Source organism: Delftia sp. Cs1-4, assembly GCF_000214395.1.
Lineage (GTDB): Bacteria > Pseudomonadota > Gammaproteobacteria > Burkholderiales > Burkholderiaceae_C > Comamonas > Comamonas acidovorans.
Map to the genome: position 1 here is coordinate 3,553,701 of NC_015563.1, position 57,671 is coordinate 3,611,371.

Here is a 57,671-nt window from a genome sequence, read left to right on the forward strand (position 1 = left end):
CGAGAGGATTTCGGAGCCCGGGTTCACATAGTCCTTGCCCGCGTACTTGGGGGCCGTGCCGTGCGTGGCCTCGAAGCAGGCCACGGAGTCGGACATGTTGGCGCCGGGCGCAATGCCGATGCCGCCGACCTGGGCGGCCAGCGCGTCCGAGATGTAGTCGCCGTTGAGGTTGAGCGTGGCCACCACCGAGTACTCGGCCGGGCGCAGCAGGATCTGCTGCAGGAAGGCGTCGGCAATGGAGTCCTTGATGACGATGTCGCGGCCCGTGCGCGGGTTCTTGAACTTGAGCCAGGGTCCGCCGTCGATGGGCTGGGCGCCGAACTCGCGCGCGGCCAGCGCGTAGCCCCAGTCGCGGAAGCCCCCTTCGGTGAACTTCATGATGTTGCCCTTGTGGACCAGGGTCACGCTGGGCTTGTCATTGTCGATGGCGTACTGGATGGCCTTGCGCACCAGGCGCTCCGTGCCCTCGATGGACACTGGCTTGACGCCGATGCCCGAGGTCTCGGGGAAGCGGATCTTCTTGACGCCCATCTCCTTGACCAGGAAGTCGATGAGCTTCTTGGCGTTGTCGCTGCGGGCCTCGTACTCGATGCCCGCGTAGATGTCCTCGGAGTTCTCGCGGAAGATGACCATGTTGGTCTTCTCGGGCTCCTTCAGCGGCGAGGGCACGCCCTTGAAGTACTGCACGGGGCGCAGGCAGACGTAGAGGTCCAGCTCCTGGCGCAGCGCCACGTTCAGCGAGCGGATGCCGCCGCCCACGGGCGTGGTCAGCGGGCCCTTGATGGAGACCACGTACTCGCGCAGGGCCTGCATGGTTTCCTCGGGAAGCCAGACATCGGGGCCGTAGATGCGCGTGGATTTCTCGCCCGCGAAGACCTCCATCCACTGGATCTTGCGCTTGCCGCCATAGGCCTTGGCCACGGCGGCATCCACCACCTTGATCATCACGGGCGTGATGTCCACGCCGGTGCCGTCGCCTTCAATGAAAGGAATGATGGGCTGGTCTGGCACGTTCAACGACATGTCGGCGTTGACAGTGATCTTCTGGCCCTCGGCCGGCACCTGGATGTGCTGGAAGCGGTTCATGGGGACGGGTCTCCGTTGGCTGGTGCACGAGGCAAGAGTGAATGCCCGGATCGGGGCACGAATTTGGTGCAGAAAATTCTAACGACAATCGGGCCGCCCTCCTGTCAACGGCGATACAGTAAACGCGTTGAGCATGTGCGGTGCATCAAGAATTTCGCACCGTTGTCTGATTCAACTTGGCTTCTACCGCTTTTCTAGGAAATGGCATATATGAAAAAACTCCTCGCTGTCCTGATCGCCGGTTCGTTTGCCGCAGGCGCCTTCGCACAGGCCGCCGCAGCACCCGAAGCGCCGATGTCGGCTCCCACGGCCGCTTCCGCAGCTGCTCCCGCTCACACAGCCAAGAAGGCCAAGGTCGCCAAGAGCGGCAAGCACTCCGGCAAGAAGCACGCCAAGCGCTCCACGAAGAAGGCACACAAGGCCGTGGCCTGATCCATGCCGCGGGATGCCAGCCGGCATCCCCTCAAAAAAGCCCGCAAGTCAGCAATGCACTGCGGGCTTTTTGCCGCCCGCCCGGCCATGATGGCCCGGCCAGGCCGATTTTTGCGTCCGGCCACGCGCCCCCTGCGACAGAATGTGCAAGATGACGAAGCCTTCGACACCCCTCCACACATCCCTTTCCCGCCGCGCGCTGCAGCGGTTGCTCATGGCCGCCTGCCTGGCTGGCGCCGCCGTATCGGCAGGCGCACAGCCCCAGGGCAACCCCCAGATGAATCTGCGCCGCGTGGAGTTGACGGCCGGAATCCACCGCATCGATGCCCAGGTGGCCGCCTCGGACCGCGAGCGCGCCATCGGCCTGATGTTCCGCCAGGAAATGCCCCAGCAGGAGGGCATGATCTTCGTCTTCGAGGTGCCCGCCGTGCAGTGCTTCTGGATGCGCAACACCCTGCTGCCGCTGACCGCCGCCTTCGTGGCCGATGACGGCACCATCGTGAACCTGGCCGACATGAAGCCCATGACCGAGGACTCGCACTGCTCGGCCAAGCCCGTGCGCTATGTGCTGGAGATGAACCAGGGCTGGTTCGCCAAGCGCGGCCTGAAGGCTGGCGTCAAGCTGGGCGGCAGTCTGTTCACACCGACACCAGCCCCCAAGCCATAATCACGCCCCATGCAAGCGCTTCGCTCCTCGTTCTGGCTCACCCGGCTGATATTGGCCTGGTTTGCCGTGACGCTGGGCGTTGCCGTGGCCTCACCCCTGGTCCATCCCCAGGGATTCGAGCTGGTCTGCACGGCCAGCGGCGACGTCAAGCTGGTGGCGCTGGGCGACAGCGCAGCCCCGGGCATGGGCCACCACCAGCTTGACTGCCCCATGTGCCTGCCCGCCGGCGCACCGCCGCCGGCCCTGCCGCAGATGGCCGTGCCCCACCAGCAACCGCTGGCCCACGCACTGCTGCCACTGGTGGCGGCGCACATTGCCTCCGTCACACGCGCGCCGCTGCCGGCGCGCGGCCCTCCCCCGCTGACTGCCGTGTTCTCTTGAATCGCCGCCGGGCCTGCTGATGCGCGCCCGGCCCGCCTGTGCCGCGCCTGTGGCCCAGGACTGCGCCGCATGCGCGGTGCAAGACCCGGAGTCAGTTCGTGAATTCTTCCCCTTTCCCCGCGATGGCGGCGCCGGTGCGCGCATCCACGCACGCCTTTCGTCTCCATCCCCTTGCCACGGCGCTGTGCTGCGCGCTGGGCGCCGCATGGGCACCTGCCGCGCACGCGCAGGCCCTGGCCGAGGCGGCACTGCCCGCCGTCGAAGTCTCCGACCAGGCCACGGCCGACGCCAACGGCCTGCTGCCGCTGAACAAGACCGTGGGCACGGCCAGCCGCCTGGGCCTGACGGCGCGCGAGACACCGGCCTCGGTGCACATCGTGGACCGCGCCGCCATCGAGGCGCGCGGCGCCCAGGACACGCAGGAGATCCTGCGCTCCATTCCGGGCGTCACGGCCTACAGCCCGCCCGGCAACATCGGCATCAGCTACCGGGGCTTCGGCACGGGGTCGGTCAGCCAGCTGTTCAACGGCATCAATCTGCAATACTCCATTGCGGCCCGGCCCGTGGACAGCTGGATCTACGACCGGGTGGAGGCCATTGGCGGCGCTTCCGGCTTTCTCTACGGCGCAGGCGGCGTGGGCGGCACGCTGAACTACATCACCAAGCTGGCCCAGCGCGACAGCTTCACCGAAGGCCAGCTGCGCCTGGGCAGCTATGGGCTCAAGGAAGCCTCCGTCGGGCTGAACCGCCGCCTGGGCGATGCCACCGACATCCAGGGCACGCCCCATTACCTGCGCCTGGACCTCAACCACCGCGATGCCGGCAGCTGGGTGGGCGGCACGCAGTCGCGCTCCACGCAGCTGGCGGCCTCGCTGCTGTCCGACCTGGGTGGCGGCCTCACGCACACCCTGGCCTACGAAGCCCAGCATGAGCGCGTGGACCGCCCCTACTGGGGAACGCCGCTGCTCAACCCGCTGCGCGGCCAGGCGCGCATTGACGAGGCCACCCTCGGCAAGAACTACAACAGCGCCGACGGCCTGTATGCCCAGCGCGTGCAGTGGCTGCGCTCCATCACCGAATGGCGGGCCAGCGACCGGCTCAAGCTGAGCAACACCTTCTACGCCTATGACGCGCTGCGCGACTACCGCAACGTGGAGACCTACCGCTTCACGCCCGACAACAGCGCGGTGGTGCGCTCGGCCGCGCTGCTGCAGCGCCATGACCAGCGCATGGTGGGCGACCGCATCGAAGGCAGCTACCTGGGCGAGCTGGCCGGCCGGCGCAGCGAATGGGCCTTTGGGCTGGATGTGAGCGTGAACCGGCAGACGCGCTTTCCGAACAGCCTGTCGGGCACGGTGAGCACGGTCAATCCCTACGATTTCACGACAGAGAACTTCTACGACATTCCCGGTATGGCGCCCGGCTTCAGGCCCGACCGCGACAACAAGGTCACCACCACCGCCCTGTACCTGGAAAACCGCACGGCCCTCACCCCGGCCCTGCACCTGCTGACCGCCCTGCGCCATGAACGCATCGAGGTGGACCTGACCAACCGGCGCGATGTAACGCCCGCGCTGCCCGCCAGCTACAGCCGCAGCTATAGCCCGACGACCGGGCGCGTGGGCCTAGTCTGGGATGCCACGCCCGAGGCCAATCTCTACGCCCAGTTCTCCACGGCGGCCGATCCGCCGTCAGGCATGCTGATGGGCGCCTCGTTTGCCGACGCCATCAACAACACCGGGCTGACCACGGGCCGCCAGGTGGAAGCCGGCAGCAAGCTGTCGTTCTGGCAGGGCAAGGGAACGGCGGCGCTGGCGATCTATCACATCACGCGCCGCAACATCTCCACCCAGGACCCGCAGGACAGTACGCGCACGGTGCTGGTGGGCCAGCAGTCCTCGCGCGGGGTGGAGCTGTCCATGGGCCTGGCGCCCACGCCGCGCTGGTCGGTCCAGGGCAACTGGAGCCATGTGGACGCGCGCTATGACAACTACCAGCAAGGGGGCGTGTCCCTGGCCGGCAAGCGGCCCACGAACACGCCCGCCAGCGTGCTCAACCTCTGGACCAGCTACCGCATCACGCCGGCGCTGGAGGTCAACGCCGGGCTGCGCCGCGTGGGCGGTATCTATGCCGATGCGGCCAACACCCTGTCCTGGCCTGCCTACACCCTGCTGGACCTGGGCATGAGCTACCGCATCGACCCGCGCATGACCGTGATCGCACGGCTGCGCAATGCCACCGATCGTGTCTACGCCGCCAGCCTGACCAGCACCATGGCCTACCTGGGGGCGCCGCGCACGGCCGATATCACGCTGCGCGTGGCGTTCTGAGCGAGGGCCGCGCCATGCGCCTTCACCTCAAACGCTGGCTGTTCCTGCTGCACCGCTGGCTGGGCATTGCCGTGTGCCTGTTCTTTGCGCTGTGGTTTGTCTCGGGCATGGTGATGATGTACGTGGGCTACCCCAAACTCACCGAGGCCGAACGGCTGCGCCACCTGCCTCCGCTCGATGGCAACGCCGCCCTGCTCGCGCCCGCCGAGGCGCTGCGCGCGGCCGGCATCGACGGCCCGCTCAAGGACCTGCGCCTGCATGCCGGCAGCGGCGGCCGTGCCAGCTACCTGGCCACGCCCGAGGGGCGGCGCCAGCCCGTGGCCATTGATGCGGCCAGCGGCCATGTGCTGCCCGCCACCAGCGAGGCACAGGCCCTGGCCAGTGCCCGTGCCTTCGCGGGGGACGGCACGGGCCTGCACTACCTGGGCACGGTGGATGAGGATGCCTTCAGCCACTCGCGCGCGCTGGACATCCACCGCCCCCTGCACCGCGTGCAGATGGACGATGCCCAGGGCACGCTGCTCTACATCTCCGGCCGCACGGCCGAGGTGGTGCGCGATGCCACGCGCACCGAGCGCGGCTGGAACTACCTGGGCGCCTGGCTGCACTGGCTGTACATGTTCCGGGGCAATGCCTTTGATGGCGCCTGGGCCGACATCGTCAACGTGCTGTCGCTGGTCGGCATTGCCGTGGCCATCACCGGCACCGTGGTCGGGGTGACGCGCTGGCGGTTCAGGCAGCCCTACCGCAGCGGCCGGCGCACGCCCTACCCGGGCCGCGCCATGCGCTGGCACCATGTGGCGGGCCTGCTGTTTGCGCTGACCACGCTGGCCTGGATCTTCAGCGGCCTGATGTCCATGAACCCCTGGCGCCTGTTCGACACGGGCACACCGCCACTGCACATGGCCCGGTGGCAGCAGGGCCCGCTGCGCCTGACGGGGGACGACGCCACGCCGCAGTCGCTGATTGCCGCAGCGGGCGGCCCCGTGCGTGAACTGCGCTGGCTGCGCACCGCAGGCCGCACCGAGGTGCTGGCCCAGCCCGCAGCCGGTACGCCCCTGGTGCTGCACAGCGCCAGCGCCGCGCCCGTGGCCCATTCGCGCGAGGCCCTGCTGGACCGCGCGGCCGTGCTGATCGACGCACCCGTGCTGCGCAGCGAATGGCTGACCGCGCACGACCTGTACTGGTACGAGCGCGCCGAGCACACCATGATGGGCGGCCATGACAAGCCCCTGCCCGTGCTGCGCGTGGTCTTTGGCGATGCTGCGGCCAGCTGGGTGCACATCGACCCGCACACGGGCCAGGTGCTGGGCCGGCTGGACAGCACCCAGCGCCTCAAGCGCTGGCTGTTCGCCATGCTGCACAGCTGGGACTGGCTGCCGCTGCTGCAGCGCCGGCCGCTGTGGGATGCGCTGCTGCTGGCCTTCAGCCTGGGCGGCCTGCTGATGAGCGCCACGGGCGTGCTCATAGGCGTGCGCAGGCTGCGCCGCAAGCGCAGCCATCGCGCACAGGCATCGGCTTGCCTGGAGGCGCAGCCACATGGTTAGCCACCATACTGTATGCTTGCCGCATGCAACTCGAACAGAAATACCAGGCCCTGCTGGCCGAGGCCGAGCGCCGCAAGCTGGACGACGTGGACAGCATGCGGCTGTGCTTCCAGACCCTGTCGCTGGCTGCACGCATCGACCGTGACTGCGCCGCGCTGCTGGCGCCCCATGGCCTGTCCGAAGGGCGCTTCGTGCTGCTGTTCCTGCTGGAATCCGCCAGCGAAGGGCTGGCGCCCAACCACCTGGCCGAGCAGGCCGGCATCACCCGCGCCACCGTGACCGGCCTGCTGGACGGCCTGGAACGCGAGGCCCTGGCCGAGCGCCTGCCCGACCCGGCCGACCGCCGCGCGCTGCGCGTGCAGCTCACCGCCAAGGGCCGCCAGCTGGCGCGCAAGCTGTTTGCCCGGCACAGCCAATGGATCGCCGGCCTGTTTTCCAACCTGTCGCCCGCCGAACGCGGCCAGTTGGGAAAGCTGCTGGCCAAGGCCGCCGCAGGCGTGGAGGCCAGCGCATGACGGCGCCCACGCCCCGGCGCAAGGGCGCCAACCGCACGGTCGATATCACTCCCGAACTGCTGCAGGCCCTGTCCCTGGGCGAGATCGAGACCGCCACGCTGACCGAAAGCCTGGCCGTGGACCAGGCCCGGCTGCTGCAGGCCGTCTTTCCCGACGCGTGGCCGCAGCTGGAGGACACGGCGCAGGCGCTGGGCCAGCTTGGCATTCTCAAACGCATGGAGTGCATTGGCGGCCTGCTGTGGCAGGCGCTGGGCCAGGCGGGCTGGCAGCGCTGCCTCACGCACCGCTCTGACACGGTGCGCGGCTGGGCCTGCTTCATGGCCGGTGCGCAGCCGGGCCTGACCCTGAGCCAGCGCCTGGAACTGCTGCAGCCGCTGGCCGATGACTCGCATTTCGGAGTGCGCGAATGGTCGTGGATGGGCGTGCGCCCGCATCTGGCCAGCGATCTGCCGCAGGCCGTGGCCGAGTTGTCCCGGTGGACAAGGCGGCCCTCCGACCGCCTGCGCCGTTTCGCCAGCGAGGCCCTGCGGCCGCGCGGCGTCTGGTGCAGCCATATCGCGGCGCTCAAGCAGCAGCCGGAGATCGCCCTGCCCCTTTTGCAGCGGCTGCGCGCCGATGCCTCGCCCTATGTGCAGGACTCGGTGGCCAACTGGCTCAACGACGCGGCCAAGAGCCGGCCCGACTGGGTGCGCGCCCTGTGCGCGCAATGGCTCGAGGAATCGCCCGTGCCCGCCACGCGCCGCATCTGCGAGCGTGCGCAGCGCAGCCTCAAGGAGAGCTAGCCTCCTGCCGGCCCGCCAGCCGTTCGCAGTCGGGCTTGATGCAGCGCCCGTAGAGGATGTGGGAGTGCTCCACGATGGCAAAGCCATGCGAGCGCGCCAGCAGCTTCTGACGCTGCTCGATCACCGCATCGTGGAACTCCTGCACCAGGCCGCAGCGCGTGCAGATCAGGTGGTCATGGTGCTCGCCGTCGTCGAGTTCATAGACCGCCTTGCCCGCCGCAAAGCGCTGCTGGCGCAGCATGCCGGCCTGCTCCAGCTGCGCCAGCACGCGGTAGACCGTGGCCAGGCTGGTGCCCCGGCCCTGGTCATGCAGCTGGCGGTAGACCTCCTCCGCCGCCAGATGCCGCTGGTCCCCGTGGCGAAAGATGTCCAGTACCCACAGTCGCGCCAGCGTGGCCTTCAGCCCCAGGTTCTTGAGGTCAGCGGAATCGGACATGCAGCCCTCCCGGCCGGTCAGAACTCATTGTGGATGGCCTTGTAGCCGCGCACCAATTCGTTGTTGGTGCGGACCACGTCCTCGGAGAAATCGCTGGCGTCGGCGGGCACCTGGGCCAGCGTGGACAGGTCGGTCTCCGGGCCTATGCGCGCAGTGGATGGCACGTAGAAGCCCGGCGGCAGGTGGCATCCATCGACCACGGCGTTGTAGCGCACCACGCAGCCGTCATCGACCACGCAGTTGAACAACACGCTGTTGAAGCCGATGAACACGCCATTGCCCACGGTGCAGGGCCCGTGGACGATGGCGCGATGGGCGATCGAGGTGTGCTGCCCCACGCTGACGCGCGCGCCGGACTTGGAGTGGATCACCACCCCGTCCTGGATGTTGGAGTGCGCACCGATCACGATGGGGTCGATGTGGCCGTCAGCATCCATCTCGTCGGCACGGATCACCGCATAGGGGCCGATGAAGACGTTCTCTTCCACGACCACCAGTCCGCACAGGATGGCCGTGGGGTCCACGAAGGCGCTGGCATGGATGCGCGGCAGGTCGCCGCGCGGGTTCTTGCGGATCATCCCTTGCGCCTGTTCTTTGCGCCGCCCTGGCGGGCCTTGAAGCGCGGGTTGCTCTTGCAGATGACGTAGATGCGGCCGCGGCGGCGCACCACCTGGCAGTCTCGATGGCGCAGCTTGGCTTCCTTGAGTGACGAGAGAACTTGCATGGAAAACTCCTTGGGTTGTAGAGAAACGGGTGCCGGCTCGCCGGTCATGCCCAGGCCACGGCATCGTGCGGATGCAGGCTCTCCATGTGGCGCACATGCACGCGCGGCCGGGCGTAGATGCCTTCCAGCGCGGCCTGTATGCGGCGCGCCGCATCCTCGACAAACATCAGGTTGCGGCCGTTGAGCGCGGCAAAGGCCTGCTCATCGGCGCGCTTGACCGCGGTCTGCACGGGCGTGCCCAGCGCCTGCTCCACGCGGGCGATCAGGGGCAGGATGCCGAGGTCCGGCCCATCACAGGCCAGGTCCACGCTGACCTGGGCCTCGCTGCGCTGGCTGTGTGCCGTGGCCAGCGTGCCATGCCGGCGCAGCCAGGAGGCCACCTGGTCCGGCTCCACCAGCGGCTCGCCCGCAAAGGCCTGCAAAAAGCCATGCTCCAGCAACTGGCGCGACAGTGCCGCCGAGCAGGGGCAGGTCGAGGAATAGCCCACGCTCACCTGCAGCCGCAGCTGGAACACGCCCTGCGCCAGCGTGGCGTCCAGGCGTACGGGATAGGACTTCCAGCCCGACAGATCGTGGGTGACCAGGGCGGGCCGCTGGGCCAGCAGGTCCAGCGACAGGCGCATCCGGGCGCTGCGGCTTTGGCAGTCGAGGTGGCTGTCGATCATGGCCTGCAGCGCATGGCGCAGCGCCAGGGCAGACAGCGCGGATTCCTCGGCCAGGCTGTCCAGTTGCCGGTACAGCCGGGACATGTGTATGCCCTTGACATGGGCCGCAGGAAGATCGACCTGCACATCGGCACGCGCATGCAGCTCGCGCCAGTAGCCGGGCTCGGCCACGGTCACGGGCAGGTCTATGCCCTGCATGCCCACCCATTGCAGCGGGCTGAGGCTGGGCGCGGGATCGGTCAGGGAAACATCGGGAAGAGGTGCAGGCATTCGGGGCTCCAGTGGCCACGCCGACCCAGGCCGGCGCGGTATTCGCTCAATTCCAGTCGGGAAACGGGTTGTCCCATTGCGCCCAGGCCTGCGGGCCCAGGGCCATTTCTGCATCGGTCAGCAGGCACTCGTCCAGGCGGGCGCGCAGCGCGTCCTCGTCCATGCCCATGCCGATCAGCACCAGTTCCTGGCGCGCGTCGCCCACGCCATCGACCCATTTGTCCAGGATGCGCTCCACGCTTTCGGGGTCGCGCGGCCAGCGCTCGGCCTCCACGGCGGCCCACCAGTGGCCGGCCGGGCCATGGCGCGCCACGGCGCCGGCCTGCGACCAGGAGCCGGCCAGCGCCGGATGGCTGGCCAGCCAGAAAAATCCCTTGGAGCGCACCACTCCCGGCCATTCGCTTTGCACCAGGCCGAAGAAGCGCCGGGGATGAAAGGGGCGCCGGGCTCGGTAGACAAAGCTGGCAACGCCATAGGCCTCGGTCTCGGGCTGGTGCGTGCCACGCAATTGCTGCAGCCAGCCCGGCGCCCTGGAGGCCTCCTCGAAATCGAACAGCCCGGTATCGAGCACGCGATCCAGCGGCAGCTGGCCGAAGGAGGCGATCTCCAGCCTGGCACGCGGGTTGAGCCCGCGCAGGATGGCCATCAGCCGCGTGCAGTCCTCCTCGGTGACCAGGTCGATCTTGTTGAGCACGATCACATCGCAGAACTCCACCTGCTCGATCAGCAGATCGACCACGGTGCGGCGGTCCTCCTCGCCCAGCGATTCACCGCGCGAGCGCAGGCTGTCACGCGAGCCATAGTCGTGCAGGAAGTTGAAGGCATCGACCACGGTCACCATGGTGTCCAGCCGCGCCACATCGCCCAGGCTGCGTCCGTCCTCGCCCGCGAAGGTGAAGGTCTCGGCCACCGGCAGCGGCTCGGAGATGCCCGTGGACTCGATGACCAGCTGGTCGAAGCGGCCCTCGCCCGCCAGCCGCGCCACCTCCAGCAGCAGGTCCTCGCGCAGCGTGCAGCAGATGCAGCCGTTGCTCATCTCCACCAGCTTTTCGTCGGTGCGCGACAGGCCGGCGCCGCCATCGCGCACCAGGGCCGCGTCGATGTTGACCTCGGACATGTCATTGACGATGACGGCCACGCGCCGCCCTTCGCGGTTGTGCAGGATGTGGTTGAGCAAGGTGGTCTTGCCCGCGCCCAGAAAACCCGACAGCACGGTCACAGGCAATCGGGCATGCGGCGGCTGAACCGGCGCTACGGTATGCATCATGGAATCTCTCGAACAGGGACAGGGAGCACGCGGCGGGCACTGCGGCCGCATGCGCAGGGAGGGGTCTCAGGCGGGGAGCGCGGTGCAGGCGGAGCACTTGCCATGCAGCTCGATGTTTGAATGGGCCAGCGCAAACGCATGGCCATGCGCCCAGCTGCCCAGGCAGCGGTTGAGCGCGTCGTCCACGAACTCATCGACCTGGCCGCAGCTGTCGCAGATCGCAAAGGCCGAGAAATCATGGCTGCCCTCGTCCGGATGCGAGCAGCAGACATAGGCATTCAGCGACTCCAGGCGATGGACCACGCCCTGCTCGGCCAGCTTGTCCAGCGCGCGGTAGACCTGGGTAGGGGCCGTCAAACCGTGGTCCCGCAACTGGTCGAGCAGCGCGTAGGCCGTCAGCGGCGCGCCGGCCTGGCGCAGCGTGTCGAGCACGCGTTGTTGCTTGGTGGTCAGGGAGTGGGACATGGTGGTTTCCTGGTCAAAAAGGGCGGGCAGCGACCTTGCCCTGCATCAAAACAGTTACGTTATAACATAACAAAATTGGCAGCCACGCACTGTTTTACAATTAAAAAGAATATTAAGTTGCGCTTAAATACACAACAGGATATAGTCAGCTCCGTTGTTGAGGCCAAGCGCTTAAGCCGCCCACTTCCCTTCCCTGCACAACGGCTGTCCGCCGCTCCCCGCAGGATGTCTCTTGCGACCTTTGTCGCACAGTTGGTCTGTAGAGCTGCAGCCAACCGAGTTCCCAGATGCTCACGCAGGCCTGTTCAAGGCTGCGAACCTGACTGAACCACATTTCAAACACTGGCATTCCCATGGGCAAGTACGTCGTCTCGCCCTCGACACACCCGACCGACTGCGGCCGCTTCCGCGCCTCCTTCGCGGTCCATCGCTCCCAAGGCAACGGCAGCTACTGCCGCGTATTCCGCTTCGACAAGGCGTTCGCCTCCCGCGAAGCAGCACGGCTGTTTGCCGTCACCCAGGGCTGGCTCCAGACCTGCATGCAGCACCCGCCTGCCTGCTGACGGCCTGCCTGCCCGGCTGCCGTCACCCTCCCACCCATTCACCGCCGCGGATTGCACAGTCCGCCGCATGCATGCCAACGGTGCGCCCTTTTGCGCACATCCAATCGAAGAGGTTTTCCTATGACCACCAAAATCTACGTGGGCAATCTGCCCTACTCCGTGACCGACTCCAGCCTGGAAAGCAACTTTGCCGAGTTCGGCAACGTGGCCTCCGCCAAGGTCATGATGGACCGCGAAACCGGCCGCTCCAAGGGCTTCGGCTTTGTGGAAATGGCTTCTGCCGAAGTGGCCCAGGCCGCCATCACCGGCCTGCACGGCATGTCCGTGGACGGACGCTCGATCGTCGTGAACCTGGCCCGTCCCCGTGAAGAAGGCCGCAGCTCCGGTGGCTACAGCCCGCAGGGTTACGCCGGCAAGCGTTCGGACGTCGGCTATGGCAATGGCGGCCACGGCGGCGGTCGCTACTGATCACGGCGCAGCTTCCAAAAACCGGCTCTCTGGGCCGGTTTTTTTTCGCCTGCGGTTTTCTTTCCTGCCGTTGCAGGCATGAAAAAACCGGCCGCCCTTGCGGGTCGGCCGGTCATGGCTGAAGCCTGCCGGGGCCTGACCCCGGCACAGTGGCTTACAGCAGCGCGTCGATGGCTGCGTTGAACGTGGCGCTGGGGCGCATCACGGCATCCATCTTGGCCACGTCGGGCATGTAGTAGCCACCGATGTCCACGGCCTTGCCCTGCACGGCGCGCAGCTCTTCGATGATCTTGGACTCGTTGTCAGCCAGTTGCTTGGCCAGCGAAGCGAACTTGGAGGCCAGTTCGGCATCTTCCGTCTGCGCCGCCAGGGCCTGTGCCCAGTACAGGGCGATGTAGAACTGGCTGCCACGGTTGTCCAGCTCGCCGGTGCGGCGCGAAGGCGACTTGTCTTCGTCCAGCAGCTTGCCCGTGGCTTCATCCAGGGTCTTGGCCAGCAGCTTGGCGCGGGCGTTGTCGTTCTTGATGCCCAGGTCTTCCAGCGACACGGCCAGTGCCAGGAACTCGCCCAGCGAATCCCAGCGCAGGTGGTTTTCCTCCACCAGCTGCTGCACGTGCTTGGGAGCCGAGCCGCCAGCACCCGTTTCGTACATGCCGCCGCCGGCCATCAGGGGCACGATGGACAGCATCTTGGCCGAGGTGCCCAGTTCCATGATGGGGAACAAGTCGGTCAGGTAGTCGCGCAGGATGTTGCCGGTCACCGAGATGGTGTCCAGGCCGCGGGCCACGCGCTCCAGCGTGTAGCGCATGGCGCGGACCTGGGACAGGATGTGGATTTCCAGACCCGTGGTGTCGTAGTCCTTGAGGTAGGTGTTGACCTTCTTGATCAGCTCGGCCTCGTGCGGACGATAGGGGTCCAGCCAGAACACGGCAGGCATGCCGGAGTTGCGGGCACGCGTGACGGCCAGCTTGACCCAGTCGCGGATGGGAGCGTCCTTGACCTGGCACATGCGCCAGATGTCGCCCTGCTCCACGTTCTGGCTCATCAGCACTTCGCCGGTGGCCAGATCGACGATGTTGGCAACGCCGTCTTCCTCGATCTCGAAGGTCTTGTCGTGCGAGCCGTACTCTTCGGCCTTTTGCGCCATCAGGCCCACGTTGGGCACGGTGCCCATGGTCTTGGGGTCGAAGTTGCCGTGCCACTTGCAGAAGTTGATCATCTCCTGGTAGATGCGAGCAAATGTGGACTCAGGCATCACGGCCTTGCAGTCGTAGGGCTTGCCGTCGGCGCCCCACATCTTGCCGCCCTGGCGGATCATGGCGGGCATGGACGCGTCAACGATCACGTCGTTGGGCGAGTGGAAGTTGGTGATGCCCTTGGCCGAGTCCACCATGGCCAGCGCGGGACGGTGTTCCTGGCAGGCGTGCAGGTCACGGATGATCTCTTCGCGCAGCGAGGCGGGCAGCGTCTCGATCTTCTCGTACAGCGTGGACATGCCGTTGTTGACGTTCACGCCCAGCTCGTCGAACAGCTTGCCGTGCTTCTCGAAGGCTTCCTTGTAGTAGATCCTCACGCAGTGGCCGAACACGATGGGGTGCGAGACCTTCATCATCGTGGCCTTGACGTGCAGCGAGAACAGGATGCCGGCGTCGCGGCAGTCGTCCAGTTCCTTTTCATAGAAGTCGCACAGCGCCTTCTTGCTCATGAACATGGAGTCGATGATCTCGCCGGCCTTCAGGGCCACCTTGGACTTGAGCACCACGGTCTTGCCGCTCTTGGTGGTCAGCTCCATCTTGACGTCGCGTGCGGCGTCCAGCGTGATCGACTTTTCGCCGTGGTAGAAGTCGCCGTGCTCCATGTGCGAGACATGGGTTTGCGACCACTGCTTCCACTCGCCCATGGAGTGGGGGTGCTTCTTGGCGTAGTTCTTGACGGCGGCAGGAGCGCGGCGGTCGGAGTTGCCCTCGCGCAGCACGGGGTTCACGGCCGAGCCCAGGCACTTGCCGTAGCGTGCCTTGATGTCCTTTTCCTGATCGTTGGTCGGATTCTCGGGATAGTCGGGCAGTGCGTAGCCCTTGCCCTGCAGCTCCTTGATGGCAGCCGTCAGCTGGGCCACGGAGGCGCTGATGTTGGGCAGCTTGATGATGTTGACATCGGGCTCCAGCGTCTTCTTGCCGAGCTCGGACAAGGTGTGGGCCACGCGCTGGTCTTCGGCCAGGAATTCGGAGAACTCACCCAGGATGCGGTGGGCCACGGAGATGTCGGCGGTCTCGACATTCACGCCGACGGGTGCGGCAAAGGCGCGCACCACAGGCAGGAAGGCACTGGTGGCAAGGCGCGGAGCCTCATCGGTCAGGGTGTAGATGATGGTGGGTTGCTGCGTGCTCATCTCTTGTCTCAGGTAGTGAAAAGGTAGGGGTCGCGCCGCAGGCCGTCGAACCGGGCATCCGCTAGGGGAAACGGGGCCGGTGCAGCCTGAGGCAGTAGGACCGTCACGCAATGCCCCGTCGCGCCAGCATGCTGCCCCGGCGTTTTCTGCAATGCGATCCCACAATACAAAATTCTAAGCGGAACCCGCCACATTTTTTAAGTCTTGTAGAAGACTTAGGGTTTTACAGCGGCATTCGGGACCTGTTTTCACAGGGAAACGGCTTGCAGCCCCCGCGTTTTCTACCATGCAAAAAATGCTGTAGCGTGACGGACACGCAAGCGGAGCAGACCCCCGTGTCAAACCCAGAGCCGATACATCCAGAACGATTCATCGTGCTCGAAGCGCCGCGCAAACTCCCCCGGCGAAAACCCCGTGATCTGGCGCACGGCGCGGCACATATGGGCCTGGTCGGAGAAGCCCTCGTCCAGCGCCAGCGCGGCCCAGTCCAGCGCCTGTCCCTGTTCATGGTGGCGCCGCGCCGCATGGAACAGGCTTTCCGTGCGCACCATGCCCTGCCATTGCCGCAGGGAGCGGCCGCTGAACTGCTTGATGCGCCGCTCCACCTGGCGCGCGCCCAGCGTTCTTTGCCATTGCAGCGCCTGCATCCCCAGCCAGGCCACCCAGTGGCGCCCATGCTCGCGCAATGAGGGCAGCACCTGCAGGGCGCTCCCCCGGACCTCGCGCCAGCGCGGCGCCAGGTGGCGCTGCAACGCGTCCAGGGTGCCGGCATCGTCCTGCGCATGCAGCAGGGCCTGGCACAGCGCGGACCAGGACGGCCCCAGCACCCCGGATGCCGCGACAAAGCCATCCTGCGCATGCAGCACGCCGGGGCCGAACAGCTGCAGCGCGGCATCCAGGTGCAGGCAGACCATGCCGCCACGGCCCGGCCCGCTGGCCCAACTGGCCGTCGGCGCGGTCTGGCTGCCCGAGAGCATGACGGATGCCTCAAAGGGCTCGCAGCCCTGCACGCCCACCAGGCCTGCGGCCATGTCCTGGTACCAGGACAGGCAGACCATGGGGGTGGCGGGAAAATGCGACAGCCGCTGCGCATCGTCCAGGACAACGCCCCGCGTATCGCGGCAGACGACGGCCACCACCGCACCATGCAGCCCTGCCGGCGCGGGATACAGCATGGAGTGCGGCTGCCGCCCCTGGCCTGCCCAGCGCGCGGCCCTGGCATGCAGAGGGGGACAGGCAGCAAAGGCACTGGGCGTACGGGCTTCGATTGCGGCTTCGGCTTCGGGCATCACGACGGCATCCATGGAGGCGCAGTGTAGGCCTTGCCGCCCGCCGATCCGGTGACGCTTTCGTTCAAGACCACGGGCGGCGCGACCAGCGAGCATGGGGACATGAACCGCCCGAATCCCACGCAAGATACCTACACACCGGCGCCGTCGAACGCGGCCTCCTGCCCCTTCGCCACGCAAGCGGCGCAACCGGCGCTACCCGAGCAATCCGAGCAGACGGCCTCCACGGCCTGGCCACCCGGCCCGGCACCGGGGCTCATGGGCTGGGGCCTGCTGCGCCGCATGTCGCGCGACCTGCTGGGTACGCTGGCGCAATGGCGCGGCGAGCACGGCGATGCCATCCATCTGCGCATCTGGCCAGAGCACCAGGTCGTCGTCACGGATCCCGAACTGGTGCGCGAGCTGCTGGTCGGCCAGCACGACGCGCTGGTGCGCTGGGAGCACGGCATCTCGGTCTTTGCCCAACTGCACGGTCACAGCGTGCTGGTCAGCGAAGGCCAGCCCTGGCGCAGCAAGCGGCAGGCCCTGTTGCCGGCTTTCTCCCCCAAGGCCGTGCAGGCCCAGATACCGGCCCTGGCCGCAGCCGCGCAGGCCGCGCTGCAGGCCTGGCCGCAGCAGTCCGAGGACTTTCCGATGGAACAGGCGCTGACCGCCCTGGCCATGGATGTGATCATGCGGCTGATGTTCTCCGGCGCCATCGGCGAGGATGCGCGCTCCGCGGAGCAGGCCATCCGCGAAGTCAGCCATGCCGCCAACAGCGAGTTCTACTGGCCCCTGCGCTGGCCCGATGCCATGCCATGGAAGCGCCGCAAGCGCCGGGCGCTGGCCTGGCTGCGCAGCTTCATCGACCGGCAGGTCCGGCTCCGGCTGGCGCAGGCCGATGCAGACTGGCCCGAGGATCTGCTCAGCCGCCTGCTGCGCCTGCACCGGGGCGACACCCAGGCCTGGACACTGCAGGCCGTGCGCGATGAGTGCATGACGGCCTTTCTGGCAGGTCACGAAACCGTGGCCAGCAGCCTGACCTGGTGGTCCTGGTGCATGGCCACCCATCCCGAGGCGCAGCAGCAGGTGGCCGACGAGATCCATGCACAGCTGCAGGGCCGCACGCCCACGGCGCAGGACCTGCCGGCGCTGCGCCAGTTGGGCTGGAGCCTGCAGGAAGCCATGCGCCTGTACCCGGCCGCGCCCGTGCTCATCAGCCGGCGTTGCACGCGGCCTGTGCAGCTGGGTCCGTGGCGCCTGCCCGCGCGAACCCTGTTCATGATTGCGCCCGGCCTCATGCAACGCGATGCGCGCTGGTTCCCGCAACCCGATGCCTTTCAGCCGCAGCGTTTCGCCGTTGCCGACAAGGACGGAGCCCCTGCCGCGCCGCGCGGCAGCTGGATGCCCTTTGGCACCGGCCCGCGCGTATGCCTGGGCCAGCACCTGGCCAGCACGGAGATGACGGTGGTGGCGGCCATGGTGCTGCAGCGCCTGCGGCTGAGCGTGCCCGAAGGTGCCGGCGCCCCTCGCCCTGTGCTGCAGGTCACGCTGCGGCCATCCACGCCCTTGAGACTGCGGCTGCAGTCGCGCAGCGGCGCACAGGCCGGGTAAACGTGGCGATATATTGCGCCAAATCATCTACAAAGCACGCCAATTACGCCAAATTGTCACCCATCCGCATTTATTCTGTCTTTTTGACTAGAACCACTGGACTGGAGACGATTTGAGTACCCTGGCAATCGTGATTTCATTGGCGGGACTGATGTTCCTGGCCTATCGAGGCATCTCCGTGCTGCTGCTGGCACCCCTGATGGCCGCCGTGGCCGTGCTGCTGTCCGGCGACCTGGGCCACATGCTGCCGCTGTACACCAGCACCTTCATGGGCGCCCTGGGCAACTACATGCTGCAGTTCTTCCCGGTGTTCCTGCTGGGCGCGCTGTTCGGCCAGTTGATGGCGGACTCGGGCGCAGCCACCGCGATATCGCACTGGATCATGCGCGTGCTGGGCGAGAAGCACGCCATCCTCACGGTGGTGCTGGCCTGCGCCGTGCTCACCTATGGCGGCGTGTCGCTGTTCGTGGTGGCCTTTGCCATCTATCCGATTGCCAAGTCGCTGTTCCGCGCGGCCCATGTGCCCAAGCGGCTGATACCGCCCACCATCGCGCTGGGCTCGTTCACCTTCACCATGACGGCGCTGCCGGGCACGCCGTCCATCCAGAACGCCATTCCCATTCCCTACTACGGCACGAACGTGTTCGCGGCGCCGGGCCTGGGCATCATCGGCGGCATGACCATGTTGGCCCTGGGCCTGTGGTGGCTGCAGTCGCGCGCGGCCAAGGCGCGCGTGGCCGGCGAAGGCTACGGCGACCATGACGACGCCGTCGAGCAGGGCCTGCATGACGAAAGCGACCCCGCCCTGCACAGCCGCCGGGACCTGCCGCTGCTGCTGGCCCTGCTGCCGCTGGTGCTGGTGATCGCGGTCAATGCCCTGCTGACCTACGGCGTGTTCCCGCAGATGGATTTCGGCTTTCTGAAGGAACGCTTTCCTGCCGTGGACCCGGCCAAGCAGACGGGCCTGTGGGCGCTGATCATGGCCCTGGCCGTGGCCTGCGCCGCACTGGTGCTGCTGGGCCTGGGCCGCTGGCGCAATCTCAAGGAGTCGGTGAACAAGGGCGTGCTGGGCTCCATGCTGCCCATCTTCAACACCGCCTCGGAAGTGGGCTACGGCGCGGTCATCGCAGGGCTGGCGGGCTTTGCCATCATCCGCGAGGCCGTGCTCAACGTCGCACCCCACAACCCGCTGATCTCCGAGGCCGTGGCCATGAACGTGCTGGCCGGCATCACAGGGTCGTCGTCGGGCGGCCTGTCGATTGCCCTGTCCACACTGGGCAAGGACTACCTGGCCATGGCCGCCCAGCTAGGCATCAGCCCGGAGCTGCTGCACCGCGTGGCGGTGATGGCGGCCGGCTGCTTCGACACCCTGCCGCACAGCGGCGCCATCATCACGCTGCTGTCCATCTGCGGCCTCACGCACCGCCAGTCGTACGGCAACATCGCCATCATGACCATTGGCGCGCCACTGCTGGCCCTGGTGCTGGTGATCACGCTCGGCACCATGTTCGGGTCCTTCTGAGGGACCAGGGCGCAGAGCGCGCGCGGGAAATACCACGGCATCGCGCCCGCCACAACCGGCATATGACGTATATGCGCGGGGCGGGTGCATGGCAACAATGCATGCACGGCGATAAGGCATCGCCCCGATTCATTCCCGCATCACCGACAAGACGACATCCGCTGCCAAAGCTGCCAGCGCAGATGTCGGGCAACAAGGCCCGAACCGCTCCCTGACCCGGAGCGGTTCGGGCCTTTTTTTGTTGGCCGGGAATCGAAGGGGCGGCGATGCGGAAAGCCGCCTCTCAACCCTTTCAGGAGCAGCAGCATGAGACACGGAGATATTTCCAGCAGCAACGATTGCGTCGGCGTGGCAGTGGTCAACTACAAGATGCCGCGCCTGCACAACAAGGCCGAGGTGCTGGACAACTGCCGCAAGATCGCGGACATGCTGGTAGGCATGAAGCGCGGCCTGCCGGGCATGGACCTGGTGGTCTTTCCCGAGTACTCCACGCACGGCATCATGTACGACGCCAAGGAGATGTACGACACGGCCAGCTCCATCCCGGGCGAAGAGACCGAAATCTTCGCCGACGCCTGCCGCAGGGCCAACGTCTGGGGCGTGTTCTCGCTGACGGGCGAGCGCCATGAGGAGCACCCCAACAAGGCGCCGTACAACACCCTCATCCTCATGAACAACCAGGGCGAGATCGTGCAGAAGTACCGCAAGATCATGCCCTGGGTGCCCATCGAGGGCTGGTACCCGGGCGACTGCACCTATGTGAGCGAAGGCCCCAAGGGCCTGAAGATCAGCCTCATCATCTGCGACGACGGCAACTACCCCGAGATCTGGCGCGACTGCGCCATGCGCGGCGCCGAGCTCGTCGTGCGCTGCCAGGGCTACATGTACCCGGCCAAGGAGCAGCAGATCATGGTCTCCAAGGCCATGGCCTTCATGAACAACTGCTATGTGGCCGTGGCCAATGCGGCGGGCTTCGACGGCGTGTACTCGTACTTCGGGCACTCGGCCATCATCGGCTTCGACGGCCGCACCCTGGGCGAGACCGGCGAGGAGGAAATGGGCATCCAGTACGCCGAGTTGTCCAAGCACCTGATCCGCGATGCGCGCAAGAACGGCCAGTCGCAGAACCATCTGTTCAAGCTGGTGCACCGCGGCTACACCGGCACCATCAACTCCGGCGACGGGGACAAGGGCGTGGCCGCCTGCCCCTACAACTTCTACAGCCAGTGGGTCAACGATCCCGAGGGCACGCGCGAGATGGTGGAGTCCTTCACACGCACCACCGTGGGCACGCCCGAATGCCCCATCGAAGGCATTCCGCACGAGGCGCCCAAGCACCGCTGACAGCGTCCTGCCTCCGAGTCTGCAGGCCTGGGGGCAGGCCCGCCCATGAACACGGAAAGGTGAAGAGTGAAGATGAGCACGACAACAACCACAGGCCCGGTGCCCGCTCCCGCCAGCCAGGCCGCCGACCCGCTGGCGGCCTACCGCATCGAGGAAGAGCCCTTCTACCGCCCCTCGGGCCGCGAGGTCCAGCTCTACCGCCAGGCCTACCAGCACCGCATGCCGCTCATCCTCAAGGGCCCCACGGGCTGCGGCAAGACGCGCTTTGTGGAGTACATGGCGTGGGCGCTCAAGCGCCCCCTGGTCACGCTGGCCTGCAACGAGGACATGACGGCCTCCGACCTGGTGGGCCGCTACCTGCTGGATGCCGCCGGCACGGCCTGGCACGACGGCCCGCTGACCCTGGCCGTGCGCCACGGCGGCATCTGCTACCTGGACGAAGTGGTGGAGGCCCGCCAGGACACCACGGTCGTCATCCACCCGCTGACCGACGCGCGCCGCACCCTGCCGCTGGACAAGAAGGGCGAGGTGGTCCACGCGCACCCCGACTTCCAGCTGGTGGTTTCCTACAACCCCGGCTACCAGAGCAGCGCCAAGGACATGAAGCCATCGACCCGCCAGCGCTTCGCGGCGCTGGACTTCGACTATCCGGCGCCCGAGATCGAGGCGGACATCGTGGCCCACGAGACCGGCATTGCCCCGGCCACCGCTCGCAGCCTGGTCAGTCTGGCGCGCAGCACGCGCGAACTGCGCCACCGGGGCCTGGACGAAGGCGCCTCCACCCGCATGCTGATCTACGCGGGCCTGCTGATGCGCGACGGCATGCCGGTGCATGACAGCTGCGACATGACCATCACCAGCGCCCTGACCGACGACCCCGACACCGCCGCTGCGCTGCGCCAGCTGGTCGAAGCAGAGTTCGGCGCCTGAGGGCCGCGCGCCATGGCCATCATCTCCGTTGCCTTGCCCGAAGAGTCCCGCCTGCTGCACACGCTGGGCCTGCTGGCCAGCGGCCTGGCGCGCCGGCCTGTCGCCGTGCAGGCGCTGGCCAGGGCGCCGGCCAGTGCCCCGGCGCCGGGCCAGGCCCACGCCCTGCCTCCGCGCGCCGTGCTGATCAGCCAGCCTGCCCGGCTGCTGATTCCCGCCAACTTGCCCATTCAGGCACACCTGCACGCAGCAACGATGGCCCATGCCGCAGCCCATCTGCGCTTTTCACCGGCAGGCCAGGACAGCAGCGCCCTCAAGCCCATGGGCCAGGCCGTGGTGGCCGCACTGGAAGATGCGCGCGTGGAACGGCTGCTGTGCCTGCAGCACCCCGGCGTGCGCCGCTGGTTCGAGGCCTGCATCGCGCCCGAGCCCGACCCATCCGACCTGGGCTTTGCCGCCTTCATGGCCCGGCTGGACCGCATGCTGCTGTGGCCAGAGCGCATGGACGGCAACCACTGGATCCACAAGGCCCGCGACCTCTTCGAGAACACCGCCACGCGCCACGGGCTGGAGGACTACGCCGCATTCCGGGCCATTGCGTCCATCCTGGCCAACGACCTGGGACAGATGCGCGTGCGCATGGACCCGCAGCACCATGCCGTGCCCAGCATCTACCGTGATGACAATAGCTATCTCTGGCAGCATCCGGACTCGCCCCAGGGCGAGGAAGACACACTCGCGCTGCAGCAGTCCGCTGCGCGCGCGGCCCCTCCTCCATCGGCCGGCGCCGGACAGCAGTCCGATGCACAGGAAGGCCAGTCGCTGGACCTAGGCCTGGAACTGTCGCGCCACAGCTATCCCGAATGGGACCGCAGGTCGGAGCGCCTGAAGACGGACTGGTGCACCGTCATCGACACCCTGCCCGCATGGCAGGCCGAGGCTTTGGCCGGGAAAGGCTCCCAGGCCGGCAGACAGACACTGCCGCCCCTGCCGCTGCCACCCGCACGCCAGCTGGACCGGCGCCAGCGCCTGCGCCGCCAGTGGGAAGGCGACGACCTGGACTTCAATGCCGCCATCGAGGTCCAGGTGGACCGCCGCCTGAACCTGCGACCGGAACCTCGCCTTTTCATGCGGGCCGGCAAAGGCCCGCGCCCCACCAGCCTGCTGGTGCTGATGGACGCTTCCGAATCGGTCAACACGCCCGGCCCCCAAGGCGCCAGCCTGCTGGAGCTGGAGAAACAGGCGGCCCTCATGCTGGCCGAATCGCGCGCAGGCCACAGGACCGGCGTGGACCGCCTGGCCATCCACGCCTTCTCGTCCAACACGCGCGCCGAAGTCCGCTACCTGCGCCTGCTGGACTTCGGCCAACCCTTTGCCGCAGCAGCGGCCACCCGGTTGCAGGCACTGCAGGGCCGCCATTCCACCCGCCTGGGCGCAGCCCTGCGCCACGCCAGCAGCCTGCTGGCAGCGGAGCCTGCTGGCCAGCGCCATCTGCTGGTGATCACCGACGGCGCACCCGCCGACATCGACGTGCATGACGATCGCTACCTGATCGAAGACGCGCGCCATGCCGTGCAGCAGGCCCGCGCCGCAGGCATACGCATCAGTTGCCTGGCCGTGGACAGCCAGGCAGACGGCTATGTGCGCCATATCTTTGGCGGGCGCAACTACGGCATTGCCGACGACGCACGGCATCTGCCAAGGCGGCTGTCCCAGATGGGCGCAAGGCTCGCAGCCGGCCGCTGACCACGGCAAGCGCCACGGAAATCTCGATTAACCTGAAGCCTGCAAAGAACGCACGCCAGCACTTGGCACAGAAGGAACCCATGAACGACCCCGTCAGAGTCGGCATTCTTTACTCGGCCACCGGCACCACATCGACCATCGGCCAGTCCCAGCTGCAGGGCGCGCAGCTGGCCATCGACGAAATCAACGAGGCGGGCGGCCTGCTGGGGCGTGAACTGGTCGCAGTGCGCTACGACCCGGCCTCCACGCCGGCCCGCTATGCGGCCCTGGCCGAGCAGCTCATCGTGCGCGACGGCATCAACGTCATCTTCGGCTGCTACATGTCCAGCAGCCGCAAGGCCGTCATCCCCATCGTCGAGAAATGGAACAAGCTGCTGTTCTATCCCACGCTCTACGAAGGCTTCGAGTTCTCGGGCAATGTCATCTACACGGGCGCCGCGCCCAACCAGAACAGCGTGCAACTGGCCGACTACATGACCAGCAGCTTCGGCGCGCGGGTCTACCTCATCGGATCGGACTACATCTACCCCTATGAGTCCAACCGCATCATGGGCGAACTGGTCATGCAGCACCCGGGCAGCGACAAGCTGGGCGAACACTACCTGCCGCTGGACGCCACCGAGCGCGACTACGCGGCCATCATGCAGGACATCCGCGCCAGGCAGCCGGACTTCATCTTCTCCACCGTGGTCGGCGACTCCACCGCCAGCCTCTACCGCGCCTATGCCGATGCGGGTTTCAACCCGCAGACCATGCCGATTGCCAGCCTCACCACCTCCGAGGCCGAGATCGCCCAGATGGGCGCCGATGTGGCGGCCGGCCACTTCACGGCCGCGCCCTACTTCCAGTCCATCGATTCGCCGGCCAATGCGCGCTGCCTGGCCCGGCTACGCCAGCGCCTGGGCGACGACTGCCGGCCCAACCTGTGCTGGGAGGCCGCCTACTTTCAGATGCACCTGTTCGCCAACGCCTTCCGCCAGGCCGGCAGTGACCGCATAGGCGAGCTGCTGCCCCATCTGCTGGGCAGCGAATTCGACGCACCCCAGGGCCGCATCCGGCTGGATCCCGACAACCACCACACCTGGCTGCACCCGCGCGTGGGCCGCGCCAATGCACAGGGCGGCTTCACCATCGTGCGCCAGGCCACCCGGGCCGTCTCGCCCGACCCCTACCTGGTCACCCACTCCCTGGGCGACTGGACCGCCAGCCTCGGTGCCCTGGAGAACTGAGCGTGGATGCCGCCCCCAACAAGGACACCGGCAGCGCTGCCACAGGCCGGCCACTGCTGGAAAGAAAGCCGCTGCTGCGTGCCACCTCGCCCCAACTGAAGGAACTGCGCCAGCTGCGCATTGCCGTCGTCCACCCCGACGACGCGGACGGCCGCCTGCTGGCCCAGCAGCTGCAGCGCATAGGCTGCCAGGTCCAGGCCATCTGGCCGCCCCAGCCCAGCCTGCCCGAGGGCACGGACGTGGTCTTCCTGGCCGTGCGCCCCGATCACCTGCAGTTGAACTACGCCTGGACCCAGGGCGAGGGAGAGAGCCCGCCCACCGCCATCGCCGTGGTCAACTACGAGAACCCCACCATCGTCTCCGCCGTGCTGGAGCTGCAGGTGCAAGCCATCCTGCCCTCGCCCATCCGCTCCTTCGGCCTGCTGTCCACATTGGTGCTGGCGCGCAGAAACCACAAGGAATCACGCCAGCAGCAGCAGCGCATCGCCAAGCTCCAGGCCAAGCTGCTGGGCCAGCGCCGCGTGGCCGAAGCCAAGGCCATCCTCATGCAGACCCACCACATCAACGAAGACCAGGCCTACGAAATGATCCGCGCCCAGGCCATGAGCCGGCGCAGCTCGGTGGAGGAGATTGCCCAGGCCATCGTCCATGCGAGCGAAATACTGTCGCTGGGCAAGGGCGTGGGCGGGTAAATCACGCAGGACTCCTGCCGCCAACAGCCATGGCTTGACCCCGGTGAACCAGGGTCCTCTTTTTTGAACGCATGCAGCGTGTGAAGAAAAAATGGCTCCCGATGCGGAGCACGCAGGGCTTGTGAAATACTTTGATCAATAGTTACCCACCAAACCGCCCACATATGTGAATGTCACTCTCGTTCGATGAGAATCTGATAATGGATTATCAAAATCAATTACTTTGTCAAATTTTGCATCTATTGCAAAATCGGACGACTCTCAGATTAGCATTTCATACTTAAGCATTGACGTGTTGGGCGTCAACAATAAACCATAGTATCGCGAGGCATAAAATGATAGAAGGCGGATGGTGGAAAGCCTATACCAAAAATGGCCGGTATATAGGACTGATTGAAGGAGATGAATTCATAGTCGGAGACACGAGAATTTTATACAGAATAAGCAACAGCAAACTATATTCCACAGAAGTACCACCTTCACATATAGCTGACATATCAGAAAAACAAGCAATTACATCCAACGGTGAAATTCTGCTGAAGTTCTTCAAGACGAGCAGAGAGCGAAAACCATTAACAACTTGATCAAATCAATACCAAAACAATTACAAAATCTCAAAAATCATCAAACAGCCGAGGCCATGGCACGAATCGGCAATTTCCGGCCAAGATCAACACGCAATTGCATTCTGCGTATCAAGTCTGTCGTCAAAACTCGACCTGCCGTAAGCAATACCAAACCTTCCCTCGATACGAAGTCTTGAGCCAATATCATTCCTGGCCTGAGCTCCGAACAGGGAACATAAAGTGGGGCTGGGTCGGCAACGGGGGTTGCCTGTATCAAAATCTGCAAGAAAGCATCGACAACCTCTGGATCAAATTGTGTTCCTCTACCATGCGAAATGAGGGTTCTTGCCTCTGCACAATTTAGGGGCTTGCTGCTTAAATGCCCTATCATCAGGTCATCGTAAAAATCAGCAACCGCTATTATCCGAGCTCCTATTGGAATATCCTTCCCTTTCAGGCCATCAGGGAAACCTACCCCGTCGAATCGCTCATGGTGGGACCTGACGAGAGTAGCGACCGGGTGCGCATCGTCTATCGGCAGAAGCAACTGTTCTCCCAAGCTGCTGTGATTCCTATATTTTTCCAGCTCTTCATGACTCAAGCTTGGGACGGGCTTGTTCAACATCCCGTCGGCAAGAGTAATATGGGCAATATCATGAATGAGCGCAGCAACAAAAGAATTCTGCTGATCTTCTTCGCTTAGCTGCATAATATTTGCGGTTCGGCGGGTCAGGTCCGCAACGCGTCTAGAATGCCCTGCAAGCAGCCCACCCCGCCACTCAAGAAGATTGGAAAACATCCGGATAGCTGCGACGAAATTCTTCTTAAGCTTCCTATGCGCCTCCAACAGTTCGTCGTCATGCTCATGGGCAGTAAGCTCAACAGTTGCATTTAATTCTGCCAGCTCCTTCGTCAGCGCTTTATTTTTCTGATCCAGACGGATATTCTCATGGCGTGTGATTTTCTGATCGTTTAATTGATCAATAGCATCCAAAAATTGCTCACTATTCCAAGGTTTTACTATGTGACGGTACAAACCCATCAAACGACCAATGCCTTTCGGAATCACAGTTCTGCCGTATTCCGAAAGAAAAATCACAAACAGGTCAGGAAACTGTCCAACAAGGCTCTCCAACCACTGTCCGCCATCCTTGTCAAGCACATGCGTATTGCATATCAACAAGTCAATTCGTCCACCAGAAAACTCCGCCAATGCTTCTGGCGAGCTTGCTGCCATCCGCAGATCATATCCAGCCTGACCAAGCAACAGGTTTAACCCTGCAAAGTCCTCCACCTCCGGGTCAATCAACAACGCCTGCAACCGCGATTGCTGTGCAAATGATTCTTGTTTCTCTTCTGCATTCATTTGGCATGCCTCCAATTGCATTATTCGATGCGTCGATCGATGAGTCTCAAGAATATGACATCGAAAGGCATTGGCGAAGATAGTAATTATTTACTAGCATCACGCAATTGAAGATCAAATTCATTTAAGTCTTCTCATTAAATTACAAGCAGTTACAGCAAGCAGCCTCGCGCAATGGATGATTTTTGCGTCAGTGATGCCACTGGCTTGGAAGGCCGAGCCGGATGCACGCATCGCGGAAATGATGGAAACAGAAAAGGCCGGTGCGGTGGAAGAGGTTCGCGCCCTGATTCAAGACTGCCAGTTGACCGAGCAGAACGTGTTCCCTGCCAGCGGCTCCAAGGCGAAGAGCTTCGTGGCCATGCCCAGATTCCGCGCCCCCCCGAGACAGGTGCTACCCGGATCGGCCGCAGCAAGCCGCCGAACTGGATCAACGGCAAGAACGACAGGCAATTCCTGATCGAAAAGGCCAAAAGTTAGGCGGCGTGCAGCCGATACACCAAGCAAGGAGGTGCGCGCCAAGTCTAGGCGGCGCCTCAAGCCCCCGGGGTGCGTGCGCGCCAGGGGCTTTTTCTTTGGAGATTGACCCTTCCGAACTGGACAGTGAGCTTGGAGGCCTGGAGGTCAGCCAGCGAGCCGCCTGCCCGCTTGTGTGCGGTGATGATTCCCATTGAGTGCTCAGAGTTGAACAAAAAGGAAAACGGGGTTGGATGGCGAAGAGTCAGGCAACGACGACGGAGCAAAAAACCCCAATCAGATCAATGACAAACGTAGAAAATCAAGCACCTGCCAGCATGTGGCGCATGTCCGTTGCGCCCATGATGGACTGGATTGATTTAAAAAAAAATCATCATCTGACAGCAACTTAGGGGAATATTCTCACCCTTCTGTAGCAACTATGCAGCATTGCTCGCTCAGTTGCGCTTCTAGTTGTGCGTAGATCCGGCGGTCTGAATGTACCGACCGATGAGGGGGCAGACCTGCCAAGCTCTGAAGCCTTTGAGCAGAAAGGCGTATCGCCCAATCGGGGAGTACTACCTGCTCATCAAGCTGCGACCAACGGATTAAAAGTCCGATCCACCGAAAAAGACACAAGAAAAAAATCCTTCCACATCAACCACTTGCACCGATAGCCACGCTTCTGTTGTTTTCGAAATCATGCCTTTTTTACCCAATTTCAGCCTACTTTGGGCAGGTTTTTGTCATAGCGCGGCGCCTCATCATCAATGCTGCACTTCACATTGTCAGCCCACCCTGGGCAGCCTCTGCGATGCGAGCGCCTTGGCCTCAGGACTTGTGGCGAAAGCCACATGTACGCAAGCTGAGTCGTGGAGTGGAAGTAGCACTCTTGAACAGACAGCTCACTCAAGCAGCGTGCAAATCGATGACTCAACATTCGCCGATTTTCTCGGCTGCAGAGGCATACCCGCGGATTTGATATAGCACAATAGGCACACACACCAGCAACACAGGAAATTATGTCAAGGCTGCTTTACCACGCTCCTGATACGCAGGATCAAGAATCGCCCTTTGATCGTGCCATCGTGCAGGTCATCAGAGATCAGGACGTAAAGATCGTTAGCCCTTACATCAGCCTCGAGTACCTACAGCGAATAATTCATATGGCCCGCTCTTGGCGTTTGGTGTCAGATGTACTTGAGTGGCTTTCAGCGACACCTAGACGCGAGCGAGATTTGGTCTACGACTTCCTTGCAAAACATGATGGCCTTATACACCACTACCCCGCCATCCATGCCAAGACCGTGCTCAGCGGTGTAGCCGCATATACGGGCTCCGCTAACCTTACCCATGCAGGGGTGCTGCGTCGCACAGAATTCGGAGTCCTGTTAACTGATCTTCTGCAAGTCCAGGAGATTCATGATTGGTTCGATGCAATCTGGCTGCAGACATCTCCTCCCCCGCTGCACAGCGTGGTGAAGTTGATAGCCGAACTCAACAGCATTACCAATCAGTCCATACTAAACACTTCTACACGCCCAGCTCAGATAGACTCCACCGCCCGTCGTGTACGTGCACGTCTTGTAAATGTTCTCGGTCACAAGCCCATCTCTATTAAACTACGCCGGGAAATGCAAGACACAAAGACAACGCGTGCATTTCCCCCCCTCGCGGCCGAACTGCTGATACCAGCCAAACCTAATAAATCCACAGAGCCAATTCAATATGACAAAACACCTGTTGTTCATAATATAGTTTTGGTCCCCTCCCATGCAATTGCACCGTCCATACCCGCCCCGGCACTGAACATCCGGGTTCATTCTGACGCTCCACAACTGGCACCCGCTTGGCCACACATGGCAGCACCGCCAGCATTCGACATCGAGAGCGAGATAAAATTCTTCGTTGATAGGAATGCTGACACTGGTTTTACTTTCATCCAAGCCCATACTGCAATGCGCAGTCTAGCTAGGGGCTTGCGGATGCGTGAAACCTACCTAGCCTTGCTTGAATGGTGTGCTTCACATCCCAGATCCATATTTTCCGAAGATGCTGTCCATAGACTGGTATACATCAACGGTCGCTTTATCCAAAGTAAAGAAGCTGAACTGCAACGTGCTCTGGAGCCCATGGATCGCCTAGTTTCACGGATTTTAGACACTCTATCTTTCAACGGACCTACACAGTGGTCGAGCGATCAAGTCCGCCAGAGCACGCCCCCTGCAGTCTTCAAAAAGGTTGTGTCAGGCATGGTGCACGCTGGCTTCGTTCATACCACTGGCGGCCTGCGCCTCATCCCTACCGCGAACTGGAGTCAACGCCTGAAACTGCTGAAGCTCGCGTATAGGAGCTGGAGTGCACGAATTGGTGCATACGAGGTGGACCTAGCGAGACAGCGTGCTCTGGGGAAGCAATCAGCCCCAGGCTCCACCGGCCAAAAGTACTCAAAGAGAGATACCCTAGTGGTTGAGGCCGTCACCATAAACCAAATTCCGGACGGACAAGAAACGCCATCTGATACCAAAGTGGAGCGATTAGCACAGTTTGACAAGGTTTTCGCTCATTTAGCGTGGCTCTATGTCACAAAGGGCGAGATCATAGAATCGAAAATGGATAGTTTAGTCATTGATTTGATGGACGTATCAAAACTAAGACCATCTGAGATTAAACTATTAATTTCTGGCACCTACACTCTTCTGCGCAGTCCCTTTGCGGTCATGCAGACGAGCTATAAGAACAAGTTGAGAATATATCACGATCTTCTCGATAATACGCATCTTCACGAATATCCGAATACGCGGCAGATAATCGAGAAATCAACAACACTGAGAGACCTTACGATTTCACCAAAGCCGTTGCATTTACCTCTACTCGATGAGACCGACAAGCTTCAATTAACAGCAAAGCGTGTCAAGCGTATAACACATTCGCAAGCCGACGATGCGTACGCACTGATCTGTGAGTACATTTACGAGCACTTTGATCTTCAACAGTTACCGATGAGTAGGAGAAGCATTCTCCGTTTGCTTTCAAACACTGGGATAGATCCAGACGTGATCAATAAATTGCTATTTGCATCAAGAGAAACCCGACTTAACCTCTTTACTCTCATCCACTACGGGACAGACAGCATTTTTCTTCGTCTAAATCATATTAAACTTGCTGCATTCCCAACCACAAAGCACTATCTCGAGACACAGGTCTGGGCAAAAAAATTATTTCACTATTGGTTACCAAGCCAGACATCTGAAACTAACGCCTTAAAAAATCATGGAATTTCAACACTCGTAAAGTTAAAAAACAAAGCCAGTGAACGAGACAAGATTTACGCGCTAATACTTCGAAAAGTGGTCAATTCCATACCATCAAATTCTAGATTCAAGACTTACAGTGATCTAATAAATGCATTAAATGTCAATACAGCACATCATTTCACCATAGGGTATTTACTCGGTATCATGCAGGCGCCCAAATCGCCGCTACTAACCTTCAGAAAGGATGAAGTTGGCTGCTACCTAAAACTCGAACCCGACGCTTTACCTTTATATCAAAAATGTTATAAATTCATCAAACAAATGTTTGATGGAGAGATCAAGAGCCACCCATGGCTACTGAACCAGAGCAATTCCCCTTGGATTAGTTCATTGTTCGGCATTTCGATTAAATCCGAACAATCCACCTCAACGGCGCAGCCCATACAAATCAAAGGTAAATCACTATCCCTAAACAAGCTCACTTTTGATAAAAACATCTTATCAACCGCAGCTTCAACATCAACAGCAATTTCTCGCGAAACACTCCCTCCTATGGTATGGAAGGACAAGACATACCTCAAACTCGATACCATTTTCACAGATATTGCGCAACTATTTTCCACTTACGGAAACCCCATCAAGAACTCCGTCACTGATGACAATGGAGAACTAGTGCAATTGATGGCTCTGAAAAAGTATGAATTAGCCAATAATGTCCGCAATAATGCGCAAGAAGTTATTCAACCAGTCCTATCTCTGCGTATACAACATATATCAAACACTGAAATTGAGCTAGTCATTTATAAAAGCTACCGAGAATATAAGGATAATTTTCCGAAGCTACAGCGTCTCCTTTACGTCACAAAGCTCAAACTTCGTGAAGTATGAAGTTTTAGATAATTTTCTCCATCGCAATCAATAAATAATACCAATATCAAAGATCTATTCATTATCAATAGATACCAGCTCGAAAAACTACGATGTAAACTCCAAAATATTTATCAAGTAAAAGACATCTTTTAGATCACAATCCGAATGTTTTACTGAGAAAGATATTTACGAGTAGGTAGCAGCAGTAAAAAATCGATCGTTTGCTTTTTATTACTCCTTACGTACATAACTAAGCATATTCTGAACGCCCCGGTTCAACTGTCGCATTGACAGCTCAATTTCCAGATTGATGGCCTTGATTTGGTCGCGCTTGTCAGGGGAATCCCCAGCCTGCACCGTCCGGCGGAACTTGCGGAGGTCAGAGATCTTCTTGTCCAGCGCTTTCGCTGCGCCATGAGCCCTGGCCAGAGGTACATCAGCCAGAACCGAATCGGCGTCCTCGCCCCGCCGTACCCGGGCTTTGAACTCGTTCTCGCTGATGTTGATCCGCTTGAGGTTCTCGTAGTAGGCGTTGCTCTGGCCGTTGGCGCCGCGTGTGTTGCGCGACATGCGGCCGCCCGTGTTGACGCCGGCACGCGCCTGGTCGATGTACAGCTCATCGGTGTAGAAGCGCTGGCCTTCTTCCTTGCCTTCCAGCACATCGTCGCCTTCGACAGGCGCCACGCGCAGCTCGGCCAGCAGGTCATAGCTGATCAGGTCGCCGGCTTCGGATTCCAGATCCGTCAGCAGTTGGAGAGGGGTCTTGGCGCCCTGGCCCACGGCCGCGAAACGCTTGCCGAAGTACGAGGCCTGCGACACATCGAGTGCCAGGTTGCCGGAAAAGCGCTTGACGGCGCGGGGGCTGTTCACGCCCACCACTGTTTTGCCCATAGGAGTGCTCCTGTGTGGTAGCGAGCACTCCAGCGCCCCAGTTGAAAAATGTTCCAGCCCTCAAGATGGCAGGCTTGGTACGGGCCGCAGCGCGGCCGGTGTCTTTTTGACGGTGGTTTCAGGGGCTGCCAGAACGACCATTCGCGCGGCCTGCCCCTTCTTGTATTCCAGCTGGATGCGGGCGCCGCCCACCTCCAACACATCGCCCATGCGCAGCTCAACGAAGATGCGGCGCGCGTCGGGGGTAGAGGAAGTGGGCGGCATGCCGGCGGTGTCAGCCCAGGCGGTTGTAGCGATCACGCTTTTCCTCGGACATGGCGGCCAGCGCGCGCTCATAGGCAAGGCCCTCCAGCTTGTCCAGCTCGGCGAACTCGTCGCTCACGGGATCGGCATCGCCCGCGCCGCCGGGCACGTCGGCCAGGTTGGTGACCACGGCCGAGGCGTCAGGCTTGCGCCGCACGTCCGCCGGCTTCTTTGTCGTGGCAATGCCATGCAGGGCCACCACGCAGCGGTGCCCTTCCTCCAGGAACCAGCGCATGGGCTTGTGCTCGTTTCCGGGCGCCGCGCCCAGCGCGCGCACCATGGCATCCAGGTCTGCCTGCTTGGCCGCGTCCTTGCGGTAGTCCACGATGCCCAGTTCTGCGCTCTTGGCCGCTTCCTCGAAGAAGCCGTTGATGGTGGCCGTCCAGGCCTGGTGCGTGGACTGCTGCTGCATCTCGGCCGACACCGTGGCGCGCGTCTTCATGTCGCGCAGCTGGTCGCGCTCGTCCTGCAGGCGGTCCAGTTCCGCGTCCAGTTAGGTCTGCTCCAGCTCGCCCTCGTTGAACTTGGCGCGGGCGGCGGCCACGGCATCCTTGTTGGCCTTCACTTGGGCGTCGTAGTCGGCGGGCAGCTCTGCATGGTAGCCGCCGGCCTGCTGCGCAGTCTGCGGATTCGGTGCCGGTGCGTCGGTCGGCTGCGTGGCATCGGTGGGTTCTGCGGGCGCTGCAGCGGGCGCAGCGGTGGTTTCAGTGGGCTCGGTGGGCGTGCTGGGCTCGGGCTTGCCCTTGCCCGCGTCAGCCGCGTCGTCGTCGCCCTCTTCTTCCTCTTGCGCATCGAGGGGGCCGCGACCCAGGGCAGCCAGCGCTGCAGCGTTGTCTTCCTCGGGGTCGTAGTCGTTGTCGTCGGCTTCCATGGCCTCACGCTCGGCGTCGGACAGGAGGCGCAGGTTGTCGTCGTTCAAGCTCATGTGCGTCCTTACGTGGTTTGAATCACGGCAGGTTGGCAGGCTTGGTACGAGTGGGGAACATCGTGAAAAATCCGCCGGCAACCATCCTTACCCAACGACGCTGGCCATTTGCACAGAGAAATCAGCGATAGGAAAATATACTTTTTATTACTAAAATCACTGGGTGCTACTCTAGCCATTGACAGCAACGAGTGCATGCAAGCTATGTTTTTTCGAGACTTAATCGCAATAATTGAGAAGAATTTCTCAATAGTAAGAGCATTCTTCCAAATCTAAAACCAGGTAATTAGCTATGGCCTACATGATAAAAATTCCGCAAAAAATACGGCTCTTACCTTGGTTTCTTCGAGCGATCGCCGTTTTTTTCTTGCAATTGTTCATGTTGGCAGCTTCGTCCCATGCGGCGGCGCCAGTTATCACCAACCCCGTCACAGGAAGCACGCTACCGACCATCGCCGTAGGACAGTCCATGAGCATCACCATATCGTCCACAGGGGGCACAATGCCTTTGGACATGTGGGTAGAGTGTGACGCAAACGACCCAGACTATGACGGAGTGACGCCTTGCCTCCCGCCAGGGCTCATACTGGACGCTTCGCCAGGCTCGGCGACCACGCTCTTGCATGGCACCCCCACCACAGCCGGAGCGTATACCTTCAGCATCACTCTGAATGACGGCCACAACGACGGTGGTGTGGCCACGTATCACCTGTTGGTCACCAGTTCCGCTGTGCCCATGCTGACGAACGTCTCCCCCAACAGCGGCAGTACCGCCGGCAGCACCTCGGTCACGCTCACAGGTACCAATCTGACGGGCGCCACTGCAGTCAGCTTCGGAGGTACAGCTGCCTTGGGCTACACCGTCAACAACGCCACCACAATTACGGCCACCACGCCGGCCCACGCTGCAGGCGCTGTGAATGTTGCGGTCATTACGCCTGGCGGTTCGGCCACTCTTACCAATGGATATACCTACAACGTGCCAGCGCCTGTTGCAGGGGCAGTGAGCGCCACGGTCGCAGCCAACAGCAGCGCCAACCCCATCACACTGAGCCTCAGTGGCGGCACCGCCACCAGCGTGGCAGTCGCCAGCGCAGCCAGCCACGGCACTGCCACGGCCAGCGGAACCAGCGTCACTTACACACCCACGGCTGGTTACTCGGGCCCGGACAGCTTCACCTATACCGCCACCAATACCACAGGCACCTCCAGCCCGGCCACGGTGTCCATCACGGTCAGTGCCCCGATCCTTGCCATAGCCCCGGCCAGCCTGCCCAACGGCTTCGTCAATTTCCCCTACAACGCCACCGTTTCGGCATCAGGGGGGACCGCGCCCTACACCTATGCCATTACCGCTGGAAGTCTTGTTCCCGGACTGGCCCTGAATACCTCCACCGGATTGATCAGCGGCACGCCCTTCGCCAGTGGCACCGCCAACCTGACCATTACCGCCACAGATGCCAACAGTGCCACGGGATCAAGAGCCTACACATTCGTGATCGCACCCCAGGCGCCTGTCGCTGGACCAGTAAGCGCCACAGTAGCCGCCAACAGCAGTTCCAATCCCATCACGCTGAATCTCAGCGGCGGCGCTGCTGTCAGTGTGGCGGTCGCAAGCGCAGCCAGCCACGGCACTGCCACGGCCAGCGGGACCAGCATCACTTACACACCCACGGCAGGCTACTCAGGCCCGGACAGCCTCACCTATTCCGCCACCAATGCCACAGGCACTTCCAGCCCGGCCACGGTATCCGTCACCGTCAGCGCTCCGACAATTGCGCTAACTCCTACCAGCCTGCCCAACGGCACAACCGGCTCAAGCTACAGCACCACCGTGTCTGCCTCCGGTGGCATGGCGCCCTACTCCTACACCATTACCGCCGGCACTCTTCCCATCGGGTTGAGCCTGACCGTCTCTACCGGAGTGATCAGCGGCACGCCCTCCTCCAGTGGTACTACCAACCTGACCATCACGGCCACAGATGCCAACAGTGCCACGGGATCAAGAGCCTATACATTGGCAATCAATCCCCAAGCGCCCGTCGCCGGCGCCGTCAGCGCCACGGTTGCTGCCAACAGCAGTGCCAACCCCATCACACTGAACCTTAGCGGCGGCGCCGCCACTAGCGTGGCCATCGCCAGCGCAGCCAGCCACGGCACTGCCACGGCCAGCGGGACCAGCGTCACTTACACACCGACAACCGGTTACTCAGGCCCGGACAGCTTCACCTACACCGCCACCAATACCAGCGGCACATCCAGCCCGGCCACGGTATCCATCACCGTCAGTGCCCCGACTTTGGCGGTAGCGCCGGCTTCCCTGAACGCGGGGCTCCAAGGGACTACATATAGCGCGACGGTCAGCGCGTCGGGTGGCACCGCTCCCTACAGCTACACCATCAGCTCAGGCAGCCTTCCAGCAGGTATGTCCCTCAATACATCGACGGGCACCATCAGCGGAACCCCTTCCTCCAGCGGCACCAGCAGCTTTACAGTGACGGCCACGGATGCCAACGGCGCCACAGGCTCACGGGCCTATTCAGTAGCTGTGACAGCACCGGTCGCCGAAACCGTACCGCTGCCCGGCAACGCAGGCAGTGCGTCCGTACTGGTCACCAGCACCCAGGCGGGTTGCACGGTGTCCCCCGGAACCCTTCGCATCAGTGCGTCGGGCATTCCCAGTGCACCGGCGAATGCATCCTTCCCAGTGGGTGCGCTGTTCTTCAGTACCACCGGCTGCGCAGGCGCCAAGCTCCAGGTGCAGGTGGACTACCCGGCCGGCAGCCTGGCGGGGTTGACGATGCAAAAATATGGCCCCCACGGCCAGCCGCCCATGCAGGTCGGCTGGTTCACGCCGCCGGACCTGGCTGTCAATGGCAATTCGGTGAGCTACAGCGTCACGGATGACGGCGAGGGCGACAACGAGACCACCGTGCCGGGCGTGATCACGGATCCTTTCGCGCCCATGTTGCTGGCGGCACCTGCAGCCTCGCACGCAATTCCCACGATTTCTGAATGGGGCCTCATCGTGTTGTCGGCGCTGATGTCAATTTTCGGACTGGCAAGAATGCGGCGACGACAAGTCTGAGACACAAGCCACCTCCGGGTGGCTTTTCCTTTTGCCCGCCCGCGCGCTCGTCAACGCGACGTGTTGGGCCAGGAATCACTCATCAGGGCTGCATCAGTTGCATGCCCATCAGCCTTTGCTGCCATATCCGCATACGCTGCGCGGCAGTCTTCAAATACGACTCCGAGGGCAGTGGCGTACTCAAGGACGGCGGCGGGGGGAGCGTTGGCAAGTCGGCGGGCAGCATCTGCGGATTGCTCGCGCAGGCTGCAAGAGACAATGCGCAGGTCATCAAGCTCACGGCGCAGCAGCGCCTCACGGGTTCGGGCGGCATTCAGCGCCTCCTGGTAGTTGGTGTTGATGGACTGCTCTGCGCGGCGCACTCGGGCGTCGGCCGCGCGCTGGGCTGTGCTGACAGCCAGCTTTTCGCCTGCAGCTGCAGTGCGGGCCTCGGCCAGGTCAGCGCCCAGGCGGGCGCCCTGTTAGCTCCAGGCCAAGAAGGCCGCCAGACTGGCGGCGACCAGATGGGTGATGGAGCGCACGCTCATTGCTGTACGTCCAATGCTTGCGGCATACCGCTTCAACGTGGCCCAGCTTTCATGCAATGTGAACTGGGCAACCTCCTGAATGCTGTATCCCTTCTCGAAAAGCCTGCTCGTCGCCTCATGGCGCAAGTCGTGGAAGTGAAGATCCTCGATACCAAGGACATGGCAAGCACGCGTGAATGCGGCTCCGACTGATCTGTTGTTGTAGGGGAAGACGAATTCCGCCCCTCTTCCCTCGACTGGCTTTTGATGATGTCGGCTGCCGCATTGAGCACCCGAAAGCATCGCCGGTTACCCTTCTTCATGCGGGGGTGCTTCACATCATCCAGCCACGCTACCCCCTTCTCAAAATCCACATCGACCCAATGCAGACGGCATATCTCTTCCTGGCGTCGCGCCGTAAGCAGCGCGAACTGCATGATGTCGCGCATGGGAATAGATGCCCTGCCGTCGCGGCTGGCGAAGTGCTCCAGCAGCCTAGCCTCTTCCTCGGGCAGCAACCGGCGCGAGCGCTGAGCCGGCTTGGCGATCACGCGCGTGCGCAGCAGCTCGGACTTGGCACGGTCCAGCACCTGCAGCGGCGCATCGACGCCGCGCGCGGCCGAAGCATGCAGGAAGACCTGGCGCAGCCACACCATGTCATTGAGCACGGTGGCGGGGCCGGCCTCGTCTTCCGTGCGCCGCTTCTTGGTGTCGCCCATCAGATCCTGCACCGTGAGCTTGGTGGCCTGGAGGTCAGCCAGGCCAGAGGCCTGCAGGCGTGCGATGTCGGCCTTTTTGCTACGGCCCCACTCAGTCACGTTTTCGGCCGCACTGACATAATCCCGCAGTGGCTCCCCCACTGAAATTTTCTTGTGCACAGCCTGGCAGGAAGCGCGCTCATGGTCCATTTCGTACTTGCGCCTGCGCAGCCACTCGTTGGCCAGCACTTTCCGACGGTAGGTCTGGCTTTCGCGGTGGACGAACGTGCCGTTCTCCATCAGCCGGATCTGTGCGGTGCAGGCAAGCGAGCAAGCAAGCCGTGTGCGCGCTTGCGTGAAGTGATGCTCCCATCTGTTTTGCTACAGGTGAAGGATGTAGCAAAGCCAGCGAGAAAATCAGCAAAAACGGGGTTGAATGGCGAAGAATCAGGCAACGACGCCAGAGCAAAAAACCCAATCAGATCAATGATAAACGTAGAAAATCAAGCACCTGCCAGCATGTGGCGCATGTCCGTTGCGCCCATGATGGACTGGACCGACAAACATTGCCGCTACCTGCACCGGCTTCTGAGCCGCCACACCTTGCTCTACACAGAGATGGTGACGACGGGCGCGTTGCTGCACGGTGATGTGCCGCGGCATCTGCGGTTCGAGGCCGAGGAGCATCCGGTGGCGCTGCAGCTCGGTGGCAGCGAGCCTTCCGATCTGGCGCAGGCCGCGCGGCTGGGGGCGCAGTGGGGGTATGACGAGATCAACCTCAATTGCGGCTGCCCCAGCGAGCGAGTACAGCGCGGCGCGTTTGGCGCCTGCCTGATGAACGAGGCGCCGTTGGTGGCCGATTGCGTGAAGGCGATGGTCGATGTAGTGGATATGCCTGTCACGGTGAAGCACCGCATCGGCATCGACAAGGATGAGAGCTACGAGTTCGTGCGCGATTTCGTGGGCACGGTGGCGGATGCGGGCTGCCGCGTGTTCATCGTGCATGCCCGCAATGCCTGGCTCAAGGGCCTGTCGCCCAAGGAAAATCGCGAGATCCCGCCGCTGCGCTACGAGATCGTGGCCCGGCTCAAGCAGGATTTTCCGGAACTGACCATTGCCATCAACGGCGGCATCAAGGCCGATGCCACGGTGCAAGAGCTTCTGCAGCAGGTCGATGGCGTGATGGTGGGCCGCGAGGCCTATCACAACCCCTGGTGGCTGGCCTCGTGGGATGCGCTTTACTACGGCGATGCGAGCGTGGAGCACACACGCGAGTCCATCGAGGAGCAGATGGTGGCGTATATGGAGCGCGAGGCGCGCACGCACGGCACGCACTGGTACTCCATCGCGCGGCATATGTTGGGGTTGCGCAACGGGCTGGCGGGGGCGCGCCGCTGGCGCCAGGTGTGGAGCAATCACCAGTTCAAGCAATTGCCGCCTTCAGAGGTGATGCGGCTTGCGCGCACCAAACCGGCCGAGGCGGCGCTTGCCGCCTAGCGCGGGGCACTGCATTGCACGATGGCCAGGGCTGAGGCGGCCGCTCGTCCAGGCCTATCGGTAAAAACTATCACTTACGCGACAGCATCAAAGGGGTTTTACTACCAATTTTCTTAGCTTGCTGCTGATATATTGCACTGCAACATATCCAAACAACCCCTTGTATCCATGCTCTATCAGCTCTACGAAATCCAGCGCGCCATGGTCGAGCCCTTTGCCGATTTCGCGCAAGCTGCAGCCAAGCTCTACAGCAACCCCCACTCGTTGCTGAGCCAAGGTCCGATGTCCCAGCGCATGGCCGCCGGGTTCGATCTGTTCTACCGCCTTGGCAAGGATTACGAGAAGCCCGAATTCAACCTGCACAGTGTGGATGTGGGCGGCGTTGACGTGACCATCCGCGAGCGCGTCGAAGTGGACAAGCCGTTTTGCGAGCTGCGCCGCTTCAAGCGCTTCTCCGACGACACCGATACGCTGCAGACCATGCTGAGCCAGCCCGTGGTGCTGATCGTGGCGCCGCTGTCGGGCCACTACGCCACGCTGCTGCGCGATACGGTGCAAAGCATGCTGGGCGGCCACAAGGTCTACATCACCGACTGGAAGAACGCCCGCCTGGTGCCCCTGGCCGATGGCGAGTTCCACCTCGACGACTACGTGAACTATGTGCAGGAGTTCATCCGCTACCTGCAGGGCAAGTACGGCCAGTGCCACGTGGTCAGCGTGTGCCAGCCCACGGTGCCGGTGCTGGCTGCCGTGTCGCTGATGGCCAGCCGTGGCGAGACGCCTCCGCTGTCCATGACCATGATGGGCGGCCCCATCGACGCACGCCGCTCGCCGACCTCGGTGAACAACCTGGCGCAGAACCGCAGCTTCGAGTGGTTCGAGAACAATGTGATCTACCGCGTGCCCGAAGGCTATCCGGGCGTGGGTCGCCGCGTGTACCCCGGCTTCCTGCAGTACTCGGGCTTCGTGGCCATGAATCCGGACCGCCACGCCAATAGCCACTACGACTACTTCAAGGACCTGATCAAGGGTGACGACGCCAGCGCCGAGCATCACCGCAAGTTCTATGACGAGTACAACGCCGTGCTCGACATGGATGCCGACTACTACCTCGAGACCATCGCCACGGTGTTCCAGGACTACAAGCTGGTCCATGGCACCTGGGAAGTGCGTTCGCCCGAAGGCCAGGCCGAGCTGGTTCGCCCGCAGGACATCAAGGGCAGCGCCCTGCTGACCGTCGAAGGCGAGCTGGACGACATCTCCGGCTCGGGCCAGACGCGCGCAGCGCACGATCTGTGCACGGGCATCGCGGCAGAGCAGCGCAAGCACCTTGAAGTGCCGGGCGCCGGACACTACGGGATTTTCAGCGGCAGGCGCTGGAGAGAGATCGTCTACCCCCAGGTGCGCGATTTCATCAGTGCCCACCAGCCCGAAAGCGCCACGGCCGCCAGCGCGGCAGGTCACACCAGCAGCCTGAGCGATGACGCGCCCTCGGCCACCGAGCAGCCGCGCAAGCGCGGTGCCAAGGTGCAGGCAGGCTGAGCACCGAGCAAGCCCGGCACGCCATGTCCGCCTTCGCAATCCTTGCCCGCGACGATCTGGCAGCACGCATAGACGCGGCGCTGCCGCAGACGCAGTGCACGCGTTGCGGCTACCCCGACTGCGCCAGCTATGCCCAGGCCGTGGCCTCGGGCGAGGCCGGCATCAACCAGTGCCCTCCCGGGGGCGCTGCGGGAGTGGAGAGGCTGGCTGCACTGACGGGCCGGCCCGCTGTCCCACTGAGCGCCGAGCACGGCACGGAAGCCCCGCGCACCGTGGCCGTGATCGACGAGGCCTGGTGCATCGGTTGCACCCTGTGCATCAAGGCCTGCCCCACGGATGCCATCCTGGGCGCCAACAAGTTCATGCATACGGTGATCGCCGCCCACTGCACGGGCTGCGAGCTGTGCATCCCCGTCTGTCCCGTGGACTGCATCGAGCTGCACAACGCCAGCGGCCCGGCCACAGGCTGGTCTGCCTGGAGCCCCCAGCAGGCCGAGCATGCGCGCCAGCGCTATGTGCTGCGCCGAGAGCGTGAACAGGAGCGCGAGCGCCTGGGTGCGGCCCGGGCGCAGATGCCTTTTGCATTGGGGGAGCAGGAAATGGCCGACGACGCCAGCCCTTCCACGCCCTGCCCGGCGCCCCCACTGGCGACCGACAGCAAGCAAGCCACCATCGCAGCCATCCTGGCCCGCGCACGCGCCCAGCGTGCGGGTGGCGCCTCAACGCCCAACGGGCATTGAGTGGATGCGGGCGGGCAGCGAGACCCGCCTACGCAGCCAGCGCCAGGCTCTTGTAGACCCCGCAACCCCAGTACAGCCCGCCATGCTTGCAGACGAAGGACATCTTGGTCTGTACCTGTTGCGTGGCAGGGTTTCTGAAGTCGTACTCCACCCAGCCTGGGCCGCGCTCGGCCTGGGCAATGATGTCGGCCAGCAGCTGCTCACCCCGCACGCCTGGCAGCTCCTGCACGCGCACGCCCACACGCGCAGGGTTGCCGCCGAAGGCGCGGTAGCTGCCGTCGGCGGCCAGGGCGAACACGTACATATCGCGGTCATGGAAGGGCTGGCCGGGGTCGTTCACGGCGGCCAGCAGTGCCTCGGTGGCCACGCCGCGCCGCGCCAGGCCCAGGGCCGACTCGACCAGGGCCACGGCTTCCTCCGCCGTGCCCTGCTGCAGCCGAAAGCGCGACACCGCCCCTGACAGCATCTGCGCGCGCTGCTGCAGCGCGCGTGCCTGGTCCAGCGCGTGGCCCACCATCTGCGCGTTGTGCTGGGTGATCTCGTCGATCTGGTGCACGGCGCGGCTGATCTCGGCCAGGCCCGTGCTCTGGCTGCCGGTCGATTGCGAGAGCTCGCCCATGTGCTCGGCCACCTGGCGGATGCCTTCGGTCACGCGCTCCATGCCACGCCCGGCCGTGCGGATCAACTCGGTGCTGTGCTCCACTTGGGTCAGGGCATCGCCAATCAGGTGGCGAATCTCGCGCGCCGCCTCCGCCGAGCGGCCGGCCAGGGAGCGCACCTCGCTGGCCACCACGGCAAAGCCCCGGCCCTGCTCGCCAGCCCGTGCTGCCTCCACGGCGGCATTGAGCGCGAGGATATTGGTCTGGAAAGCAATGCCGTCGATCACGCCGATGATCTCCCGCATGCGCCCGGCGCTGTTCTCAATGGTCTCCACCGACTCCACGGCGCGGCCCATGGCCACCACGCCTTCATCGGCGGCACCGCGCACGGCGCTGGCCTGGTGATGGACCACGCCCACCACATCGGCGTTGTGCTGCACGGCGCTGCTCAACTGCTCCACGCTGACCACGGTCTGGGCCAGGTTGGTGGCCTGCAGCTCGGTGCGATCGGACAGCGCCTGGTGCTCGTTCACCAATTGCTGCCCGGCCTGCGCCACCAGGGCCGCATTGCTGCGCACATCGGCCACCATGCCCGACAGCGAGGTGACCATGCCTCCCAGCAACGCCTTGGGCGTCTGGACAGCACCAGCGCCCTCCTGCGAGGCGGCAGCCTCCACGGTCACGCGCTGGCTCAGGTCGCCCTGGGCGATGCCCTGCATGGCCTGCTGCAGCAATTCGCGTTCGCCGATCACCCGCGACCAGAGCCTGTGCATGCCGCCCAGCAGCAGTCCGGCCCACAGCAGCAAGGCACCCCAAACCCAGGGCCCCAAGCCCGCCGAACCGGCCACCAACGCCAGCGGCGACCCCACCAATGCCCACACGGCGCATACAAGGAAGCCGGCCCCGGGGCCGGATGTATGCTTACGATGCCTGTTTCCCACTTTTTCCATGCCAGCGCCTGCCTGCATAGCTGATTGCCTCTCTAGTCATTGGTATCTGGAATTCACCGTTCACGAGGCCCCGCCACACGAGATGGCATGGCCCCAGTCGAGACCATGCCAGAATAGGTAACAGAATGCAAAAAAGCCAGCGTGCAGACCCGCAGTCCCCTGTGACAACGGCATGCCGAAAGCGCATCAATCCATAATGCGAGCCCATGAATCCCCTGCTCTCCCGACTCCAGCCCTACCCGTTTGAGCGTCTTCGCAAACTGTTCGCCGGGGTCCAGCCACCGGCGGGCGTGCGCCCCATCAGCCTTGGCATCGGAGAGCCCCGCCATGCCACGCCGGCGTTCATCGAACAGGCACTGAGCGCCGACCTCGGCGGCCTAGCCAAGTACCCCGCCACAGCCGGCGAGCCCGCGCTGCGCGAGGCCTGCGCCCAATGGGCACGCCAGCGCTATGGCATTGCCCTGGACGCCGCCACCCAGGTGCTGCCCGTCAACGGCTCGCGCGAGGCACTGTTTGCCTTCACCCAGGTGGTGGTGGATGCCAGCCAGGACGGCGCGCGCGTGATCTGCCCCAACCCGTTCTATCAAATCTACGAAGGCGCCACCCTGCTGGCCGGCGCCCAGCCGTACTACGCGCCCAGCGACGCCGCGCGCAACTTCGCGGTGGACTGGGACAGCGTGCCCGCCGACGTGTGGGAAAAGACCCAGCTGATCTTCGTGTGCTCGCCCGGCAACCCCACGGGCGCGGTGATGCCGCTGGCCGAGTGGGAAAAGCTGTTTGCCCTGTCCGACCGCTACGGCTTCGTGATTGCCAGCGACGAGTGCTACAGCGAGATCTATTTCGACGGCACCGCCCCCCTGGGCGGCCTGGAAGCCGCGCAGCGCCTGGGCCGCACGGACTACAAAAACCTGCTGATGTTCACCAGCCTGTCCAAGCGCAGCAATGTGCCCGGCCTGCGCAGCGGTTTCGTGGCGGGCGATGCGGCCCTGATCAAGGCCTTTTTGCTGTACCGCACCTACCACGGCGGTGCCATGAGCCCCGTGGTGCAGACGGCCAGCATGGCGGCCTGGGCCGACGAGGCCCATGTCGAGGAAAACCGCCGCCTGTACCGCGAAAAATTCAACCAGGTCACGCCCGTGCTGGCGCGCGTGATGGATGTGCGCCTGCCCGACGCAAGCTTCTACCTGTGGGCCGGCATTCCCGAATCGCTGGGCCTGGACGACGCCGACTTTGCACGCGAGCTGTATGCCGCCACCGGCGTGACCGTGCTGCCCGGCAGCTACCTGGCGCGCGAAGCCAATGGCCGCAACCCCGGCGCCGGGCGCGTGCGCATGGCCCTGGTGGCCGAGACCGCAGAATGCCTGGAAGCCGCCCAGCGCATTGCACAGTTCATAGAATCGCGCCAGCGCTGAGACAGCCCTGCGCTCCCCTTTCCTCACAAACCCTTTGATCACCAAAGCCATATGACGCAACAGCTGCAATCCATCATCGACACCGCCTGGGACAACCGTGCCAGCCTCTCCCCCGCTGCCGCCCCCAAGGAAGTGACCGAGGCCGTGGACCACGTGATCGAAGCCCTGAACAACGGCCAGCTGCGCGTGGCCACGCGCGAAGGCGTGGGCCAGTGGACCGTGCACCAGTGGATCAAGAAGGCCGTGCTGCTGTCCTTCCGCCTCAAGGACAACGTGCTGATGCAGTCCGGCGACCTGAACTTCTTCGACAAGGTCCCCACCAAGTTCGCCGGCATGACCGAGGCCGAGATCGCCGCCACCGGCGTGCGCGTGGTGCCCCCGGCTGTGGCCCGCCGCGGCAGCTTCGTGGCCAAGGGCGCGATCCTGATGCCTTCCTACGTGAACATCGGCGCCTATGTGGACGAAGGCACCATGGTCGACACCTGGGCCACCGTGGGCTCCTGCGCCCAGGTCGGCAAGAACGTGCACCTGTCCGGCGGCGTGGGCCTGGGCGGCGTGCTGGAGCCGCTGCAGGCCAACCCGACCATCATCGAAGACAACTGCTTCATCGGCGCGCGTTCCGAAATCGTCGAAGGCGTGATCGTGGAAGAGAACTCCGTGATCTCCATGGGCGTGTACATCGGCCAGTCCACCCCCATCTATGACCGTGCGACCGGCGAGACCAGCTATGGCCGCGTGCCTGCCGGCTCGGTGGTGGTGTCGGGCAACCTGCCCAAGGACAACGGCCGCTACAGCATGTACGCCGCCATCATCGTCAAGAAGGTCGATGCCAAGACACGCTCCACCACGAGCCTGAACGACCTGCTGCGCGATTGATCCGCATCCGCACCGCGCCAAAGGCGTGGTTGCGGCGCCAAAACATCCCCTGTTCAGGGGATGGAGCAAGGCATACTCTCGAGGGCGTCCCCGGCCACCAGGCAGCGGACGCCCGTTTCACGTCACAAGAGCGTGCAGACGATCCAAGAACAGCGGCAGTACACGAATTTGGGGGAAAACATGGGCACGATGGAGAGGATTTTGCGCCTGATGGGCGAGAAGCAGGCGTCCGACGTCTACCTGGCGGTCAACGCGCCGGCGCTGATCAAGATCAACGGCGAATGCGTGCCCATCAACAACCAACTGCTGCCGCCCGACGCGCCGCGCAGCCTGCTGGCCGAGATCGTGCCGGCCGAACGCCTGCAGGAGCTGGACGAAACGGGCGAGCTCAACATGGGCGTGCCGCTGCGCGGCGTGGGGCGTTTTCGCGTCAGCGCCATGCACCAGCGCGGCAGCTGCGCCGTGGTGATCCGCTTCATCGCCCAGCACATTCCGGCCATGGACACGCTGAACCTGCCGCCCGTGCTGGGCGAGCTGATCATGCAAAAGCGCGGCCTGCTGCTGGTCGTGGGCTCCACGGGCTCGGGCAAGAGCACGACGCTGGCCTCGATGATCGATGCGCGCAACGAAAAGCTCACGGGCCACATCCTCACCATCGAGGACCCCATCGAATACCAGTTCCGCAACAAGCGCTCCATCGTCAACCAGCGCGAAGTGGGCTCGGACACGGCATCGCTGCAGATCGCGCTCAAGAATGCGCTGCGCCAGGCCCCTGACGTGATCCTGATCGGCGAAATCCGCGACCGCGAGACCATGTCCTCGGCCATGGGCTTTGCGCAGTCGGGCCACCTGTGCCTGGCCACGCTGCACGCCAACAACAGCTACCACGCGCTCAACCGCATCCTGTCCTTCTTCCCCGAGGAAATCCGTCCCACCATGCTGGGCGAGCTGTCGGCTGCACTCAAGGGCGTGATCTCCCAGCGCCTGGTGCGCACCGTGGACGGCGGCCGCATGCCGGCCGTCGAGGTCATGCTCAATACCAAGCTGATCGCCGACCTGATCGAGCGCGGCAACTTCTCGGGCGTCAAGGAGGCCATGGAAAAATCCATGGCCGAAGGCTCGCAGACCTTTGAAGAGGCGCTGGCGCAGCTGGTCCGCTCCGGCCGCATCGACCGCGCCGAAGCCCTGGCCTTCGCCGATTCGCCCACCAACCTGATGTGGCGCCTGGAAAACGACGTGGTCAAGGCCAGCCATGCCGCGCCGTCCAGCCAGTTCGCCGAACTGGCCACGCCCGGCGAGGACGACATGCCCTCGTTCACGGAAATCATGCTGGAAGTCAAGCCGAACTGATCGGCCAGCCCCGCAGCGTTCACAATGTCGGAGCACGCTGGCGGCAGCCGGCCCTCCGACTTTTTTGTTTTTTGATTCCACCCACCATGTCCCGCACCCTGCAACTGACCGAGCAGCTGATCAGCCTGCCCTCCGTCACTCCCGAAGACGCCGGCTGCCTCGAACTCCTGGCCGATGCCCTGCAGCCCATGGGCTTTGCCTGCGAGCGCATCGACAGCGGCCCCGACAGCTTTCGCGTGCGCAACCTCTGGGCCCGGCGCTCCGGGACAGGCGCCGACCGGCCCGTGCTGGTCTTTGCCGGCCATACCGACGTGGTGCCCACCGGCCCGCTGGAGCAGTGGAGCAGCCCGCCCTTCGTGCCCACGCACCGCGACGGCAAGCTGTACGGCCGCGGCGCCAGCGACATGAAGACCTCCATCGCCGCCTTCGTCGTGGCGCTGGAGGAATTCCTGGCCGAGACACCGGCTCCCTCCTTCGACATTGCCCTGCTGCTGACCAGCGACGAGGAAGGCCCTTCGGTGGACGGCACCAAGGTCGTGGTCGAGCTGCTGCGCGAGCGCGGCGAGCGCCTGGACTGGTGCATCGTCGGCGAGCCCACCTCGGTGGAGCGCACGGGCGACATGATCAAGAACGGCCGCCGGGGCACCATGAGCGGGCGCCTCACGGTCAAGGGCATCCAGGGCCACATCGCCTACCCGCAGCTGGCGCGCAACCCCATCCACCAGGCCCTGCCGGCCCTGGCTGAGCTGGCCGCCACGCGCTGGGACGAGGGCAATGCCTTCTTCCCGCCCACCAGCTGGCAGATCAGCAACATGCATGGCGGCACGGGCGCGTCCAACGTCATTCCCGGCCATGTGACCATCGACTTCAACTTCCGCTTCTGCACCGAGTCCACGGCCGAATCGCTGCAGCAGCGCGTGCACTCCGTGCTGGACCGCCACGGGCTGGAGTACGAGCTGGCCTGGACCATTGGCGGCCAGCCCTTCCTGACCACGCCGGGCACGCTGGTGAATGCCGTGCAGGCGGCCATCCGCGCCGAGACCGGCCTGGAGACCGAGCTGTCCACCACGGGCGGCACCAGCGACGGCCGCTTCATCGCCCAGATCTGCAGCCAGGTCGTGGAAGTGGGTCCGCCCAACGCCAGCATCCACAAGATCGACGAGCACATCGTGGTGGCCGACATCGAGCCCATCAAGAACATTTACCGCCGCACGCTCCAGGAGCTGCAGCGACAGCAGGCCGTCTGAACGCGACCAAGGAGCCGACGATGACATCCGCCCCCACCCCTGCCAATATTCCCGCCATCTCGGGCAGCACCATCGCCGACCTCGTGGCCTCGGGCGCCGCAGCGCTCACGGCGGCCGGCGTGGCCTTTGGCCACGGCACGGCCACGGCCGAAGACGAAGCGGCCTGGCTCACGCTGTGGAAGCTGGGCCTGCCGCTGGACAGCGAACTGGCGCCCGGCGCGCCCGAATCCCTGGCCGACCAGGCCGTCAGCGCCCAGCAGCAGGCCGAAGTGGCCGAGCTGTTCGCAGAGCGCATCCGAACGCGCAAGCCCGCCGCCTACCTCACGCGCGAGGCCTGGCTGCAGGGCGTGCCCTTCTACGTGGACGAGCGCGCCATCGTGCCGCGCAGCTTCATTGCCGAGCTGCTGGCCGACGGCAGCATCGACGGCTGGCTGTCCGACCGCACGCGCCGCGTGCTGGACCTGTGCACCGGCAACGGCAGCCTGGCCTGCCTGGCCGCCATGGCCTGGCCCGAGGTCGAGGTCACGGGTGCCGACATCTCGGCCGATGCGCTGGCCGTGGCGCGCATCAACGTGGACCGCCATGAACTCGCCGAGCGCGTGCAATTGCTGGAGAGCGACGGACTGGCCGCCCTGCCCGGACCCTGGGACCTGGTGCTGTGCAACCCGCCCTATGTGAACGCAGACAGCATGTCGCGCCTGCCCGCCGAATACCAGGCCGAGCCCGAACTGGCGCTGGCCGGCGGTGCCGACGGCATGGACTTCATCCGCCGCCTGCTGCTGGACCTGCCCTCGCGTCTGGCCAAGGAAGGCGTGGTCGTGCTGGAAATCGGCAATGAGAAGGACTTCTTCGAAGCCGCCTTCCCGGACCTGCCCGTGTTCTGGCTGGACACCAGCTCGGGCGACGAGCAGGTGCTGCTGATCACCCAGGAGGCACTGCGCGCCTGGACCGAAGGGGACATCGAGGCCCTGCGCCCCACCTACCGCCCCCTGGGCTGAGATGGACCTGCGGGCGCTGCGCTACTTCATCGCGGTGCTGGAGGCGGGCAGCCTCTCGCGCGCCGCGCACTCGCTGTACGTGGCCCAGCCCGCGCTCACGGCGCAGATCAAGAAGCTGGAAGGCGAGCTGGGCGCCCAGTTGCTGGAGCGCAGCCACGCCGGCGTGACTCCCACGCCGGCCGGCGCCCAGCTGTACGAGGACGCACGCCGCCTGCTGTCCGACGCCGATGCCATGCGCGAGCGCATACAGCGCCTGCCCCAGGGCCCCGAAGGCTCGGTCACCATCGCCCTGCCCTTTTTGCTGACCAGCCTGCTGGCCGGCCCCGTGATCGCCAGCCTGCGCAACAGCCACCCGCGCATACGCATCTTCGTGCTCGACGACCTCAGCCTCATGGTGCAAAAAGCCATGCTGGACCGGCGCGCAGACCTGGCCATTCTTGTGGACACGGCCAGCCTGCACGACATGCAGGTGCAGCCCATGGCCGAGGAATCCATCTACGTCTGCGGCCAGGATGTCGATGGCAGCGTGGCCCCGCTGCTGCGCCCCGCGCCGGACGGCGGCCTGCCGCACATGGACTTTGCCCACGCCTGCCAGCTGCCGCTGGTGCTGCAATCACGCCGCTTTTCCATCCGCCAGACCGTGGAGGCCGCCGCCGACGCACGGGACCTGCGGCTGAACATCGTCCACGAACACGATTCCGCCCGCGTCATCCGCTCGCTCTACCACTGCGGCGCAGGCTTCACCTTCACGCCCGCCTGCTCGCTGAGCGATGCGCCCGCCTGGCTGCGCGAGGAAGCCAAGGCTGCGCCCACGGCCATCCAGCACGGCTGGATCGTGGCCCAGGTCACGGCGCCCGAACTGCTGCGCCGCTACTTCCTGGCCGTGCAGGCCAACCGCAGCAGCGACCCGGCGCTGCAGGTGGTCCAGCAGGCGCTGATGGCACAGGCCCGGCAATTGATCACGGCCGGCATCTGGCAGGCACGCTGGCAGCAGGCATGACGGCATGACCGCAGGGGTCTGGGCACGGGGTCATCAGCAAATACCGCAAGGGTTGATCTGGACATCAATTTTTCTGATGCGCCTGAATCACTAAACGGTATTTCCCCGTTCCAGGCCTCTTCTGGAACAGTGCATGGCACGCCGCGCAAAACGCGCGGCTTCAGCCAAGGAATGCCATGCACGAGACATCCCGGCCCACCGCAGGCCACACCCATTCCCACTCCCTTCCCATCCCCAATGTCGGCGAACTGGTCGCGCGCAGTTGCAAGGCCCACGGCGCACAGCCGGCCGTGACCAGCGCCGCCCGCAGCATCAGCTATGCCGAGCTGGAACAGCGCTCCAACCGGCTGGCGAACGCCCTGCTTGCCCAGGGCCTGTCCCGTGGCGACCGCGTGGGCATCTACCTGCCCAACTGCGTGGAAATCGTGGAGATCGAGATCGCCTGCTACAAGGCAGGGCTCATCAAGGCGCCCTTCAACGCACGCCTTTCGCCGCGCGAAGTGGGCGATATCGCGGCCAACAGCGATGCCGCCGTCATCGTGACCACCGCAGCGCGCGCCGAGGCCTTCAAGCCGCACCTGCAGTCTGCCGACGTGCGCCTGCTGCTGCTGGACGGCCCCGCCGGCGAAAGCTACGAGTCCCTGCTCGCCCGCGCCAGCGACCGCTTTCAGCCCGTGGCCGTGCACGAGCACGAGGTGGCCGTGCTGCACTACACCTCGGGCTCCTCGGGCGTGCTCAAGGCCGCCATGCAGACCTTCGGCAACCGCCTGGCCCAGCTGCGCAAATTCCTGATGCGCGGCGAGGGCATGCAGGCCGGCCACGTGCTGGGACTGGTCGGTCCGGTCACGCACGCCTCGGGCATGCAGATGGTGCCGGCGCTGTGCACGGGCGCCACCATCCACCTGTTCTCGGGCTTCGAGCCGGGCGCCTTCATGGCCGAGATGCAGGAGCGGCGCGTGACCCATACCTTCATGGTGCCCACCATGATCAACATGCTGCTGGCCGAGATCGGCGGCCGCTACCGCCCCCTGCCCGACCTGCTGCGCCTGGGCTACGGCGCAGCGCCCATGGCGCCCGCGCGCATCCTGCAGGCCATGGACGTGTTCGGCCCCATCCTGTCCCAGGGCTACGGCGCGGGCGAGACCACCTCCGGTGTCTGCGGCCTGACGGTGCAGGACCACCTGCAGGCGCGCGCATCGCGCCCCGAGCGGCTGGCTTCCTGCGGACGGCCCTTCCTGGAATCCCTGGTCGAAGTGCTGGACGACGAGGGCCGCCCGGTGCCCGAGGGCGAGATCGGCGAAATCGTGGTCAGCGGCGCCGATGTCTTTGCAGGCTACTGGCGCGCGCCCGAGCTGACGGCCGAGGTGCTCAGGAACGGCCGCTACCACACGGGCGATCTGGCCCGCATGGACGAGCAGGGCTTTGTCTACATCGTGGACCGCAAGAAGGACATGGTCATCAGCGGCGGCTTCAACGTCTATCCGTCCGAGGTGGAGTCCGTGCTCTACGAGCATGCCTCGGTGGCCGATGCCTGCGTGTTCGCCATTCCCGACGACAAATGGGGCGAGGCCGTGGCCGCCCACATCGTGCTCAAGCCCGGCCTGGCCGGCGACAGCGCCGCGCTGGACCGCTTCTGCGCCGAGCGCCTGGGCGGCTTCAAGCGCCCGCGCCACATCGAATTCGTGCAGCAGCTGCCCAAGAACCCCAACGGCAAGGTCATGCGCCGCGCCGTGCAGGCGCCCTACTGGGCCAACCACGCCCGCAAGGTGAACTGAGATGAACGCCAAAGACACACTCCCCGCCGCCAACGCTGCCCTGCTGGAAATGCCCTTTGAAGGCTCGGAACGCGCAGCCGGCCTGATCGACGCGCTCAACGCTTTCATCCACGGCGAACTTGCCGACCTCGCCCGCGCGCATGGCGTGGACCATGAAAACAGCGCTTCCACCGAACTGCTGCGCCAGGTCTGGAAGCTGTCGCATGCGCGCGGCTTCTACGGCATGACCCTGCCCGAGGCCATGGGCGGCGCCGGCCTGTCCGTGCTCGATCAGGTGCTGGTCAAGGAGGCCATCTACGCCACGGGCTCGCCCTTCGCGCCCCATGTGCTGGGCGAACTCAGCGGCCCGCCGCGCATAGGCGCGCTGATCCGCAAGGCCACGCCGCTGCAGATGGAGCAGTTCATCCTGCCCGTGGCGCGCGCCGAGAAATCCATTTGCTTTGCGCTGACCGAGGCAGCGGCCGGCTCGGACGCGGGCGCGCTGGAGACGCGCGCCGTGCTGGAGGGCGACCACTACGTGCTGCACGGCCGCAAGCGCTTCATCTCGGGCTCGCCGTTTGCCGACTTCGCCGTGCTCATGGCCTCGACCGCGCCCGAGGGCAGCCCGCAGCGCGAGATCAGCGCCTTCTTCGTGGACCTGCATGCACCGGGCGTGCAGGTGGTCAGCGGCTACAAGACCATGGCCGGGCAGTCCAGCACGGGGGACATCGTGCTCGACGGCTGCCGCGTGCCCGCTGCCCAGTTGATCGGCGAGCCGGGCCGTGGCCTGGCCCTGGCGCTGGGCCGCATCACCGTCAACCGCCTGCTGCACTGCCCGGCCATGCTGGGCCTGGCCCAGGTGGCGCTGCGCGATGCGCGCGACTATGCGCTGGGCCGCCAGCAATTCGGCCGCAGCATTGCCCAGTTCCAATCCATACAGCACATGCTGGCCGACATGGCCACCGAATGGATGGCGGCGCGCGCACTGATGGTGCAGACGGCACGCGCCATCGACGCCGGCATCGATGCGCGCGCCCAGGCCTCGATGAGCAAGCTGTTCTGCTCGGAGACGGCGTTCCGCATTGCCGACCGCGCCGTGCAGATCCATGGCGGCGAAGGCATCGTCCAGGGCCGGCGCGTGGAATTCCTGTTCCGCATGCTGCGCATGTACCGCGTGCTCACGGGCACCAGCGAGATACAGCGCAACACCATCGCCAAGGAACTGCTGGAGCGGGCCGGCGCCTGAGGCTGGCCGGCATGAAAGCGAAAAGACAAGGAGACAACGCCATGCAAGACAATCCATCCCAAAGGCCGGACCGACGCCGATTCCTGCGCGCTGCGGGCGCCGCATCGCTTGCCGCAGGCCTGCCCTGGGCCACCACAGCCGCCACAGCCACCACACACGACAGCGCCTGGCCCACGCGCCCCATCAAATGGGTGGTGCCCTACCTGGCCGGCACCAGCCCCGACACGGCCGCGCGCATCGTGGCCGAGGCGCTGTCGGCCCAGCTGGGCCAGCCCGTGGTGATAGACAACCGCGCCGGCGCGGGCGGCAACATCGGCGCACGCCAGGTGGCCAAGGCGCCGGCGGACGGCTACACCCTGCTGTATTCGGGCTCGCCCATGGCCGCCGCCATGCGCATGTACAAAAGCCCGGGCTACGACGTGTTCAAGGACTTCCGCCATGTGCTGGGCATGTCGCGCTCGGACATCCTGGTCGTCGTGCATGCCGACTCTGGCATGCGCACGCTGGACGACCTGGCCGCGCGCGCCAAGGCCAAGCCCGGCGCGCTGGACTATGCCTCGGGCGGCGTGGGCACGCCGTCGCACCTGGGCGTGGAGATGCTGGCCTCCAGCATGGGCCTGCAGGTCAACCATGTGCCCTACAAGGGCGCGTCGGAATTGGTCAATGCCGTGCTGGGCCAGCAGGTGGCCTTCGGCGCCCCGCTGTTTTCCGTGGCCTATCCCCAGGTGCTGGCCGGCAAGCTGGTGCCGCTGGCCATTGCCGGGCCGCAGCGCAACGCCAAGCTGCCCCAGGTGCAGACCCTGGCCGAGCTGGGCGTGCCCAATGTCAACCTCACGTCCTGGGGCGGCGTGTCCGTGCCGGCCGCCACGCCCGAGCCCATCGTCCAGCGGCTGCGCACGGCGCTGGAGGAGGTGCTCAGGCAGCCCAGGGTCATCGCCTTGCTGGAGCAGGAAGGCGGCAAGGTCGCCATCACCAGCGCCGACGCCTATGCCAAGGGCTTCGAGCGCGAGATCCAGTTCACCCAGTCCATGATGCAGCGCGTGGGCATACAGCCGATCTAGGGCCTGGTACCAGGGCTTTGCACCGTGGCCGGGCACGGGCATGGCGGGCGGCAATCCTGTCCTGGCGCAATCGCTGGGATAATCCTGCCCATTCATGATCAGCCTTCGCAACATTACCCTGCGCCGCGGCACCCGCGTGCTGCTGGACAGCACCTCCGTCTCCATCAACCCCGGTGAAAAAGTCGGCCTTGTCGGACGCAATGGCGCCGGCAAGTCCAGCCTGTTCGCCCTGCTCAACGGCAGCCTGGCCGAGGACGGTGGAGAGTTCTCCATCCCTTCGCAATGGCGCCTGGGCCAGGTCGCGCAGAACATGCCCGAGACCTCGGAGACGGCCACCCAGTTTGTGCTGGACGGCGACACCCGCCTGAGCGAGCTCAACGCCCAGCTCGCGGCCGCCGAGGCCAGCGAGGACGGCATGGCCATTGCCCACGCCCACGTGGACCTGGCCGACGCCGGCGCCCACGATGCCGTGCCGCGCGCCCAGGCCCTGATCCTGGGCCTGGGCTTCAAGGTCTCCGAGCTGGAGCACCCCGTCAACAGCTTCTCCGGCGGCTGGCGCATGCGCCTGCAGCTGGCGCGCGCGCTGATGTGCCCCTCCGACCTGCTGCTGCTGGACGAGCCCACCAACCACTTGGACCTGGACGCCCTGGTCTGGCTGGAAGCCTGGCTCAAGCGCTACCCCGGCACCCTGGTCGTGATCAGCCATGACCGCGAATTCCTGGACGCCATCACCAACACCACGCTGCACATAGAAAACGCGCAGGTCACGCGCTATGGCGGCAACTACAGCAAGTTCGAGGAACTGCGCGCCCAGCAGATCCTGCTGCAACAGGCCTCGTTCGAGCGCCAGCAGGACAAGATCGCCCACCTGCAGAAGTTCATCGACCGCTTCAAGGCCAAGGCCTCCAAAGCCAAGCAGGCGCAAAGCCGCGTCAAGCAGATCGAGCGCATGGAAAAGGTCGCACCCATGCTGGCCAGCGCCGATTTCACCTTCGAGTTCAAGCCGCCGGCCAACCTGCCCAACCCCATGCTGGCGATCACGGACGCCGCATTCGGCTACCTGGACGACGAAGGCCAGGCGACCACCATCCTGCGCGGCGTCAACCGCTCGGTGCTGGCGGGCCAGCGCATCGGCATCCTGGGCGCCAACGGCCAGGGCAAGTCCACCCTGGTCAAGACCATTGCGCGCGAGATGAAGGCCCTGGCCGGCACCGTGACCGAAGGCAAGGGCCTGAACATCGGCTACTTCGCCCAGCAGGAACTGGACGTGCTGCGCCCCGGCGAAAACCCGATGGAGCACATGATCCGCCTGGCACGGGACACCGGCGCCACCGGCCCGCAGGCCCGCGAGCAGGACCTGCGCAGCTACCTGGGCACGTTCAACTTCAGCGGAGACATGGTCAAGCAGGCCGTGGGCAGCATGAGCGGCGGCGAAAAGGCCCGCCTGGTGCTGGCCATGATCGTCTGGCAGCGCCCCAACCTGCTGCTGCTGGACGAGCCCACCAACCACCTGGACCTGGCCACGCGCGAGGCCCTGGCCATGGCGATCAACGACTTCGACGGCACCGTCATGCTGGTCAGCCACGACCGCGCGCTGCTGCGCTCGGTCTGCGAGGACTTCTGGCTGGTCGGCCGTGGCGTGGTCGGCCCCTTCGACGGCGACCTGGACGACTACCAGCGCTACCTGCTGGAAGAATCCCGCCGCCTGCGCGAAGAGGCCCGCAAGGCCGAACAGGCGGCTGCGGCCACCAGCAAGGCGGCAGCGCAGGTGGAGCCCGCAGCAGCTGCAGCACCTGCAGTGCAGGCCCCCGTTGCTGCTGCGCTGGCCCCGGCTCCCGCTGCCCCGCCCACGCCGCCGGCCGCCAGTGCCGGAGACCAGCGCGAGCAACGGCGCCTGGCGGCCCTGGCCCGCCAGCAAATGGCCGAGAAGACCCGGCCGTTCAAGAAGGAACTGGAACAGCTGGACAAGCGCCTGCCCCAGCTGCAGGCCGAGCGCACGCGGCTCGAAGGCCTGCTGAGCCAGCCCATCTCGCCCGCCGAGATGGCCGAGACGGGCCGCAGCCTCAAGGCCTGCAACGACGAGATCGACAGCCTGGAAGAGCGCTGGCTGGAACTGAGCGAGCAGATCGAGCAGCTGTCGGCCGCGATTTCCGACTGATTCCAGTCGTTCTCGAAATCAGGCGGTCCCATGGGTGCGAGGCCCTTGCTCGCACCCATGACCGCCTGCCACAAGCGTCGTCCCGCGTGAAGACGGCGCTCCACTTCGGCTCAGCCGAAGTGCGCCCCTGAGGCCCCGCCCTCCCCCCCCACTCCCCGCACCCAGCGGAACGCATGGATCGTTCGGTTCAGGGTTTCTCCTGAATGAAAGATTTCATTCTTAAAAAATAATGAATGAAAGAGACCATTCACTTTCATTCATTCATGGAACTCCACCCCCATCCCGCCGTACAGGAACTGCTGCGCGCCAGCGTCGATGGCTCGCCCGCCGTCGCCCGGGTCGGCCGCTGGATGGCCGCGCATCCGGTGCTGGCCGTCACGCTGAGCGCCGAAGAAGTGGCCAATGCCTGCGGCGGCTCCCTGGCTGCCGTCAACCGCTTCGCCAAGCACGCCGGCTACGAAGGCTTTGCCGATTTGCGCCTGCACCTGGGCCGCCAGCTGCAGCAGGCCCTGGAGCCCGTGAACAAGCTGCGCGCGGCGCATGGGCCCGAGGCCGCCACGGCTGGCGCCGTGGGCGAGCAGGCTTTCGGGCACACGCAGCGCAACCTGCAGGCGGCTGCGCAGGCCTGCGACCCCGGCCTGCTCGACCAACTGGCCCAGCGCATCTGCCGCGCCCGCCGTGTGCTCTTCATGGGGTTCGGAAGCTCCCACCATGTGGCGGCCTTTGGCGCCGACGTGCTGCAACCCTATCTGCCGCAGGTGGTGGAAGTGACCTCCGCAGGCGGATCGGAACAGGCGGTACGCCGCATGACAGGGCTGACGGAGCAGGACGTGCTGATCGCCATTTCCCTGCCGCGCTACTCGCGCGAAGCCGTCGCGCTGACGGGGCACGCACGCCAGCGGGGCGCCCTGACCATCGCCATCACCGACGAGACCACGAGTCCGCTGGCCCGCGAGGCCGACTACACGCTGCTGGCGCCCGCCTCG

The 57,671-nt window shown here is 64.4% G+C and carries 48 protein-coding genes and 2 pseudogenes (2 of these 50 cut by a window edge); 33 read left to right on the forward strand and 17 right to left on the reverse strand.

The window, feature by feature from the left end; all coding sequences use genetic code 11:
* Positions 1-1,086: the 5' portion of an NADP-dependent isocitrate dehydrogenase gene (icd, locus tag DELCS14_RS15580; RefSeq protein WP_013802507.1), read on the reverse strand. It extends 177 nt beyond the left edge of the window; only the first 1,086 of its 1,263 coding nucleotides appear in the window; the start codon lies at positions 1,084-1,086; its stop codon lies beyond the left edge, outside the window.
* 210 nt (positions 1,087-1,296) lie between these two features.
* Here icd and DELCS14_RS15585 point away from each other — a divergent pair, with 210 nt between their 5' ends.
* The 7 genes from DELCS14_RS15585 to DELCS14_RS15615 all read left to right on the forward strand — a co-directional run bounded on the left by DELCS14_RS15585 (position 1,297) and on the right by DELCS14_RS15615 (position 7,740).
* Positions 1,297-1,518 carry a hypothetical protein gene (locus tag DELCS14_RS15585; protein ID WP_012205488.1) on the forward strand — a complete coding sequence of 74 codons (222 nt, stop codon included), beginning with the start codon at positions 1,297-1,299 and terminating at the stop codon, positions 1,516-1,518.
* Positions 1,519-1,732: 214 nt separating this feature from the next.
* The gene (locus DELCS14_RS15590; protein WP_043796166.1) at positions 1,733-2,185 is read left to right on the forward strand and encodes a DUF192 domain-containing protein; all 453 of its coding nucleotides are present in this window, start codon (positions 1,733-1,735) and stop codon (positions 2,183-2,185) included.
* Positions 2,186-2,194: 9 nt separating this feature from the next.
* Entirely contained in the window at positions 2,195-2,566 is a 372-nt protein-coding gene (locus DELCS14_RS15595; protein WP_013802509.1) for a hypothetical protein, read from the forward strand.
* Positions 2,567-2,688: 122 nt separating this feature from the next.
* Entirely contained in the window at positions 2,689-4,896 is a 2,208-nt protein-coding gene (locus DELCS14_RS15600) for a TonB-dependent receptor (protein WP_013802510.1), read from the forward strand.
* Positions 4,897-4,910: 14 nt separating this feature from the next.
* Positions 4,911-6,443, forward strand: coding sequence for a PepSY domain-containing protein (locus DELCS14_RS15605; protein WP_013802511.1), 1,533 nt, complete (start codon positions 4,911-4,913; stop codon positions 6,441-6,443).
* Positions 6,444-6,466: 23 nt separating this feature from the next.
* On the forward strand, positions 6,467-6,958 hold the full coding sequence (locus DELCS14_RS15610) for a MarR family transcriptional regulator (protein WP_012205483.1): 492 nt from the start codon (positions 6,467-6,469) through the stop codon (positions 6,956-6,958).
* A complete protein-coding gene (locus DELCS14_RS15615) occupies positions 6,955-7,740 on the forward strand; it encodes a DNA alkylation repair protein (protein WP_013802512.1) in 786 nt (261 codons plus the stop codon). The genes DELCS14_RS15610 and DELCS14_RS15615 overlap by 4 nt, the downstream gene beginning before the upstream one ends.
* On the opposite strand, the gene fur is transcribed toward DELCS14_RS15615, so the two are convergent.
* From fur to DELCS14_RS15645, 6 genes are all read right to left on the reverse strand, one after another.
* Positions 7,727-8,176, reverse strand: coding sequence for a ferric iron uptake transcriptional regulator (gene fur, locus DELCS14_RS15620; protein WP_013802513.1), 450 nt, complete (start codon positions 8,174-8,176; stop codon positions 7,727-7,729). The two genes, DELCS14_RS15615 and fur, sit on opposite strands and share 14 nt — an antisense overlap.
* A 17-nt stretch (positions 8,177-8,193) precedes the next feature.
* The gene (locus DELCS14_RS15625; RefSeq protein WP_013802514.1) at positions 8,194-8,754 is read right to left on the reverse strand and encodes a carbonate dehydratase; all 561 of its coding nucleotides are present in this window, start codon (positions 8,752-8,754) and stop codon (positions 8,194-8,196) included.
* A complete protein-coding gene (ykgO, locus tag DELCS14_RS15630) occupies positions 8,751-8,900 on the reverse strand; it encodes a type B 50S ribosomal protein L36 (RefSeq protein ID WP_013802515.1) in 150 nt (49 codons plus the stop codon). The genes DELCS14_RS15625 and ykgO overlap by 4 nt, the downstream gene beginning before the upstream one ends.
* Positions 8,901-8,944: 44 nt before the next feature.
* A complete protein-coding gene (gene folE2, locus DELCS14_RS15635; RefSeq protein WP_013802516.1) occupies positions 8,945-9,835 on the reverse strand; it encodes a GTP cyclohydrolase FolE2 in 891 nt (296 codons plus the stop codon).
* 46 nt (positions 9,836-9,881) lie between these two features.
* Positions 9,882-11,102, reverse strand: a complete 1,221-nt coding sequence (gene zigA, locus DELCS14_RS15640; protein ID WP_013802517.1) for a zinc metallochaperone GTPase ZigA — start codon at positions 11,100-11,102, stop codon at positions 9,882-9,884.
* A gap of 66 nt (positions 11,103-11,168) precedes the next feature.
* Positions 11,169-11,567, reverse strand: coding sequence for a Fur family transcriptional regulator (locus DELCS14_RS15645; protein WP_013802518.1), 399 nt, complete (start codon positions 11,565-11,567; stop codon positions 11,169-11,171).
* 353 nt (positions 11,568-11,920) lie between these two features.
* Between DELCS14_RS15645 and DELCS14_RS15650 the strand changes: the two genes are divergently transcribed.
* Positions 11,921-12,130 carry a hypothetical protein gene (locus DELCS14_RS15650; RefSeq protein WP_012205475.1) on the forward strand — a complete coding sequence of 70 codons (210 nt, stop codon included), beginning with the start codon at positions 11,921-11,923 and terminating at the stop codon, positions 12,128-12,130.
* Between the two features lie 120 nt (positions 12,131-12,250).
* Complete coding sequence (locus tag DELCS14_RS15655) at positions 12,251-12,598, forward strand: RNA-binding protein (RefSeq protein ID WP_012205474.1); 348 nt, start codon at positions 12,251-12,253, stop codon at positions 12,596-12,598.
* 154 nt (positions 12,599-12,752) lie between these two features.
* On the opposite strand, the gene DELCS14_RS15660 is transcribed toward DELCS14_RS15655, so the two are convergent.
* Positions 12,753-14,987: an NADP-dependent isocitrate dehydrogenase gene (locus tag DELCS14_RS15660; RefSeq protein WP_013802520.1), complete on the reverse strand. Its 2,235-nt coding sequence runs from the start codon at positions 14,985-14,987 to the stop codon at positions 12,753-12,755.
* Positions 14,988-15,325: 338 nt separating this feature from the next.
* Positions 15,326-16,162, reverse strand: coding sequence for a helix-turn-helix domain-containing protein (locus tag DELCS14_RS15665; RefSeq protein ID WP_228676759.1), 837 nt, complete (start codon positions 16,160-16,162; stop codon positions 15,326-15,328).
* Positions 16,163-16,378: 216 nt separating this feature from the next.
* Here DELCS14_RS15665 and DELCS14_RS15670 point away from each other — a divergent pair, with 216 nt between their 5' ends.
* From DELCS14_RS15670 to DELCS14_RS15700, 7 genes are all read left to right on the forward strand, one after another.
* Positions 16,379-17,869: a cytochrome P450 gene (locus DELCS14_RS15670; protein WP_013802522.1), complete on the forward strand. Its 1,491-nt coding sequence runs from the start codon at positions 16,379-16,381 to the stop codon at positions 17,867-17,869.
* A gap of 112 nt (positions 17,870-17,981) precedes the next feature.
* Positions 17,982-19,391 (forward strand): GntP family permease, encoded by a 1,410-nt coding sequence (locus DELCS14_RS15675; protein ID WP_013802523.1) that lies wholly within the window; start codon positions 17,982-17,984, stop codon positions 19,389-19,391.
* Between the two features lie 306 nt (positions 19,392-19,697).
* Positions 19,698-20,735, forward strand: a complete 1,038-nt coding sequence (locus DELCS14_RS15680) for an aliphatic amidase (protein WP_013802524.1) — start codon at positions 19,698-19,700, stop codon at positions 20,733-20,735.
* A gap of 72 nt (positions 20,736-20,807) precedes the next feature.
* Complete coding sequence (locus DELCS14_RS15685) at positions 20,808-21,665, forward strand: CbbQ/NirQ/NorQ/GpvN family protein (RefSeq protein ID WP_013802525.1); 858 nt, start codon at positions 20,808-20,810, stop codon at positions 21,663-21,665.
* Between the two features lie 12 nt (positions 21,666-21,677).
* Positions 21,678-23,408: a VWA domain-containing protein gene (locus DELCS14_RS15690; RefSeq protein WP_013802526.1), complete on the forward strand. Its 1,731-nt coding sequence runs from the start codon at positions 21,678-21,680 to the stop codon at positions 23,406-23,408.
* 80 nt (positions 23,409-23,488) lie between these two features.
* Positions 23,489-24,637, forward strand: coding sequence for a transporter substrate-binding domain-containing protein (locus DELCS14_RS15695; protein ID WP_013802527.1), 1,149 nt, complete (start codon positions 23,489-23,491; stop codon positions 24,635-24,637).
* A 2-nt stretch (positions 24,638-24,639) separates the two neighbouring features.
* Complete coding sequence (locus tag DELCS14_RS15700) at positions 24,640-25,329, forward strand: ANTAR domain-containing protein (protein ID WP_013802528.1); 690 nt, start codon at positions 24,640-24,642, stop codon at positions 25,327-25,329.
* Positions 25,330-25,953: 624 nt separating this feature from the next.
* Here the strand turns inward: DELCS14_RS15700 and DELCS14_RS15705 are convergent.
* Positions 25,954-27,261 carry an HD domain-containing phosphohydrolase gene (locus DELCS14_RS15705; RefSeq protein WP_013802529.1) on the reverse strand — a complete coding sequence of 436 codons (1,308 nt, stop codon included), beginning with the start codon at positions 27,259-27,261 and terminating at the stop codon, positions 25,954-25,956.
* A gap of 196 nt (positions 27,262-27,457) precedes the next feature.
* Here DELCS14_RS15705 and DELCS14_RS29535 point away from each other — a divergent pair.
* Both DELCS14_RS29535 and DELCS14_RS30615 read left to right on the forward strand, forming a co-directional pair.
* A pseudogene (locus tag DELCS14_RS29535) lies at positions 27,458-27,741 on the forward strand (H-NS family nucleoid-associated regulatory protein).
* Positions 27,742-28,739: 998 nt separating this feature from the next.
* A complete protein-coding gene (locus tag DELCS14_RS30615; RefSeq protein WP_013802530.1) occupies positions 28,740-31,862 on the forward strand; it encodes a phospholipase D-like domain-containing protein in 3,123 nt (1,040 codons plus the stop codon).
* 213 nt (positions 31,863-32,075) lie between these two features.
* Here the strand turns inward: DELCS14_RS30615 and DELCS14_RS31255 are convergent, their stop codons facing one another.
* The 4 genes from DELCS14_RS31255 to DELCS14_RS31265 are packed head-to-tail and all read right to left on the reverse strand — an operon-like array spanning position 32,076 to position 33,963.
* Complete coding sequence (locus DELCS14_RS31255; protein WP_013802531.1) at positions 32,076-32,735, reverse strand: DUF4043 family protein; 660 nt, start codon at positions 32,733-32,735, stop codon at positions 32,076-32,078.
* Positions 32,736-32,795: 60 nt separating this feature from the next.
* On the reverse strand, positions 32,796-33,035 hold the full coding sequence (locus DELCS14_RS15715) for a hypothetical protein (protein ID WP_228676760.1): 240 nt from the start codon (positions 33,033-33,035) through the stop codon (positions 32,796-32,798).
* On the reverse strand, positions 33,010-33,480 hold the full coding sequence (locus DELCS14_RS31260) for a hypothetical protein (protein ID WP_013802533.1): 471 nt from the start codon (positions 33,478-33,480) through the stop codon (positions 33,010-33,012). The genes DELCS14_RS15715 and DELCS14_RS31260 overlap by 26 nt, the downstream gene beginning before the upstream one ends.
* A 51-nt stretch (positions 33,481-33,531) precedes the next feature.
* Positions 33,532-33,963 carry a hypothetical protein gene (locus DELCS14_RS31265; protein WP_013802534.1) on the reverse strand — a complete coding sequence of 144 codons (432 nt, stop codon included), beginning with the start codon at positions 33,961-33,963 and terminating at the stop codon, positions 33,532-33,534.
* A 379-nt stretch (positions 33,964-34,342) separates the two neighbouring features.
* On the opposite strand from DELCS14_RS31265, the gene DELCS14_RS15725 reads away from it, so the two are divergent.
* Positions 34,343-37,051, forward strand: coding sequence for an IPTL-CTERM sorting domain-containing protein (locus DELCS14_RS15725; protein WP_343299542.1), 2,709 nt, complete (start codon positions 34,343-34,345; stop codon positions 37,049-37,051).
* 50 nt (positions 37,052-37,101) lie between these two features.
* Here the strand turns inward: DELCS14_RS15725 and DELCS14_RS30320 are convergent, their stop codons facing one another.
* Both DELCS14_RS30320 and DELCS14_RS31465 read right to left on the reverse strand, forming a co-directional pair.
* Positions 37,102-37,413: a hypothetical protein gene (locus DELCS14_RS30320; RefSeq protein WP_228676761.1), complete on the reverse strand. Its 312-nt coding sequence runs from the start codon at positions 37,411-37,413 to the stop codon at positions 37,102-37,104.
* A gap of 99 nt (positions 37,414-37,512) precedes the next feature.
* Positions 37,513-38,555 (reverse strand): annotated as a pseudogene (locus DELCS14_RS31465) (site-specific integrase).
* 186 nt (positions 38,556-38,741) lie between these two features.
* On the opposite strand from DELCS14_RS31465, the gene dusA reads away from it, so the two are divergent.
* From dusA to rsxB, 3 genes are all read left to right on the forward strand, one after another.
* Positions 38,742-39,752, forward strand: a complete 1,011-nt coding sequence (gene dusA, locus DELCS14_RS15740) for a tRNA dihydrouridine(20/20a) synthase DusA (RefSeq protein ID WP_083829093.1) — start codon at positions 38,742-38,744, stop codon at positions 39,750-39,752.
* A gap of 168 nt (positions 39,753-39,920) precedes the next feature.
* Positions 39,921-41,294, forward strand: coding sequence for a polyhydroxyalkanoate depolymerase (gene phaZ, locus DELCS14_RS15745; RefSeq protein WP_013802539.1), 1,374 nt, complete (start codon positions 39,921-39,923; stop codon positions 41,292-41,294).
* Positions 41,295-41,317: 23 nt separating this feature from the next.
* Entirely contained in the window at positions 41,318-42,034 is a 717-nt protein-coding gene (gene rsxB / locus DELCS14_RS15750) for an electron transport complex subunit RsxB (protein ID WP_013802540.1), read from the forward strand.
* 28 nt (positions 42,035-42,062) lie between these two features.
* Here rsxB and DELCS14_RS15755 read toward each other — a convergent pair whose 3' ends face one another.
* Positions 42,063-43,601, reverse strand: a complete 1,539-nt coding sequence (locus tag DELCS14_RS15755; protein WP_013802541.1) for a methyl-accepting chemotaxis protein — start codon at positions 43,599-43,601, stop codon at positions 42,063-42,065.
* A gap of 188 nt (positions 43,602-43,789) precedes the next feature.
* Here DELCS14_RS15755 and dapC point away from each other — a divergent pair, with 188 nt between their 5' ends.
* The 11 genes from dapC to DELCS14_RS15810 all read left to right on the forward strand — a co-directional run.
* Positions 43,790-44,995, forward strand: coding sequence for a succinyldiaminopimelate transaminase (dapC, locus tag DELCS14_RS15760; RefSeq protein ID WP_013802542.1), 1,206 nt, complete (start codon positions 43,790-43,792; stop codon positions 44,993-44,995).
* A gap of 51 nt (positions 44,996-45,046) precedes the next feature.
* Positions 45,047-45,871 carry a 2,3,4,5-tetrahydropyridine-2,6-dicarboxylate N-succinyltransferase gene (dapD, locus tag DELCS14_RS15765; RefSeq protein ID WP_012205450.1) on the forward strand — a complete coding sequence of 275 codons (825 nt, stop codon included), beginning with the start codon at positions 45,047-45,049 and terminating at the stop codon, positions 45,869-45,871.
* A 180-nt stretch (positions 45,872-46,051) separates the two neighbouring features.
* Positions 46,052-47,221: a PilT/PilU family type 4a pilus ATPase gene (locus DELCS14_RS15770; protein WP_012205449.1), complete on the forward strand. Its 1,170-nt coding sequence runs from the start codon at positions 46,052-46,054 to the stop codon at positions 47,219-47,221.
* Positions 47,222-47,307: 86 nt separating this feature from the next.
* Positions 47,308-48,468: a succinyl-diaminopimelate desuccinylase gene (gene dapE, locus DELCS14_RS15775; protein ID WP_013802544.1), complete on the forward strand. Its 1,161-nt coding sequence runs from the start codon at positions 47,308-47,310 to the stop codon at positions 48,466-48,468.
* 20 nt (positions 48,469-48,488) lie between these two features.
* Complete coding sequence (gene prmB / locus DELCS14_RS15780; RefSeq protein WP_013802545.1) at positions 48,489-49,466, forward strand: 50S ribosomal protein L3 N(5)-glutamine methyltransferase; 978 nt, start codon at positions 48,489-48,491, stop codon at positions 49,464-49,466.
* Between the two features lies 1 nt (position 49,467).
* Complete coding sequence (locus DELCS14_RS15785) at positions 49,468-50,466, forward strand: LysR family transcriptional regulator (protein ID WP_012205446.1); 999 nt, start codon at positions 49,468-49,470, stop codon at positions 50,464-50,466.
* 176 nt (positions 50,467-50,642) lie between these two features.
* Positions 50,643-52,241, forward strand: coding sequence for an AMP-binding protein (locus DELCS14_RS15790; RefSeq protein WP_013802546.1), 1,599 nt, complete (start codon positions 50,643-50,645; stop codon positions 52,239-52,241).
* Position 52,242: 1 nt separating this feature from the next.
* Positions 52,243-53,466: an acyl-CoA dehydrogenase family protein gene (locus tag DELCS14_RS15795; protein ID WP_012205444.1), complete on the forward strand. Its 1,224-nt coding sequence runs from the start codon at positions 52,243-52,245 to the stop codon at positions 53,464-53,466.
* Between the two features lie 41 nt (positions 53,467-53,507).
* Positions 53,508-54,527 carry a tripartite tricarboxylate transporter substrate binding protein gene (locus tag DELCS14_RS15800; RefSeq protein ID WP_013802547.1) on the forward strand — a complete coding sequence of 340 codons (1,020 nt, stop codon included), beginning with the start codon at positions 53,508-53,510 and terminating at the stop codon, positions 54,525-54,527.
* A gap of 94 nt (positions 54,528-54,621) precedes the next feature.
* Positions 54,622-56,685, forward strand: a complete 2,064-nt coding sequence (locus tag DELCS14_RS15805) for an ATP-binding cassette domain-containing protein (RefSeq protein WP_013802548.1) — start codon at positions 54,622-54,624, stop codon at positions 56,683-56,685.
* A gap of 263 nt (positions 56,686-56,948) precedes the next feature.
* Positions 56,949-57,671 carry the 5' portion of a MurR/RpiR family transcriptional regulator gene (locus tag DELCS14_RS15810; RefSeq protein WP_228676762.1) on the forward strand. The gene runs 216 nt beyond the window's last position, so the window shows 723 of its 939 coding nt (coding positions 1-723); its start codon is at positions 56,949-56,951; the stop codon falls past the right edge of the window.

Excerpts from the sequence above, each read along its gene's own strand:
- DELCS14_RS15585 (WP_012205488.1), top strand. The coding sequence starts at position 1,297 with ATGAAAAAACTCCTCGCTGTCCTGATCGCCGGTTCGTTTGCCGCAGGC.
- DELCS14_RS15590 (WP_043796166.1), top strand. The coding sequence starts at position 1,733 with ATGGCCGCCTGCCTGGCTGGCGCCGCCGTATCGGCAGGCGCACAGCCC.
- DELCS14_RS15595 (WP_013802509.1), top strand. The coding sequence starts at position 2,195 with ATGCAAGCGCTTCGCTCCTCGTTCTGGCTCACCCGGCTGATATTGGCC.
- DELCS14_RS15600 (WP_013802510.1), top strand. The coding sequence starts at position 2,689 with ATGGCGGCGCCGGTGCGCGCATCCACGCACGCCTTTCGTCTCCATCCC.
- DELCS14_RS15605 (WP_013802511.1), top strand. The coding sequence starts at position 4,911 with ATGCGCCTTCACCTCAAACGCTGGCTGTTCCTGCTGCACCGCTGGCTG.
- DELCS14_RS15610 (WP_012205483.1), top strand. The coding sequence starts at position 6,467 with ATGCAACTCGAACAGAAATACCAGGCCCTGCTGGCCGAGGCCGAGCGC.
- DELCS14_RS15615 (WP_013802512.1), top strand. The coding sequence starts at position 6,955 with ATGACGGCGCCCACGCCCCGGCGCAAGGGCGCCAACCGCACGGTCGAT.
- fur (WP_013802513.1), bottom strand. The coding sequence starts at position 8,176 with ATGTCCGATTCCGCTGACCTCAAGAACCTGGGGCTGAAGGCCACGCTG.
- DELCS14_RS15625 (WP_013802514.1), bottom strand. The coding sequence starts at position 8,754 with ATGATCCGCAAGAACCCGCGCGGCGACCTGCCGCGCATCCATGCCAGC.
- ykgO (WP_013802515.1), bottom strand. The coding sequence starts at position 8,900 with ATGCAAGTTCTCTCGTCACTCAAGGAAGCCAAGCTGCGCCATCGAGAC.
- folE2 (WP_013802516.1), bottom strand. The coding sequence starts at position 9,835 with ATGCCTGCACCTCTTCCCGATGTTTCCCTGACCGATCCCGCGCCCAGC.
- zigA (WP_013802517.1), bottom strand. The coding sequence starts at position 11,102 with ATGATGCATACCGTAGCGCCGGTTCAGCCGCCGCATGCCCGATTGCCT.
- DELCS14_RS15645 (WP_013802518.1), bottom strand. The coding sequence starts at position 11,567 with ATGTCCCACTCCCTGACCACCAAGCAACAACGCGTGCTCGACACGCTG.
- DELCS14_RS15650 (WP_012205475.1), top strand. The coding sequence starts at position 11,921 with ATGGGCAAGTACGTCGTCTCGCCCTCGACACACCCGACCGACTGCGGC.
- DELCS14_RS15655 (WP_012205474.1), top strand. The coding sequence starts at position 12,251 with ATGACCACCAAAATCTACGTGGGCAATCTGCCCTACTCCGTGACCGAC.
- DELCS14_RS15660 (WP_013802520.1), bottom strand. The coding sequence starts at position 14,987 with ATGAGCACGCAGCAACCCACCATCATCTACACCCTGACCGATGAGGCT.
- DELCS14_RS15665 (WP_228676759.1), bottom strand. The coding sequence starts at position 16,162 with ATGCTGTATCCCGCGCCGGCAGGGCTGCATGGTGCGGTGGTGGCCGTC.
- DELCS14_RS15670 (WP_013802522.1), top strand. The coding sequence starts at position 16,379 with ATGAACCGCCCGAATCCCACGCAAGATACCTACACACCGGCGCCGTCG.
- DELCS14_RS15680 (WP_013802524.1), top strand. The coding sequence starts at position 19,698 with ATGAGACACGGAGATATTTCCAGCAGCAACGATTGCGTCGGCGTGGCA.
- DELCS14_RS15685 (WP_013802525.1), top strand. The coding sequence starts at position 20,808 with ATGAGCACGACAACAACCACAGGCCCGGTGCCCGCTCCCGCCAGCCAG.
- DELCS14_RS15690 (WP_013802526.1), top strand. The coding sequence starts at position 21,678 with ATGGCCATCATCTCCGTTGCCTTGCCCGAAGAGTCCCGCCTGCTGCAC.
- DELCS14_RS15695 (WP_013802527.1), top strand. The coding sequence starts at position 23,489 with ATGAACGACCCCGTCAGAGTCGGCATTCTTTACTCGGCCACCGGCACC.
- DELCS14_RS15705 (WP_013802529.1), bottom strand. The coding sequence starts at position 27,261 with ATGAATGCAGAAGAGAAACAAGAATCATTTGCACAGCAATCGCGGTTG.
- DELCS14_RS30615 (WP_013802530.1), top strand. The coding sequence starts at position 28,740 with ATGTCAAGGCTGCTTTACCACGCTCCTGATACGCAGGATCAAGAATCG.
- DELCS14_RS31255 (WP_013802531.1), bottom strand. The coding sequence starts at position 32,735 with ATGGGCAAAACAGTGGTGGGCGTGAACAGCCCCCGCGCCGTCAAGCGC.
- DELCS14_RS31260 (WP_013802533.1), bottom strand. The coding sequence starts at position 33,480 with ATGAAGACGCGCGCCACGGTGTCGGCCGAGATGCAGCAGCAGTCCACG.
- DELCS14_RS31265 (WP_013802534.1), bottom strand. The coding sequence starts at position 33,963 with ATGAGCTTGAACGACGACAACCTGCGCCTCCTGTCCGACGCCGAGCGT.
- DELCS14_RS15725 (WP_343299542.1), top strand. The coding sequence starts at position 34,343 with ATGTTGGCAGCTTCGTCCCATGCGGCGGCGCCAGTTATCACCAACCCC.
- dusA (WP_083829093.1), top strand. The coding sequence starts at position 38,742 with ATGATAAACGTAGAAAATCAAGCACCTGCCAGCATGTGGCGCATGTCC.
- phaZ (WP_013802539.1), top strand. The coding sequence starts at position 39,921 with ATGCTCTATCAGCTCTACGAAATCCAGCGCGCCATGGTCGAGCCCTTT.
- rsxB (WP_013802540.1), top strand. The coding sequence starts at position 41,318 with ATGTCCGCCTTCGCAATCCTTGCCCGCGACGATCTGGCAGCACGCATA.
- DELCS14_RS15755 (WP_013802541.1), bottom strand. The coding sequence starts at position 43,601 with ATGCAGGCAGGCGCTGGCATGGAAAAAGTGGGAAACAGGCATCGTAAG.
- dapC (WP_013802542.1), top strand. The coding sequence starts at position 43,790 with ATGAATCCCCTGCTCTCCCGACTCCAGCCCTACCCGTTTGAGCGTCTT.
- dapD (WP_012205450.1), top strand. The coding sequence starts at position 45,047 with ATGACGCAACAGCTGCAATCCATCATCGACACCGCCTGGGACAACCGT.
- DELCS14_RS15770 (WP_012205449.1), top strand. The coding sequence starts at position 46,052 with ATGGGCACGATGGAGAGGATTTTGCGCCTGATGGGCGAGAAGCAGGCG.
- dapE (WP_013802544.1), top strand. The coding sequence starts at position 47,308 with ATGTCCCGCACCCTGCAACTGACCGAGCAGCTGATCAGCCTGCCCTCC.
- prmB (WP_013802545.1), top strand. The coding sequence starts at position 48,489 with ATGACATCCGCCCCCACCCCTGCCAATATTCCCGCCATCTCGGGCAGC.
- DELCS14_RS15785 (WP_012205446.1), top strand. The coding sequence starts at position 49,468 with ATGGACCTGCGGGCGCTGCGCTACTTCATCGCGGTGCTGGAGGCGGGC.
- DELCS14_RS15790 (WP_013802546.1), top strand. The coding sequence starts at position 50,643 with ATGCACGAGACATCCCGGCCCACCGCAGGCCACACCCATTCCCACTCC.
- DELCS14_RS15795 (WP_012205444.1), top strand. The coding sequence starts at position 52,243 with ATGAACGCCAAAGACACACTCCCCGCCGCCAACGCTGCCCTGCTGGAA.
- DELCS14_RS15800 (WP_013802547.1), top strand. The coding sequence starts at position 53,508 with ATGCAAGACAATCCATCCCAAAGGCCGGACCGACGCCGATTCCTGCGC.
- DELCS14_RS15805 (WP_013802548.1), top strand. The coding sequence starts at position 54,622 with ATGATCAGCCTTCGCAACATTACCCTGCGCCGCGGCACCCGCGTGCTG.